General features: G+C 59.8%; 44 protein-coding genes and 5 pseudogenes (1 of these 49 running past the window's edge). 21 read left to right on the top strand and 28 right to left on the bottom strand.

Features of this window, described 5'->3' with window-relative positions:
- Positions 1–422: 422 nt before the first annotated feature.
- The 4 genes from DDE76_RS19605 (at position 423) to DDE76_RS14710 (ending at position 3,016) form a co-directional block, all read left to right on the top strand.
- On the top strand, positions 423–602 hold the full coding sequence (locus DDE76_RS19605; RefSeq protein WP_157955834.1) for a hypothetical protein: 180 nt from the start codon (positions 423–425) through the stop codon (positions 600–602).
- 139 nt (positions 603–741) lie between these two features.
- Entirely contained in the window at positions 742–975 is a 234-nt protein-coding gene (locus tag DDE76_RS14720) for a hypothetical protein (protein WP_157955833.1), read from the top strand.
- A gap of 38 nt (positions 976–1,013) precedes the next feature.
- A complete protein-coding gene (locus DDE76_RS14715) occupies positions 1,014–1,955 on the top strand; it encodes a polysaccharide deacetylase family protein (protein ID WP_104891970.1) in 942 nt (313 codons plus the stop codon).
- Positions 1,955–3,016, top strand: coding sequence for a GNAT family N-acetyltransferase (locus tag DDE76_RS14710; RefSeq protein ID WP_104891971.1), 1,062 nt, complete (start codon positions 1,955–1,957; stop codon positions 3,014–3,016). Before DDE76_RS14715 ends, DDE76_RS14710 begins: the two co-directional genes overlap by 1 nt.
- On the opposite strand, the gene DDE76_RS14705 is transcribed toward DDE76_RS14710, so the two are convergent.
- The 3 genes from DDE76_RS14705 to DDE76_RS14695 form a co-directional block, all read right to left on the bottom strand.
- Positions 2,993–4,261, bottom strand: a complete 1,269-nt coding sequence (locus DDE76_RS14705; protein WP_157955832.1) for a hypothetical protein — start codon at positions 4,259–4,261, stop codon at positions 2,993–2,995. The genes DDE76_RS14710 and DDE76_RS14705 overlap by 24 nt on opposite strands.
- A 43-nt stretch (positions 4,262–4,304) precedes the next feature.
- Positions 4,305–4,835 carry a hypothetical protein gene (locus DDE76_RS14700; protein WP_157955831.1) on the bottom strand — a complete coding sequence of 177 codons (531 nt, stop codon included), beginning with the start codon at positions 4,833–4,835 and terminating at the stop codon, positions 4,305–4,307.
- A gap of 406 nt (positions 4,836–5,241) precedes the next feature.
- On the bottom strand, positions 5,242–6,477 hold the full coding sequence (locus tag DDE76_RS14695) for a hypothetical protein (RefSeq protein ID WP_157955830.1): 1,236 nt from the start codon (positions 6,475–6,477) through the stop codon (positions 5,242–5,244).
- A gap of 666 nt (positions 6,478–7,143) precedes the next feature.
- Here DDE76_RS14695 and DDE76_RS19600 point away from each other — a divergent pair.
- Positions 7,144–7,617, top strand: coding sequence for a hypothetical protein (locus DDE76_RS19600; protein WP_157955829.1), 474 nt, complete (start codon positions 7,144–7,146; stop codon positions 7,615–7,617).
- 143 nt (positions 7,618–7,760) lie between these two features.
- A complete protein-coding gene (locus tag DDE76_RS14685; RefSeq protein WP_157955828.1) occupies positions 7,761–8,591 on the top strand; it encodes a hypothetical protein in 831 nt (276 codons plus the stop codon).
- Between the two features lie 444 nt (positions 8,592–9,035).
- Here DDE76_RS14685 and DDE76_RS14675 read toward each other — a convergent pair whose 3' ends face one another.
- From DDE76_RS14675 to DDE76_RS14660, 4 genes are all read right to left on the bottom strand, one after another.
- Positions 9,036–12,620: a caspase family protein gene (locus DDE76_RS14675; RefSeq protein WP_104891978.1), complete on the bottom strand. Its 3,585-nt coding sequence runs from the start codon at positions 12,618–12,620 to the stop codon at positions 9,036–9,038.
- A 22-nt stretch (positions 12,621–12,642) separates the two neighbouring features.
- A complete protein-coding gene (locus DDE76_RS14670; RefSeq protein ID WP_157955827.1) occupies positions 12,643–16,308 on the bottom strand; it encodes a caspase family protein in 3,666 nt (1,221 codons plus the stop codon).
- Between the two features lie 205 nt (positions 16,309–16,513).
- On the bottom strand, positions 16,514–16,894 hold the full coding sequence (locus DDE76_RS14665) for a hypothetical protein (RefSeq protein ID WP_104891980.1): 381 nt from the start codon (positions 16,892–16,894) through the stop codon (positions 16,514–16,516).
- Entirely contained in the window at positions 16,875–17,462 is a 588-nt protein-coding gene (locus DDE76_RS14660; protein ID WP_104891981.1) for a hypothetical protein, read from the bottom strand. The genes DDE76_RS14665 and DDE76_RS14660 overlap by 20 nt, the downstream gene beginning before the upstream one ends.
- A gap of 172 nt (positions 17,463–17,634) precedes the next feature.
- Here DDE76_RS14660 and DDE76_RS14655 point away from each other — a divergent pair, with 172 nt between their 5' ends.
- The 13 genes and pseudogenes from DDE76_RS14655 to DDE76_RS14595 all read left to right on the top strand — a co-directional run.
- Positions 17,635–18,702 carry a DUF4384 domain-containing protein gene (locus DDE76_RS14655; RefSeq protein ID WP_158672374.1) on the top strand — a complete coding sequence of 356 codons (1,068 nt, stop codon included), beginning with the start codon at positions 17,635–17,637 and terminating at the stop codon, positions 18,700–18,702.
- Between the two features lie 18 nt (positions 18,703–18,720).
- A complete protein-coding gene (locus DDE76_RS14650) occupies positions 18,721–19,707 on the top strand; it encodes an OmpA family protein (RefSeq protein ID WP_157955826.1) in 987 nt (328 codons plus the stop codon).
- A 5-nt stretch (positions 19,708–19,712) separates the two neighbouring features.
- Complete coding sequence (locus DDE76_RS14645) at positions 19,713–21,269, top strand: caspase family protein (protein WP_104891984.1); 1,557 nt, start codon at positions 19,713–19,715, stop codon at positions 21,267–21,269.
- The gene (locus DDE76_RS14640; RefSeq protein ID WP_104891985.1) at positions 21,242–22,795 is read left to right on the top strand and encodes a caspase family protein; all 1,554 of its coding nucleotides are present in this window, start codon (positions 21,242–21,244) and stop codon (positions 22,793–22,795) included. Before DDE76_RS14645 ends, DDE76_RS14640 begins: the two co-directional genes overlap by 28 nt.
- A 408-nt stretch (positions 22,796–23,203) precedes the next feature.
- Complete coding sequence (locus DDE76_RS14635) at positions 23,204–24,313, top strand: plasmid recombination protein (protein WP_108463704.1); 1,110 nt, start codon at positions 23,204–23,206, stop codon at positions 24,311–24,313.
- Positions 24,314–24,401: 88 nt separating this feature from the next.
- Positions 24,402–26,630, top strand: a complete 2,229-nt coding sequence (locus DDE76_RS14630) for a DUF927 domain-containing protein (RefSeq protein ID WP_157955825.1) — start codon at positions 24,402–24,404, stop codon at positions 26,628–26,630.
- Between the two features lie 542 nt (positions 26,631–27,172).
- Positions 27,173–27,460 (top strand): annotated as a pseudogene (locus DDE76_RS14625) (transposase); the annotation flags it as partial.
- A 50-nt stretch (positions 27,461–27,510) separates the two neighbouring features.
- Positions 27,511–28,589, top strand: a pseudogene (locus DDE76_RS14620) (IS5 family transposase).
- Between the two features lie 146 nt (positions 28,590–28,735).
- Positions 28,736–29,296: pseudogene (locus DDE76_RS14615) on the top strand (IS3 family transposase); the annotation flags it as partial.
- Between the two features lie 99 nt (positions 29,297–29,395).
- Positions 29,396–29,737 carry a transposase gene (locus tag DDE76_RS20155; RefSeq protein ID WP_425430638.1) on the top strand — a complete coding sequence of 114 codons (342 nt, stop codon included), beginning with the start codon at positions 29,396–29,398 and terminating at the stop codon, positions 29,735–29,737.
- Between the two features lie 17 nt (positions 29,738–29,754).
- Entirely contained in the window at positions 29,755–30,078 is a 324-nt protein-coding gene (gene tnpB, locus DDE76_RS14605) for an IS66 family insertion sequence element accessory protein TnpB (RefSeq protein WP_245891960.1), read from the top strand.
- A 72-nt stretch (positions 30,079–30,150) separates the two neighbouring features.
- On the top strand, positions 30,151–31,767 hold the full coding sequence (gene tnpC / locus DDE76_RS14600; protein ID WP_104891988.1) for an IS66 family transposase: 1,617 nt from the start codon (positions 30,151–30,153) through the stop codon (positions 31,765–31,767).
- Between the two features lie 22 nt (positions 31,768–31,789).
- Positions 31,790–32,166, top strand: a pseudogene (locus tag DDE76_RS14595) (integrase core domain-containing protein); the annotation flags it as partial.
- A 36-nt stretch (positions 32,167–32,202) separates the two neighbouring features.
- Here DDE76_RS14595 and DDE76_RS14590 read toward each other — a convergent pair.
- From DDE76_RS14590 to DDE76_RS14515, 16 genes and pseudogenes are all read right to left on the bottom strand, one after another.
- Positions 32,203–32,400: pseudogene (locus DDE76_RS14590) on the bottom strand (helix-turn-helix domain-containing protein); the annotation flags it as partial.
- Between the two features lie 380 nt (positions 32,401–32,780).
- Positions 32,781–34,250, bottom strand: coding sequence for an aminotransferase class I/II-fold pyridoxal phosphate-dependent enzyme (locus DDE76_RS14585; protein ID WP_104891989.1), 1,470 nt, complete (start codon positions 34,248–34,250; stop codon positions 32,781–32,783).
- Positions 34,250–34,807, bottom strand: a complete 558-nt coding sequence (locus tag DDE76_RS20150; RefSeq protein ID WP_425430639.1) for a NeuD/PglB/VioB family sugar acetyltransferase — start codon at positions 34,805–34,807, stop codon at positions 34,250–34,252. The genes DDE76_RS14585 and DDE76_RS20150 overlap by 1 nt, the downstream gene beginning before the upstream one ends.
- A 55-nt stretch (positions 34,808–34,862) precedes the next feature.
- On the bottom strand, positions 34,863–36,002 hold the full coding sequence (gene neuC / locus DDE76_RS14575; RefSeq protein WP_104891991.1) for a UDP-N-acetylglucosamine 2-epimerase: 1,140 nt from the start codon (positions 36,000–36,002) through the stop codon (positions 34,863–34,865).
- Positions 35,999–37,030 carry an N-acetylneuraminate synthase gene (neuB, locus tag DDE76_RS14570; protein ID WP_104891992.1) on the bottom strand — a complete coding sequence of 344 codons (1,032 nt, stop codon included), beginning with the start codon at positions 37,028–37,030 and terminating at the stop codon, positions 35,999–36,001. Before neuB ends, neuC begins: the two co-directional genes overlap by 4 nt.
- Positions 37,027–37,725, bottom strand: a complete 699-nt coding sequence (locus tag DDE76_RS14565) for an acylneuraminate cytidylyltransferase family protein (RefSeq protein WP_104891993.1) — start codon at positions 37,723–37,725, stop codon at positions 37,027–37,029. The genes neuB and DDE76_RS14565 overlap by 4 nt, the downstream gene beginning before the upstream one ends.
- Before the next feature lie 4 nt (positions 37,726–37,729).
- Positions 37,730–38,386, bottom strand: coding sequence for an imidazole glycerol phosphate synthase subunit HisH (gene hisH / locus DDE76_RS14560; RefSeq protein ID WP_104891994.1), 657 nt, complete (start codon positions 38,384–38,386; stop codon positions 37,730–37,732).
- Positions 38,383–39,144 carry an imidazole glycerol phosphate synthase subunit HisF gene (gene hisF, locus DDE76_RS14555; RefSeq protein ID WP_104891995.1) on the bottom strand — a complete coding sequence of 254 codons (762 nt, stop codon included), beginning with the start codon at positions 39,142–39,144 and terminating at the stop codon, positions 38,383–38,385. The genes hisH and hisF overlap by 4 nt, the downstream gene beginning before the upstream one ends.
- Before the next feature lie 11 nt (positions 39,145–39,155).
- Positions 39,156–40,310 carry an N-acetyl sugar amidotransferase gene (locus DDE76_RS14550; protein ID WP_104891996.1) on the bottom strand — a complete coding sequence of 385 codons (1,155 nt, stop codon included), beginning with the start codon at positions 40,308–40,310 and terminating at the stop codon, positions 39,156–39,158.
- A 147-nt stretch (positions 40,311–40,457) separates the two neighbouring features.
- Positions 40,458–41,072, bottom strand: a complete 615-nt coding sequence (locus DDE76_RS14545; protein ID WP_157955824.1) for a capsular polysaccharide export protein, LipB/KpsS family — start codon at positions 41,070–41,072, stop codon at positions 40,458–40,460.
- Complete coding sequence (locus tag DDE76_RS14540; protein ID WP_104891998.1) at positions 41,069–41,701, bottom strand: hypothetical protein; 633 nt, start codon at positions 41,699–41,701, stop codon at positions 41,069–41,071. The genes DDE76_RS14545 and DDE76_RS14540 overlap by 4 nt, the downstream gene beginning before the upstream one ends.
- The gene (asnB, locus tag DDE76_RS14535; protein ID WP_104891999.1) at positions 41,698–43,458 is read right to left on the bottom strand and encodes an asparagine synthase (glutamine-hydrolyzing); all 1,761 of its coding nucleotides are present in this window, start codon (positions 43,456–43,458) and stop codon (positions 41,698–41,700) included. Before asnB ends, DDE76_RS14540 begins: the two co-directional genes overlap by 4 nt.
- A gap of 2 nt (positions 43,459–43,460) precedes the next feature.
- Entirely contained in the window at positions 43,461–44,018 is a 558-nt protein-coding gene (locus tag DDE76_RS14530) for a sugar transferase (protein ID WP_104892000.1), read from the bottom strand.
- Between the two features lie 7 nt (positions 44,019–44,025).
- Positions 44,026–45,414 (bottom strand): lipid II flippase MurJ, encoded by a 1,389-nt coding sequence (locus tag DDE76_RS14525; RefSeq protein ID WP_157955823.1) that lies wholly within the window; start codon positions 45,412–45,414, stop codon positions 44,026–44,028.
- Between the two features lie 80 nt (positions 45,415–45,494).
- Positions 45,495–46,328, bottom strand: a complete 834-nt coding sequence (locus DDE76_RS14520; protein WP_104892002.1) for an aldolase/citrate lyase family protein — start codon at positions 46,326–46,328, stop codon at positions 45,495–45,497.
- A 63-nt stretch (positions 46,329–46,391) separates the two neighbouring features.
- A complete protein-coding gene (locus DDE76_RS14515; RefSeq protein ID WP_104892003.1) occupies positions 46,392–48,299 on the bottom strand; it encodes a polysaccharide biosynthesis protein in 1,908 nt (635 codons plus the stop codon).
- A gap of 100 nt (positions 48,300–48,399) precedes the next feature.
- Between DDE76_RS14515 and DDE76_RS19595 the strand changes: the two genes are divergently transcribed.
- Positions 48,400–48,624, top strand: a complete 225-nt coding sequence (locus DDE76_RS19595) for a hypothetical protein (protein WP_157955822.1) — start codon at positions 48,400–48,402, stop codon at positions 48,622–48,624.
- Between the two features lie 14 nt (positions 48,625–48,638).
- Positions 48,639–49,703: a hypothetical protein gene (locus DDE76_RS14510; protein ID WP_157955821.1), complete on the top strand. Its 1,065-nt coding sequence runs from the start codon at positions 48,639–48,641 to the stop codon at positions 49,701–49,703.
- A gap of 211 nt (positions 49,704–49,914) precedes the next feature.
- Here DDE76_RS14510 and DDE76_RS14505 read toward each other — a convergent pair whose 3' ends face one another.
- The 5 genes from DDE76_RS14505 to DDE76_RS14485 all read right to left on the bottom strand — a co-directional run.
- Positions 49,915–50,286 carry an SGNH/GDSL hydrolase family protein gene (locus tag DDE76_RS14505; protein ID WP_157955820.1) on the bottom strand — a complete coding sequence of 124 codons (372 nt, stop codon included), beginning with the start codon at positions 50,284–50,286 and terminating at the stop codon, positions 49,915–49,917.
- 481 nt (positions 50,287–50,767) lie between these two features.
- A complete protein-coding gene (locus DDE76_RS14500) occupies positions 50,768–51,172 on the bottom strand; it encodes a DUF6634 family protein (protein WP_104892006.1) in 405 nt (134 codons plus the stop codon).
- A gap of 18 nt (positions 51,173–51,190) precedes the next feature.
- Positions 51,191–53,101, bottom strand: coding sequence for an AAA family ATPase (locus tag DDE76_RS14495; RefSeq protein ID WP_158672375.1), 1,911 nt, complete (start codon positions 53,099–53,101; stop codon positions 51,191–51,193).
- 85 nt (positions 53,102–53,186) lie between these two features.
- The gene (locus DDE76_RS14490; protein WP_157955819.1) at positions 53,187–54,077 is read right to left on the bottom strand and encodes a DUF4357 domain-containing protein; all 891 of its coding nucleotides are present in this window, start codon (positions 54,075–54,077) and stop codon (positions 53,187–53,189) included.
- A 637-nt stretch (positions 54,078–54,714) separates the two neighbouring features.
- Positions 54,715–56,449: the end of a CHAT domain-containing protein gene (locus DDE76_RS14485; protein ID WP_104892009.1), read on the bottom strand. It continues 3,020 nt past the right edge of the window; only the last 1,735 of its 4,755 coding nucleotides appear in the window; its start codon lies off the right edge, out of view; it ends in the stop codon at positions 54,715–54,717.

Genomic DNA, 56,449 nt, shown 5'->3' with positions numbered 1-56,449 from the left:
GGCGCCGCCGCCCCGTGTCCACAATCTCAAGCCGCTCAACACGGCTTCTGTCTGTAAGGATATCCATAGCGACAGTCAGCTATCAGACTGACCGCTCAAGCCAAGACGGCCACCAACGGAGGCTTACGTCGGTGACGCGGACGTGAAACCTGTTTCCATCACATGCGACTCTAGGGTCGGGCGCGGACTCACCGTCAGCCCACGCGAAGAATGAGCCGCGATTGCAATCGCAGCCGTTCTGCCCGTCAGACCATAGAAACTTACTCGCCTCGTCCCACGGTTCATCTCGATGGTACGCGCGCGTCTCACCAGTCGAGGTGTCGGTTATGTGGACGTTGTATCCGCTAAGCATCAAGCAACTTCCTTTGATCTGGCGCTGCGCTCGGTTTACGACTGGCTTCGCCGCCGCACTGGAGAATTAGATGTTCGCGATGAAATACACTGCTTCCGTACTCGGTCTTGCTGCGGTTATTGTCACAGCGTCCGCAGCGATCATTGCCACGATTGAACCCATGCCGCCAGAATGCAAGAACCGAGCGGGCGGCTTCAATGAGATGTTTGCGCCAACGGCGACTGAAGAGTGTCGAGCAGCGCGTGATTAGCGCCAATATCCGGCGATATAGACGACTAGGTCAACGTGGTAGTATGAGGCCAGAATGGAGAACCCAAACTGTTTCGGTATGGGTGCTGGCGCTCTTTAGCTATCACGCCGATCTATGGCGGCCGCTGGAGCAGGGTTAATTGAAGGTCATGACCAAGCCAGAGAAAGGCATCGTATTGAACCGGCGCAAGAGACTATCCCCGACCACCCCTCCACGAATCTATGAATCGGAAATTGCTGAGGTTTCGAGCGACGTTGGTTTGCTGACTCTCGAAACTGACGACGGAAAGCTCGGCTTTCTGCTAAACCGACAAGGAGCGACCATGTTGATGTTGCACCTGCAGGTTTTCCTGGGCGAAGTTGAGAAGCATTAGCCACCAGAGCGTTAGGCGGAACTAGGGGTAGATATCCGATGTACGGACGCGCGAACGTGCCTCACGGACTGATGTTTCACCATTTTACGGACGCCAAGCACCCCGCCGGACAAGGTGCGATTACGGCCGATCAGTTTTCCGACATGTTGAGGTATGCCGGCCTGCAGAGAATTCTGTCCCCGGAGACTTGGAAACAGAAGGCTCGGTCCGGGCGTCTGGCACCAGGAGACCTATGCATCACGTTTGATGATGCGTTGCTCTGCCAATATGAGATCGCGAAGCCGGTACTTGATGACCTTGGCTTGCAAGCGTTTTGGTTTGTGTATTCCGGCGTCTTTGAAGGCCGCGCGGATCGGCTAGAAATATATCGCCATTACAGGACCACCCGGTTTCAGGACGTTGACGCGTTCTACGAAGCGTTTTTTAGAAGCCTCTCATGTTCCGTCCATCGGGATCAGTATCATGCTGCTAGATCAGAGTTTGCCAACCTCAGCTATCTGAAAGAGTTTGGCTTTTACTCTGACACCGACCGGTTGTTCCGGTACCTGAGAGACAGAATATTGGGGCCTTCCGGGTACTTCGAAGCGATGGATCAAATGATAGAGGGCGATCCATCGTACTCGCGAAGTAAGGCGGGAGAAGCTCTATGGATGAAGCAGCACCATCTAAAGCAGCTCTACGAGTCCGGCCACGAAATCGGCTTGCATTCCTACACACACCCGACATCAATAGCCGACCTGCCCACAGACGAACAACGCGCCGAGTATGAGAAGAACCTTACGCATCTGCAAAAGGCACTTGGGGTCACACCTGACACCATGAGTCACCCGTGCGGCTCATACAATGAGGAAACGCTCGTCGTGTTGAGAAACATGGACGTAAAGATGGGCTTCGTGTCGAGCATGAAACTGGTCGATGATCCCTTATGCCTGCCAAGGCAGGACCACAGCAATATTGCGATTGAAATGGGCATGCGCTGATGGCGATCAAAGTTGGCACTCCTTCAGAGGTTGGAGTCACCGAAAGCCGCGTAGAGCTTTTTTTCGAGCATCATTGGCCGCGACGAATATCCCTGGCGGACCACGCCTTCGCCCACTGGCAATTTGCCTTGGCGCCCGATACGGGGGCAAATCACAGCATCATTGCCTTTGATCAAGGTGAGAACCGTATCGCCGGCGTCATGGGCCTCACGCCCAGACCATTCTATCTCTCTGAGAGCGCCCTAAATGGGGCCGAACTCACTACATGGGTTGTTGCAGAAAACTATCGAAACTCGGGTGCGGGAGCGAAGATTCTCTCGGCAGTCATGGAGCGATACGACGCCCTCATCGGGATGGGTATATCCGCCCAGGCGTTGCCAATTTATCTGCGATCAGGATTTCGGTATTTGAGGGCGATACCTCGATACGTCAAAATTCTAAACCTAGACAACTCCGCTCGCGTAGGAGAAATCACACCGGTCGGGAGAAAGTTGCAGCGCATTTCGGGTCCAGATGCGCCTCCTTACCAGGTCAGTGGCGAGGTCAGTCCCGAACTATTCGTCCGGCTCACCAAGTCATTGAACATGTTCGACAGAGGCCCAAGATATCTTGAGTGGCGATACCGCAACCATCCCAGGTTCAAGTACGATGTTTTCTCTGTACGTTCTGGCGGGGGAGAGGCACTCGTCGTTACACGTACCGAAGACGGGCTCGGTACCATAAAGGTCCTTCATGTATTGGACTGTGTAGGCGACGAAAGTGCAATGCCCGCCGCAGTCGCCTTTATCGAAGAACGGGGCAGATCGCTCGATGTTGATTTCTGCGACTATTACTCCACAGCGGCCAGCTTGAATCGATTTTTCATTGCGTCCGGATGGCACTCAACCGTCGATGACGTGGACGTGCAGCTGCCGCATCTCTTCCACCCCGTTGAGATGCGAAGCCCTCCCACCACATCGCTTATCTACTGGGCGCGAGATAGGATGACCGAGATGGCGGATCTCGGACGGTTGTATATTTCCAAGCAAGACGCTGACTTAGATCGGCCGATGCCCCTCTGAGTTTGCCGCTATCCGACTTAGCCAGTTTGCGATCCGCTCCGAGGCGTTCGGCGGATTCTCAAAGATACTTTGACCGTCCTGACGATCAGATGCAGGCCAGCTGTCAATTAACTTGATCAGCGCTGGCTCTAGCTCGTCAAGATCGTTCACACCCACCGCCGCGCCGTTGGTGACGAGTGGATTACCATAAGGCGACCTAACTTGATCCAGAACGATCAGCGGAACATCATTGAAGGCGCACAAAAACCCCACTGTTGAGTTGTCGATAATGACGACGTCGGCCCCCTTGACAACCCCGACAATATCCTCATTGGAAACTATCCTGACGTTCTCGGGGATGTGTACACGTCCTCCGACCGCCGCCTGCTCGCTCATGGACGGGTGGAGTTTAATACAAACTCCCCAGTCAGGGTGGGCTTCTGCTATGCGCAATAGCTTGTCAAACTGCGCGTTGAAAATCCCAGGGATAGAAGTCGCCGCATAGACCACGATTGGACGCTTAGCTGTGTACCAATGCTGAAGAGCCGGGGAAACGGTTCTGGCGTTGAAGGCATTCTGCCAATCTGCAAATACGGGTTGGCCGAGCGGGTGAACCCTTTCGCCCGGGAACCCCTCGGTGACAATCCGCGCTCTTACCTCGTCGTTGAGAACCACCACGTGATCCGGCCATTCTTGCTCTGGCAACAACCGTGGCAGAACGCTTCCTCCATAGGGCCCAAGCATGGAATATCCCAGGAGATCGTCTATGCGGGCAGACGTGACGCCAAGATCACGAGCAGCCAAGATCGCCGCCCGTTCCATGCGAACGTGAACCGTAGTGACAACCACGTCCACCTCTTCCTGTTTGAGTACGTGTCGCATGAAATGTACCGGGCAGAAGGCGGATCGCCCCTCCCTCTCGTAGCGCGAATAGGCTGCTTCTCGGCCCTCATCCGCAATAAGGTCGCACATCGAGATGCCCATATAGGCACACGATTCCTCCCATGAAACGCCCACACTCGGCTCCCAGATTGGTCTGGATAGCGTTGCGCCGATATCCACGGCCTCATGGTATGAATGGTGGGAGAGAAACGACGCGCAACTTAAATGGCTGTAGCCCGAAGCTGCAAGTTTCGGTGCGGCGGTAGTCAGCGCCAATACCTTTGCTTCAATGTCTGATCGGGTTGCCAAATGTGGCAGTAATTGTAGCACAATATCGACGTGCCCGCCGCCGTATGTAACGAAGAGAATTTTGCGTTTTTTCAAAAGGTATTACCGACTGATGGGGGAGCTAACTCATTTGGCAGCGCTAGCGCCAATAACCTGCAACGTACGTGATCAGATCAATTTGCATATAGTTGCCAATAATAGATACTGACCGAAAAACCTCTATTCGCCCGTCCTTGCCAATAGGAATGTCCACCTCGACATGGTTCAGGTCGTAAGGGGTTTCGCCCTTAGCGCCCGCCGGCTTCTGTGCCGTTGCATGTATCATTTCGTTGGGCTGATGGTTGCCTCCGTAAGGCCGCATCGACGCCTGCAACTGCCCTTCAAGTTTGTTTTCCGCCCATGTAACGCCTGAGACCTTAGCCTTGATGTGTAGGCGCACCGCCGTGGCATCCCTCGGGATATTATAAGGCGGCTCGTGCAGATTCTCGCTCGCAATCCATCCAACCAATGGTTCCGAGAGCGACTCGGTGCCGTGCCCCCAAATGTCATATCCCCACGAGAGCCATTTCCTATATTGGCCATCAGTCCCCGGTAAGCGAAGATATTGAACGGTCGGGCCATTTGTGTTGGCATAGTATTGTCCGAGGCGATGATAGTTTGCGCCGGCCACTCCCTCTTCAGCGTTTGCCTGTAGTGCGAGGGGTAGCATAGCTAGGAATAACCAGAAAACTCTCATCGCGCTCTACTTTCATCGTGTGCGGTCTAAGCGTTGGAATAGCAGTTCCAGGCACCGTGCATCCACCGAATTGTACAGGGGCAATTCAACGCAGTTCTTAGCCCTGTGCGAACTGCTCATCCTTCAATCCACCCATACATCCGCATCTGGCGGGTGGTGGTCGCGAGGTTGGGCGCCGCATGAACTCCCCTGGAGACGGCCCCCATATCCACCGGCCTGCACCGTCTGGCCGCCGCTGTAGAAAGTTCTTCCACGTCCCCTTGCAGCCGTCAATCTCGCTGAGTTGACGGCTGCAGTAGAGCCAAAGCTGGGAACACCATTGTTTAGCGTGCCTCTACAGCTAAATCGGAGGCTCGAACAAGCTCGGCCTTCCCGATCGGGCCCGTATGATGCTGGACCCGTCCAGGGCCTGCGCGGGTCCACCAAGTTCGGACTGAAGCAGCTCCCTCACACAGCAGGACATACGCCCCAGTTCTTCGTCCAGACGGTCGCGAACCGGTGCATTCTCGAAAAGAGCGACAATACCGCCGGCAACGAGCAGATTGTCTATGCCGACATCCTGCTTGCGCAGCGCCAGTTTCCCAGTTGCCGCAGCGGCCCGTAGCAAGGGCAGGAGAAACCGCCGGGATGGGAATATTTCTGCAACCTCAAGGCCAAAGCGCAGACTTGCCTTGAGCAAGAAAGTCGGGTTAACGACCTGACGCCACTTCTCGAGCACCAGATTCTCCCTTACTGACTTGTGCATCCGTGGTGGAGCGCCTTCCGCCTCGCTCATCAATGCATTTCGACGCGCATGTCGGGACAGGCTGTCGGATCTTGACGTCTCGCCGGAGCGTTGCGTTTCCAAAGCACCGGCCAGCTGGATCAGGCCCGCGAGCATTTCCTGCTCGTCCTCGAGGACCCAGGCCGGTCCCCGGCTTGCGACTTCATTGAAATAGAGTTCGCGCAATTCTGGTGTGCTGAGGCCATAGTGCGCGGCGAGCAGTTCGGGCCCATGCGTGCGGCAATAATCGGCGACCGGGGCGTTAGAGGTCCTGTAGTGGCTGGCATTGATGTTGAAAAGAGAAGCGACGGACCCAAGGAGACCTTCCATGTCCCGATTGGCAGCCACTATCGCTTCCTGCTCGGCCCGACCTTCCTGCGTGCTCCAGGCCAGATCGAGCCTTGTTACGGTCATGGCGATTGCCTCGACCAGTTGCTGTCTTGTGTTTGATCTGTCGGGGCGACCAGCGCGTGAGGCTTTTGCCAAACCCGGCTCATAGTAGATGCTGATGATGGGCCAACCGTCAGTGAAACGCTGCAGCGCGGCCGATGTAGGCAGGTGAACGGTGGCCAGATCTGCTACGTCAACGAATTTGAGCGCGACGGTCTTGACCAGAAGGGATGAACCCGTGGCAAGACACGTCATGATCCCTTCTTCGATGTCTTGTGCCTGCAATTCGGGCACGTAGCGTCGAAGGGCCGGCATGCGCTGAGTCTGTAGGAGGTCGTCCGGCACATTGAGGATGACGTCCGTCGTAATACCCGGATCGGGGTTCTTGATACTTGCCACGAGCTGGGCGGACCAGGGGTTCATGTCTATCTCCAAAGCCACAGTCTCGGTGCTAAGGGCAGCCGGTTAAGGCTGAATTGAGCGGACTTCACATTCTGGCTAGAGCGGAACCCGAGCTGAAGTGGCCCGGAGGAGCCGCATCATGAAGACATGGAACCGCAAACCAGGCGGCGCGTTTCCTCAGGTGCGTGAAGAACAAAGCCCCCAGTTCGCTCGCATGCCCTGGCGACCTTGTTGCCGGGGCAACCAAAAAGACCTTTTTTGATCCATCTTTGCCCCACCACTTGTGCGGGGCATTTTTTACGCGGTGCCATCATCGCTCTGACAGACGTTCTGCTTTAGGGTCGGCCTGCGCTATCCGTAGTCAGCGCATTGACCTCCAAGGTCCGCCCCTGCGCTGTAGCTCACCCGGGCGCAGGGGTTTCTGGCCCCGGTACCTAAGATAACAGCTTGGGATAAATCGGAGCTCTTACCGGCCCTTGTGCGTGGCATTGAGCGAGATGGAACCGACTTGGGCTTAAGGCGCCATTTACGCTGCGGTTCGACCTCGAACAAGGCACCCGGACGGTGGTGACACTGTGGCTGGCAGCACTGTGTTTTCAGGGGCGATTTGAAATCCGGCATTGGCCCGATTGAGCACCTGACCCATCTTTTGAGAGTCTCGGGCTTCTTTGTGATGGGGGCTCAGCGTTGATCACCGATGAGTATTTCCGCGAACGCGCGGCGGCCGAACGTGCCAGCGCAGCCGGTATCCGGCCGCTGGCGCATCACGTGAGGGCTCTCTATGTGGAAATTCGCACGCTTCGCGAGGATGGAGTGGGGTTTAAATATATCGCTTCGGTCTTGATCGACGCGCGCGGTCAAGCATCTTGCGACCCGATCGATGTGACCGAAAAGCTCCGTGTCTACCATCACAGGGACCGCAAGACGCTTGGGGACGCCGTTCCGGCCCTGAAGCCGGCCGGACGGGGTGCTCTGCCCGGCCCCGTTGCCCGTCATCAAGATGTGCGTCCAGCCAAAGCCAATCCGACACCAGTGTCGAACCCGACCGGAGGTTCTGTGATGCCTTCGAGCACAAGCTCTACAGAAGGTCTGTCGGACGTTTCTCGAGCGATCCAGGCGCGCGCCGCGCGCAAACGCCTTGTCGCCGACGACACGGCCTGAGTCCCAGAGTTGCGGTGGGTCTGAACCTCGACCAAATGACGGCCAAGGCCAAATCCGTGATTGGCCCAGTGGCCGCAAATGCGTCCGCCCCTGATCCTTTGCGCAGGGATCATTCCGGTCCCGTATCAGAAAGGACCAAAGCTTTGGTAGACGCGCTCCACTTCTCCCCTCCCGCCCGGGTCGATGCCCCGCCCGGCCTGATCATTGTCTCCCAGATTTCCGGTGGCACGTCCAAAACGTGGACGTCGACGCTGGTCATCGATGCGGCGATACGCGCGGGCCGGACCCTGCACATCTTCGAGAATGACCGCCAGGACATCTTGCAGGCCTATGGCTCGGTCCGCCGTATCAAACTGGCAGCCACCGAGGAAGTCGTCCACAACCCGACCGCCGACATCGAGGTGCATGAAGATCTCGATGCCGCGCTCCGCCGGCTCGCCGAGCACGAGGACGAAACCATTGTTTACGACACCTCGGCCGCAAGCCTGAACCGCCTGGGCTATGTGGTCGACATGCTCAACATCCCCGATCGCATCGTGGCCATGGGGTCCCATTGCTTGGTCCTTGTGCCGGTCTCAGCGCGACAGGATATCGCCAGCGAAGCGCTTGTCACTTTCAAGGTCTGGAAGAGCATCATGCCGGCGCCGCACCGGGTCGTTCCGGTGATCTTCTATCGTGATGGCGATCCCACGCGGGTGTCCGAGGACCACCCTCTTCGCAGCCTTGTGGCAATGGCCGAGGACGGCTGCATCGTCCAGCCCCGCGTGCCGCTCCAGGTCCTTCTCGCCCATAAGGGCTCGGGTCTGCCGCTTTATCAGCTCGCTGACTTGCGGGATCCTCTGGCCACCATGGATATTGCCAAGCGCGCCGGTATCGCGCCGGTGATGGCTGAACTCCTGCGGCGCGCCTGCGCGGATGTGCTGGCCGATATTGACCCGCAGATGGCGCTTCTGGGTTTTCGGCACGGCGCGTAGCGCCGCGCTCCCTAAGCCACGACGCGATGGGTCAGGCGTTGATCACCCGCCTCAGGACCAGCAAAGGTGACATCGCAAAGAAACGGCAATTGATGCGGGATGTCTTTGGGTATCTCCACCCCAGGACCCGATCGGCACTCATAGAGAGTGCCGTGGCGCCAAACGAAACCGAACTTGGGGACTTCCTCCACGCAGCCTTGCTCCGGGCGAAGAATCGGCTCCCAACCCGCCCCCTGGAAAAGGCCATTGGGGAGATACCCGTAAAGCTGTTTATCCGGGCCAAAATGCGGCGGGCCCTCCTCCTCCTTCCCCACCTCATCCAGCGCCTCCTCCCCTAGCGGGAGGGGGCGCCTCATGTTCCGGTCCCACATGTGCATCAGCTCCCAATCCGCACAGCGGAAAAGGTCGAAGGGATAGAGAGCAACGCTCTGCGAGCCAGACCCGTCAATTGACCAGTGCCAGGGTCGACCCATCGACATAACCCAGGGCCTTTCCGTCCTTGAACACCGCGAAAAAGCTGCCCGATGATTGCATGGCGCTCACCAGAGTCCCAACGGGCAGGACGCTGTTGGGCTCGCTTCCGGCTTCGGGTCCGGCAAAAAGTTCCGCCGGCGCGATTATGACATGGGTATGCTGCGACGGCGGTGGCCTCTCGAGATCTGGCGCCGCCAGCGCGCCCAGAATATCGGCCCGCTGGGCCACGGGGAAATCCGAGCCGACGATGCTCATCTGTGGAATCTGGCGGAAGTTGAATGCGGCATAGCTAAGTTCGGGTACCGCGATGTCGACCGACCCGGCCAATTCCGTCACTGCAATCGTGCCGTCCGAATTGCTGTCGCCTTCGTTGAGCGCCTGGAGTAGCGCATAGGTGAATACTCCGTGCCCCCGATAGCCTTCGAGGGCAGGCGCGCTGTCCGTGGATGCAGACATGACGGTTCGTCCCATGGCGCGTGTCAGGCGGGCCAGCGCCGCGACCTCTTCGAGGCCCCGGCTGGCCATGCCATTGGTCAGCGATCCGCTTTCGCAGGTGTCGTAGAGCAAGAGACTTTTGCGGGCCGGAATGATTGACAGCCACGCCTGAAACTGGTGCTGGCCAATGCCGTGCTCGGCCACCGACGTTTCGTCCACATAGCGGAAGTCCTGTGGCAGAAAGTAATATTGACCGTCCTGTGTTTTGCCGTGTCCGGCCATAAACAGGACAAACACATCGCGCGTTCGAACCCGGGCGGAAAGGGCTTCGAATGCCTCAGCCAAGCCGGACGAGGTTACTGCCGCGTCGAGCAGGGTCGTTACTTCTACCTTCTGATAGAGTCCCTCTCCGGCACGTCTGAATGCTTCGCCGACGGCAGTCGCGTCGCTGGCGGCAAAGTTCAGACGCAGTCGGCTGTCATGATATTCGTCGACGCCTACCGCCAGGACATGCAGGGTCGGCGGCTCTGAAGCGGATTGTCCATCCCAGGTGACGGTAACGCGAGAAGGTGCCGACGAGATCAGGCCTTCCCGGTTGTAGGCGACGGCCTCAATTAGATTGGTTCCCGGATCAAGCGTGAGAAGCTGGGTGATCTCGATAGGCACCGGTCCTATCTGCCCGGCGTGGGACGAGAGCCGGTCAAAGCCGCGGGAGTCCAGGCCCAGCGTAACACCGTTGACACGCCATTCGACCCTGCCAATGCCGCCCCCCCGATCCGTGACCAGGGCCGATACCTCGATCCTGTCTGTGTCCACGATAACCCCGTCCTCGAGGTTTGCGATGTCGATACCAGGGGCGGCACCAGTGTCGAGGACGACCTCGAGGTCGATCTGGCCGGCGGCGTCAGAAAAAAGTAGGTCGGGGTCGCCCGCCAGTTTGGCAGCGACAAGATCGGGACGATAGAGCGCTTCGAAGAGCTGGTCGATCGAATAGGATTGAAGTCCGCGCACCACCGCAAGATGGCGCGCGCCGCTTTCGGAGCCGGTGAAGAAGCCTTCGGGCGTCAACGTGACCCATTCACCGTCCTTGAATGCAAAGGACTGCGCCAGAAGTTCGCCCTGTTTGGGGTCCCATAGCTGCACCTGTCCGCTCCAAGTAAGGGCGGCCGCCAAGGTGCGGCCGTCGGCCGAATAGGCGAGCTGACCCCGACCGCCTCCGAACCGGTTCGGTAGGGTCCGCAGCAACTGTCCCGTGGTGGCGTGGCGAATTCTGATCAGGCCGCTATTGCCCAGGCTCGCCAACTCCTGGCCATCCGGGGAGAATGCGAAGGCGGTGATCTCGTCGTTTCCCGCCTCTATGGTGCGCATAAGCTGCCCGGTAGCCGTCTCCCAAATCAGCAAATCGCCGTCTTCGGAGGAAGTGGCTGCCAGTCGACGGGTGACCAACAGCCGGCCCTCCGGCGAAAAGGTGGGCACGTCGCCGCCCTTGCCTGATCGGTGCAGGACCTGGCCGGTCGCTGACCTCGCGAGGACCGTTTCGTGAAAAGTTGTCAACGCGACCAATTCGCCGTCAGGTGAAAAGGAGACACCGTGGACATGATCAGCCAGGTCGATACGATGCAATAGAGCGGCAGAAGTCGCGTCGATCAGGGAGACCGACTTCCAATCAGCGGACGTGACGGCAACAATTCGGCCATCGGGAGAAACGTCCAGCGCCGCAGCGTCAAACTCCGCAGTTGCTCTTAAGGAATGGGTTGGGTTATCCCAAAAAAGAACCTTCCCCTCACTATAGAAGACCGTTGTGTCAGCTGCGGTTGTAAAATGGGAGCCCTTTCGGTCGAACGCCGAAAGGGGGCCCATTTGGCCCGTGCGAACATCCAGGCTCCGCAATCCCTCGTGAGAAACGATCTCGATAGTGCTGGAATCGGCAGCAAAGCTTCCCAGCCCCTGTCCGACAGTTTTGCTGTCGATCTCCGACATAGTGTTGCCGGTCTCCGGATCGACGACCCGCATAGTCTTACCGGCAAGCACGAGCTGTCCTTGGGGCGTGCGTGCCATTCCCGCGCCTGAACCGGGCAGTTCCCGGATGAACTGGCCTGTCTGGGCGGATCGGACTTGTAGCTTTCCGTCGACTCTTGAAAGGATGCTCTGGCCGTTCGGGAGGAAAACAAGTGGCGTATAGTCGTCGGCGGAAAAGCGGGTGTTCTCACGACCGCTCGCCAGGTCCCAAACCACGACGTCCTCTTTCCCGACCGAGGCGGCAAAAAATCTGCCATCCGGCGAGAGGTCGCCATGACTGATATAGGAATCCATATCAAGATCCGGTCCAATTTTCAGTAGAACTCTCTCACGGGAGAGATCCCAGATCTCGATGGAGGAGAAGGTCGTAGCGAGCAATTGACGGCCACCATCCATAAAGAACAGGTTTGAAAGGCCTTGCTTGGGCTTGAGCACTCTCAGGCGCTCACCGGTTCTGACACTCCAAAACTGAACCTCGCTAAAAAGCCCTGCTGTCGCCAGCTCGGATCCTTGAGGGCTGAATGCCACACTCCGGCCGTCATCCGGCAATGGAAGGATATGAAGCAACCTTCCGCTCGCCACGTCCCAGAGACGGGCCGTGTCATCTCGGCTAGCTGAGGCCAGGGTGGAGCCATCGGAGGAGAAGGCAATATCAGCGACGCCTTCCCCGTGCCCCACCAAGGTTCGCAAGACGCGACCAGTGGCCAGATCCGCGATAGCGATCTGGCCTCCGTGATCTGAGGCGGCGATCAGCCTGCCGTCCGGGGACACGGCAATCGTGGTGCTCAGACCGATCTGAGGCATAATCTCGATGGCAAGGCCGGTTGTCTGGCTGACGCCGCCGGATGCCAGTTGGCGAAGCTGCTGCAGGATTTCTGCCGGATCCGTATCACCGATCAGTTGGTGTTCGGTCGCAAACCTCTCAAGAGCGTCGCGCGTGCGCTGACCGCTGAGCCCGTCGACCGGTCCGGGCTCATACCCCAGCTCTGTCAGCAGCACCTGAAGTTCGTAGGTGGTCTGATCGAAAGCCTGGACAGGAGTAGAAATAAGCAGGGCGACCGCAAGCGCCCGGCCAAGCCATCTCAGAACCCTTTTGCGCATGGCTCTTCTCCTCCGTCCACACCTATAGCATGGCTGCCAGTGTTGCCGACCGGACAAATCCCAGGATCACCCCCTCCCTGGCGATCTCGCTCCACCCATCGCTCTGGGACACAACCCGCACCAGCGTACCCGGAGCGACTTGGCCCAGCGCCGCTCCCACCTCGGCAGGTTCGCCGCGCAGTTTGGTATCGGTGATCACCACATGGCTCGGCGTGTGGTTTACGGGTGGCGATATCTCGCCCAATACGGCCATGGTCTGCACCACAGGGAAACTGGATCCGACGATCGACATCTGCGGCACCTGGCGCAGCCGGAAGGCGTCAAAGGAGATTTGCGGCACCAGGAGATCGATCGAACCGGCAAGTTCTGTGACCTCGATACTGCCATCGCCGTTGCTGTCGCCTTCCTCCAGGGACTTGAGAAGGGCATAGGTGAACACACCATGACCATTGTAGCCCTCGATGGCGGGTGCGTTGTCGGTCGAGGCAGACAGGATTGTTCGGCCCATGGCCCGCGTCAGCCGCGCAAGGGCCGCCACCTCCTCAAGTCCACGCGAGGCTGCTCCATTGGTCAGGCTGCCGCTTTCGCAGGTGTCGTACAGCAGCATCGATTTGCGGGCCGGGATCAGCGCCAGCCACTCCTGGAACTGGTCCTGGTCGATGCCGCCTGCAGCGATCGAGCTTTCGTCGGTATAGCGAAAATCGTGTGGCAGGAAATAATAGCGCCCGTCCAGGGTCTTGCCGTGCCCGGCCATGAACAGGACAAAGACGTCGCGCGGACGTACCTTGTCTGAAAGGTCAGCAAAAACCTGGCCCAGATTGCTGGCCGTGACGGCCTGGTCGAGCACAGTGGTGACCTCGACACTCTGATACAGTTTCTCACCGGCGGCGCGGAAAGCCTCACCAACGGCCCTTGCGTCCGACGCCGCGAAATTGAGCTTGAGACGGCTATCGTAGTAATCATCCACGCCGACGGCCAGAACGTGCAGTCTGGGTGGTGCCATGGACGAGGCCCCGTTCCACTTGACCATGACCGAGGCCGGCTCGGAAGCGACGAGGCCACTTTCATTATATGCCAGCACTTCGATGAGGTTATCGCCCGGATCCAGTGAGAGCGTCTGGCTCACCGCGACAGCCTGCGCCATCACAAGGTCCGCCTGGGGTGAGAGACGGTCAAAGCCCCGCTCCTCAATCCCCAGCGTGATGCCATTCACGCGCCATTCGACTTTGCCGATGCCGCCGCCACGGTCGGTAATGGAAGCATTCACGGTGATGCTGTCTGCATCGACCTCGGTACCGTCGTCCAGGCCTGAGATCGCGACATTAGGCGCCAGGCCGCTATCGATGACTGCTTCGATATCCAGTTGCGCCGCTGCGGCCAGCACCAGTCCTTGCGGGTCGCCAAGCAGTTTGGCCGCCACAAGATCGGGACGGTAAAGCGCATCATAGACGGTCTCGATCGGCGAAACGTTTTCGCGGCCGCTGCGGATCAGCAATTGCCTGTCGCCAATGCCGGACGACACAAAAAAACCTTCTGAAGTATAGGACACCCAGTCCAGAGGGCCAAAGAGCTGGGTGCGTATGAGCTCTGCTGCCTCGCGTTGCTCTAGGTCGAGACGGAGAAAGACAAGATCGCCGGCATTGCCGACGCTTACGAACCGGCCATCGGGCAAAGCCACCGTGCCCGCCACCGTGCCCGAATGGCGGGTCAGCAGGAACTGACCGCTGGTATCGGTATCAATGCCGACGACCGTATTGCCGTCATCATAGCTGAAGGTGTCGTCGGCAAGGGCCGCCACGTAGCCCGAATTGCCGGACCGGAGCAGATCGCTTGGGCGGTCGGAAAGGTCACGCAGCCTGCCGTTTTCGTAAACCCAGACCTTTCCTATGCCCCAGATGGCATTCCCGCCGATCAGGTAGCGCTCCGGCCCCTGGCCCATCGGCGCGATGAAATTGGCCTGAAGCGTATAATGCTGCCCCTGGGCGCGTAATTCGAAGGGCGCCGTCAGCAGACGCTGCCCTGAATGGACGGAGAAGACATCTATGCGCTTGTTGGAACCGATCAACAGGTTCTTGCCGCCATCGACATAGTGCATGGGCATACCAAACACTTTGTCGAAGTCGTGCTCTATCGTGCCGACCACGGACCAGTCTGCTGTCGAGTGCAAGGTTATGCCATCAGCGCGGCCCAGGGCCAATTGAGTGCCGTCAGGGGAAAGTGCCAGCCCCGCGAACTGGCTCTCGTAAGAGATGTCTTCGAGTACGGTTTGCACCTGGGCCGAACTGAGCGTTACCACGGTGATTTTGCCGCTGTCGGAGAACAGAACGCGATCATTGCCCGGCAGGTAAAGCAATTTGCGCGACGTTTCGCAGCTGAAGCAACTGCTGCTATAGACCGGTACGCCCAGGGGAATGGACTGAACCTCGCCATTGTCGGCGTCGAGCAGAAAAAGTACCAACTCCAGTGGTGCCGATGTCTGGGACGGGACGGCGCCCATGATGGCCAGTTGACCGCCATCGGGTCGCGCCCCGATGGCCATGGTCTGGACCCCGCGGCTGACGTCGCGGCTGATGATGTCCCCCTGGCCCGACAGATCGATGGACCGCACGCCACCGGCATCGGCCACAAGCAGGCGGTTTTGTGCTCTATCGATCGTGGCGTAGCCGTCAAACGGCGCTTGCAGGGGCGTGGAGGAAATCTCCTGGCTGTCAACGGCCCACTTCAGCAGCTCGGTGCTACCCGCCTCGGCCTGGCCGCCGAACAGAACGACGCTTTGTCCATCATCGACGAAATCAAGGAAGTAGCTGCCATCGACACCCCGGCCATTGGAGTAGTGTGTCCCAAGCGGAAAGTATGGACTTCGGGCGATCAGCGCATCGTCAGCAATGCTGCGTACCTCCACCCAGGCGGTATCGTCTTCAGAAGCAAAGAGCAGAGCGAGATGAGAGGACGAGAGAGCCCCGATCCGCGCATAGTCATAGGTCCGCAGGGACCGGCCACGCTCCAGGTCCCACACCTGAGCGAGAGTGTCGGAGGTCGTCAGCGCATATTGGCCGTCAGGGGAAAAGGTGATGTCGTACACCTCCTCCTCCCCGGCAACCTTGCCGATAGTCCTTTCCGCATAGGGCGGAGAGAGCGACAGCGTGTGCAGCGCTTTTCCGTAGCCGGTGACGAAGGCCACCTGCTCGGTTCTCTCATGCACGGCTCCGGCCGAGATGAAATCGCCTGATGTAAACCTCAGCATTTCCAGGGTCTGGGCGGTCCGCAGGTCCTGCAAGGCGATGCTACCACCATTGTGAGCGACGACTGCCGCTTTGCTGGCTTCGACCACGCCCAGCACCTTACGGCAAAAAGAGGAGGTGACAACGCCCAGAGGTTCAAGAGAATCCAGCCGGAACAGGTGCGCGCCCTCGCATTTGCCCGTTGCAAGCAGGTTCTCGGCACGCAGTGGCTGTATGAACTGGAGGTCGGTGAAGCTGGACGGGGCAAGGGCGACGGGCGCCTCCCGGCTGAGTTGTTCCTTAGCCACGACGTCCCCGATCCCGGATCGCAGCGCCTCTAGCAGAGCCTCACCTTCCACATCGGGGCCAAGGCCCTGCTTGATGCGGAAGGCGGTGGCTGCTGCCTGCGTCTTGGGACCCATGGCGCCGTCAACATCGCCCGGTTCATATCCGAGAATGGAGAGCATGCTCTGCATTCTCACGGTCGCCGGATCGGCAAGGACCGGTGCGGCAACACATGTGAGAATTGCTGCCAGTATGCCGATGGCAAGGCGATTGACGCGCGGCCCACGCGAACCGCGACGAGCTATACCTCTATGCTCGCAGACCGGCTTCATGACTGTCCTCGCATCGTAGCTCTCGTCCATCTCAGGGCCTCCACCACATCACGCGCTATCTGGACGTCTGTCCGGCCAGACGGATCAGTTGCAACAGGTTCAGGGACGCCGATGGGTTGGTACGCCAGAGCTGACCAAGCGCGGGATTGTCCTTGATCGTCCTCAAATCCGTGGCAGATGGTACGGGGCGGACGCCGGTTTCCCGGGGCGTTACGCCATCTGGGGCCAGGCCCCGCAGCACGGTTCGCAGCAACCATGGATGATCGGTGGCGATGGCGGCAAGCGCGGGGTTTTCGGCGACCAACCTCGTGTCGGTTCGAGTCAGCGGCGGGGGTGCAGCAGGAATGCCCCTGAGATCGGCCAGGGCTGGAGGCACCCAGGCGAGTGCCAGTACGATCGCGGTCAGCCAAACGCGGTCAGGACGCTGGACAAACATTGCGTCGTGCCTCCCCAAGAACCTTTTCCAGAATTGTCTCCAGCACCCCGGTGCTGCGGATCAGCATTGCCCCATAGGGGGAACGTTGCCGTTTTACGAAGCCGGCAGCATCTGCCGCGACGAGCAGTTTGCGGCAGGTTTCGGGTGACATGACCGCTACCAGGAGCCGGGCCAGGTCGGACTGATCGATTGCGGCACTGGTTAAAAAATTGGCGTGCAGTTTGGCCAGTTGATCATCGGCGAACAGGGCCGCCTGCAATCGCTCCGGTGTCAGGCCGAATTCGCGCATCCGGACGGGATCCTGCCCGATAGCGGCGAGATGCTGGTTGTGCAATTGCGCCAACCTTTCCAGCCCCTGCGCGGAGACGATCTCATTGGCCTTGAGAGAGAACAGGAATTCGGCAAGTTGATAAAGTGGTTCCTGTCGCAGCACATGAAGTGTTGAGAGGTCCGTCGTCTCGGCCGTTGCAATAACCGATCTATAAAACTCTGCCTTCATCCGGTGGACGGCTTCCATAAAATCAAGATTGCGTACAGTATCGGCATCCACAGTGGCAAAGTCCTGCATGGTCGGTCCGGACAATCCAAGCACCCTCGACCACGCCAGACAAGCAGCAAGTGTTCCGGGGGGCTCCAAATCGATGGGAGAGCTACGCGGAACAAGTATTGGAAGTGTAGCGCGATTGGCCGCTATGTTTCTGCATCGCCCGGGTGTCGGGCTTGTAGAATGGGGACACAGAATGAAGCGCCTTACCTTCGTAACCCTCCTGGCCGCATTGATTGCTGCGAGCCTCCCGGCACAGGCCCAGGAGGTTGCTCGCGACCTCACTTTGGCCCAGCAGGCATTGGCGGGGGCACCTGTGCCCCAGGTAGGAAGCCTGACAGTGACGGCCTGGGTCGACCATGAAGACAACATCTATGCCCAGGGCGAAACCATCAATCTCTCTGTCATGACCAACAAGCCCGCCTATCTGACGGTGATCGCGGTCGGACCGTTGGGAAACGCCGTTCAGCTCTTTCCCAACGCCTTTCAACCGGCCATGGCTATCGAGCCCGGCAAGGTCTTTGCCATTCCCGGCGCGGATGCGCCCGCCCAGATCACCGCTCAGGGGCCCACCGGGACCGAGCTGGTGCGGGTCATCGCCTCGACCGAACCACTGGAATTCATATCACCCCAGAGCCTGAGTGGCGCTGGAGCCTATCGGACGATCGAGGGCGGCGCTGAAGCAATAGCGCGCGATCTGGCACTGGTCGCCATTCCCGAAGCGGTCGAGGTGGCCTCCTATGACAAGGTGATCCATACCGTGGCGCAGGCCGACAGCGCTGAAGGGCTTGCCGACATCGAACCGGACACTGCGGCAACTGTCCATCCCAGGGGGCCGATGCTGGTCACCGATGCGAGCGCGTATACCGTGGGCGATGTGGTCTCCATGGCCGTCACGGCACTGGACGCCTGTCACCTCTGGGTCGTAGCTGTATCCGAGGATGACAGCGTCAATGTGTTATTCCCGACATCGGACCAGACCGACAATCAGCTCGATGCGCAGGAAACGGCCATGGTTTCGGGTGACGGTGCGCCGGTCCAGGTCATTGCGGCCGGTCCCGCCGGCAAGGACATCGTCTACGCCCTGTGCGGCTCCGACGATACGCCACCATGGGAGGCCGGCATTGACCTCACCGGTGGCTTTGCCGCCCTGTCCCCGACAGAGCCGCTTGGCCGGGCTCTGATCGCAGCCACCGCGCCCCAGGAAGCGGCCATTCCTGAAGGCTATGGCTGGACCTTCAAAGTATTGACCATTCATCAGTGACCGCGCCCGGAGGTTTTGGTGTCTAACGTCAATCCCATACTCGCTCTCGCCGCGCCGGTGCTTCTTGCTCTTGCCCTCACCGGCATGTCCATTCCGGTCAGCCCTGCCCTGGCCGCTTCCAGCCAGGAGTGCGACGCCGAAGTCCGGCGTCTTGCGATCTCGGATGCGGGCGCGCAGGTTGCGGCCCAGACCTATGCCGCGCTCAACGGGCCCGATCAGAGCTGTGGCGACCAGGCATTGTTCTGCGCGGGGCAGATCGTGAGCCTGCGCTTTCTCGAGCAGGCCTATGCAAGCGCCGACGAGGGATCCGGGGCGCGTGAACTGAGACTGGAGCTTGAGACAGCCCAACAGTTCGGGGCGCCCTGGCAGGTTCTGGTCGGGATTGCCGATCTGTCCATGGCCATCGCGCTTGAAAGCAAGGAGCCCCACGAATTCCAGCGTGCGGCCCGGTCGTATCAGGATGCGATCAACGTCATCGGTGAGGCGCCGGTTTGCCAGGCCTATGGCCAGCCACCCTATCCAGGGCCTGAGGAGACCCGTTCAATCCACAACCGCATGACAGAGGCTCTGATGCTGGCGCCGCAGCTGGAAGTCGTTCGGACCCGCGCCGGCACATGCGGGGGCATATTTCTCAGTTCCGTCCGGGGCTTCACCCCCACCTTCCGACCGTTGCCCATCAATTTCGAATTCGGCAGCGCCCAGTTTACCGACACCGGTGAGCAGGCCGCACGGGTCTTGCTCGAATGCGTCCTCGCGGACAACTACAATCGTCTCTCACTAAGCGGGCATACCGATCCCATTGGCTCGGATGCCTATAATCTGGCCTTGTCGGAACGCAGACTGGAGGCCGTCGCAAAGGTGCTGCGCGAGGGGGGATATGAGGGTGAACTGGAACTCCTGCCGCGAGGGGAAGCCGAACCGTTCGAACCCGACGACCCCACCGCCTATAGCGAGGACGAGTTGCACCAGATGGATCGGCGGGTGGTCCTGCTGGAGAGCCAGTAAAGGACATGATCTGGCGCTCCTTCATCCTTGCACTGGTGATGAGCTTCGCCCTTGCCCAACCCGGATCTGCGGAGATCAAGGCGCTGGTGGTGGGAATTGACGATTATGCCCACAAGCAGGCCCTGCGCGGCTCGGTCAACGATGCCCGTGACCTTGTCGCGGTGCTCGGCGCCGTTCCGGAGACCGAAGTGACGATCCTCACCAATGGCGAGGCGACGCGCGCCGCGTTTGAACGGGCCTGGGAAACCATCCTGGCCAGCGCCACGGCAGGTGATACCGTTCTGTTGTCGTTTTCAGGGCACGGCATTCGCGTCCCACAGAGGGAAGGCGCAATGACAACGCCGGACGGCTTTGAAAAGGGCTTCCTGCTCCACGGTTATCATGAGCAGTTGGCCAGTGAGGAAATCCTGCGGGACGAGCATCTTTATGACCTGTTCGAAAGCGCTGACCGGAAGGGCGTGGAAGTGGTCTTTGTGGCCGATGCCTGCCATGCCGGCGCCGCCGTGCGCGGCACCGACCCGCGAGCGCCCAAGCTCCCCTTCAAGTTCCAGCGCTTTGAGACAGAGACGGTCATTTCTGCACCACCTCCGAGCGCGCCAGCTGCGCGACCGCCGATCGCGGGGCTAACGGTGTTCTCGGCAACGGTGGAGCAGATGGCTGTTCATGAGGTGTTGGTGGATGGACAGTATCGCGGCGCGCTGACCTATGCTGTCGCCCGTGGGCTGGAGGGCGCAGCCCGCGATGAATCCGGCGTCGTTACCGCGGCCTCCCTGCGCCAGTACGTGGCGCCTTTGGTACGTCTTTTGTCGCAGAACCGGCAGGTGCCTCAGAGCACGATCCCGGAGCCGCAGCGCGTCATCCTGTCGGTCGACACCACCCATATTCCCGCCCAGGCTTCCGCGGAGCTGAGCGTGGCGGTTATCGGAGACCCGGTGGAGTGGCCTGACGGTGTTGCCATGGCCGAGCCTGGCGCGCCGGCGGACCTGATCTGGGACGCGGCGGCTGGTCAACTCTTGGGACAAAGCGGCGACGTCCTTGCCTCGGACATGCAGGCCGGCCAACTGCAAAATGCTATCAACGCGGCTCGAGTGCTGGCATGGCTGCGTCAGGCGATGATGCGGCAGCCCGTTCCGGTCGCCGCGCGGGTCACCCCTTCCGAGCAATTCCTGCTTGAGGGTCAGCATATCCAGTTTGAGGTGGATCTCGAGGAACGCCGGTACGTTACCGTGATCAATCTCAATGCCAGAGGCATTGTTCAGTTCGTCTGGCCGCTCACTGCATTGGGAGATCCAGTCAGGTGGACGTCCCACCGTCCCTTTACTCTGAGTGCTCCGGTGACGGCGCCGTTCGGAGCGGACAACCTCATTACCATCACAAGCCACAAGCCCCTTGAAGCCCTTCATGCCCAGCTGACGGAGCTTCATGGCCATCCCGATCCCCTCGCGCTCTATGAAGCGATAAGTCGTGCCGGCACCGAGATCAGGATCGGGATCAACTCGGTCTTCACCTGCAAATCATTGAGGAGCAACGGTCAATGCGATTCCATGCAGCCTTCGCCCTAGTCGCCATGCTCGCGCTCTGCGCTGCAGGTCCCGCCTCGGCCCGCGACCGGGCCCTGATCGTCGGCGTTGCTGACTATCTCAATGAGATCGGCGACCTGATCGGCCCCGAAAACGATGTCGTGGCCATGCGTTCACTGGTCATCGACGTCTTCGACTACGACGCTGCGGACGTGATGGTGCTGAGCGATAACGAGGCCACGCGGGCCGGCATACTGGCGGCGTTCGAATCCTGGCTCATCGACGGCACGACCGCAGGCGACCGTGTCTTGTTCTATTTTTCGGGGCACGGCTCGCAAGTCGCCATACCTACGGAGAATGGCGGGACACGCCTGACCTCGACACTGGTGCCATTCGACGCCAGTCATGAAGTCGAACCAACGGCGGAGGTGCCAGGGGGGCACATCCTGGGCGCGCAAATCGGCGATCTGATCGACCGTCTCGCGGGGCGGGACGTCACCATCATCGCCGACTCCTGCTATGCGGGTTCCGTGACCCGAAGCGGGGTGGCCGCCAGCGATGCCGCTGACGGGAATGCGCTCTTCCGTACCATTACGCCCAATACACCCATCAATGTCGCCCCCGATGACTACGACCCCGACCTCATGGCGCGGGCCAAGACGAGCATTCGCCTGATCGATCCCGTGCGACGAGACGGTTCAGTCCGAGAGGGGGTTGCAGTCTGGCAGGCCGCAACTCTGGCCCAGCTTGCCTGGGAAAGCGTCGCCGAAGACGGCAAGCAGCGGGGCATTTTCACAGACGCCTTTGTCAGAGGCTTGCGCGACCTGGAAGCGGATCGTTCCGGAGCGGGACGCATTACCGCCAGTGCGTTGCTGGCCCATGTACGAGAAAAGGCAGAGGCCTTTTGCACCAGCCTTGGTGACAATTGCGCCGGCGGATTTACGCCCGAACTGCTGGCGCCCGACAGCTATCGCGCCCGTGTGCTGGCGCCTCTTGAATTGGCAGCGACGCCTGTGAGCGAGGCTTCAACCATGGTCGAAGTGCCCCCGATCACGACAGCGCCCGCATTGGTCGATCTGGCCCAGGGCCTTTTCGAACATCAAAACGATTTCGCCGTCTCGGCCGACATTCTGCCGTCCACCAGCATTCCACTGGGCGCCGCAGTTCAGTTCCGCATTGCCTCGGAGCGTAGCGGACAGCTTGTGGTTTTCGATACCGGCGCGGATGGCGTGTTTCGCCGCATCTATCCCAATGCCTATTCTGAGGCAGCGGGTCAGCGCCTCTCGATAAACGCGGGCGCACCACTCACCATTCCGGATCGCAACTATCCGTTCGAATTCATTGCGACCGATCCGGGTCCGGGTACGCTGCTGGTCCTGGTCGTCGAAGACGATGTCGACATCGCCCCCCTGCTGGAGGGTGAGGATTTCGCTACACCGGACAGGTTGGACAGGGCACTGTTGGCCGTGGCCGCGGAACTGCAGTCACCCGTTCTGAGCCCGGATCCCGCCATACCCAACAGGGCTCGGATATGGGCTTATGTCAGCATCCCCTATTTGGTGGAGTAGTTCGCCAAGGCGGCCTTCTCAAGACCAGCTGCTTCCTGATTGAGCTCGGCTACTCGAGATCGAAAGGTCAGTCTTTCACAATCCGACTTGTGGTCTCAGGACGCCTGGGCGATGCCCCATGCCTGAAACTCAAGCCGTTCATGCCGCTTGTGCCTGCGAGGATGTCCATAGCGAAATCCAACTACGACCGACCGCGCCCTCACCTGGATTTATCCTGGGAGGAGATTTTGAGGACAGTTGACCGACGACATTCAGTTTCGGCTGGTGACGGTCGGTTACGGGCAGTTACGCCGGGTAACGATCGGTTCCGTTCGGTTCATCTCGGGTCACGATCAGATACGCTGCGGGCAATAGTCGCCATGCGCAGGATCGCTCACTCTCTAGTCGGTACGACGAGACGAGCGGCACATGCCCAGCCAATTCATTCATATCGACGGGATCGGACTTTCCGCCTCTTCCCGTCACCCGAGCTGGCACACGGTTGAAGGTGTTCTGGCCGAGGCGGCGCGTGCGCCCGGCGCCAAAGGCCATATCGCCAAACCGCAGCCACCGCACCTCCTCCATGGCGTCGACCCCCTCCAGGTGGAACCCAAGGTCCGGGCGGTGGCAGCAGAGGCCGTGGACGCGAAGGGACGGCGCATACGCCGCGATGCCGTGGTGATGTACGCCCTGGTCGCCTCCTATCCGGTGCCGACGAAATCGGTTTCGGGCGAAGCCTTGAAAGATTACTTGGCATGGAGAACCGCGACGCTGGACTGGCTCAAAGCCATGTTCGGGAACCATCTGGCTTCGGTCGTCGAGCATCTGGATGAGACGCACCCGCATTTGCATGCCGTTGTCGTGCCCGGTCTGGATGACAATGGCAGGATCGATCACCGACTGCATCCGGGCTATGCTGCGCGCGAGGCCGCCCGGAGGATCGGCAGCGACCATAAGCAGGCTGAGCGCGCCTATCGCACCGGAATGCGCGGGTTTCAGGATGACTACGCCACCGCGGTTTCCGCAAGGTTCGGCCATGAGCGCGTGGGACCGCGCCGGCGGCGTCTGCGTCGTGATGCCCTTCTTGCGCGCCAGGGGGCGGTCATGGTGACGACGGCCCTGTCGGAGCTCACGCGGGGCCTGATCGCCCAGGTGCCAGCGCCCGATCCGGACACCCCATTGCGCCCTGATTTCATGAAACTGCGCAAATTGCACGAGGCCTGCGCCGAGCTCGGCTCCCAGCTTCAGGCCGGACGCCCGCCGGACCTCGACGCATTGATGGCTCTGATCGAAGACATTGACGGGCGCGCGGCGACCGGCACTGGCGCTTTCCAGCAGGAATCCTGGGCGGCAGATTCCTGGGAGGACCTAAACAACGATGTTGGACCGAACGATTGCGAGGCCGCTGTCGATCCCGACGACGACATCGATCCCGAGGCGGGTCCCCAATGGGATGTGGATCCGGCCGATCCAGGCGAGGACGACCCGGAACCGGATTTTCCGGACGAGCCCACACCGGATGAGGATCCATCATGGTGATGCTGCACAGTCGCCATGCTTGGCGTCGCGATGGCGCTCGCCGGCACCATGCCGCCGCAGGAGCGGAAACGCATGGGGGCGCGCGGATATGAGCGGTATGATTGAGGCCATTTTCGAGACCGAGCCCGAGAACGAGACGCCGATGGAGCGTCTCTGGCAGTCGGCTGAACCGGTTGATCCGGGTCACCCGGCATTGCGCCGTTTTCCGATTTCTCCAAAAGACTGCCGGCAAATGGGCAGCGCCCTCCTCATTCCGCTCCGTGACCGGTCGGGTATGATCTCGGCGATTGCCTGTGCCGAGCCCAATGGCGCGGTTATGCTGTTGCCGCCACGCCCGCCTTTGACCGTGAGAGCAGTCTTCGGAGACGGTGATCCCCAATATCTCACCTACCTCAACCTTGAAGAAGCCTGTCGCTTTCACCGAATGACCGGAAGGACACTGGCCTGGTGTCCGGACCGTGACAGTGCCTTTGAGGTGTGCCGTCAGGAAAAGGACGCCTCTATCGGCTCATCCGCCGTTCTGATCATACCGGCCAACGATCGTCATTTGCTGGCTGAGCCCTTCGTGGAAGGGTACCAGCAGGCGGTTCCGCCGCGCGGCCTGGACTGGTTCGAAATGAGCCGCAATCAGGTCGAAGTCTGCCTGAGCGATCCCGAACTGGTGGTGCCCGAAGTCGCCCTTTCGCCCCGGTTCACTGTCCGCCAGTCCGGGCTCTGGTGCGGGGACCCCGCTTTTGAGGCGTCCGCTCAAAGGGTCGGTGGGCCGATCTTTGCTGCGGCGCTCTGCCGGGACGACGCCGGTCAGTGGTTCCACCGCCTCCTGTTCCGCACGTTCGACCGGGACTGGCGGCACCTTCTGGTTCCTGCGGCTGCCATGCGGCTCAAGCCCAGACAGGTCATTGCTGATCTCATTTCGGCCGGCTACGAGCTCGACTTCCATCCCGAAACCGAGGACCTGCTGCTCGCACACCTGCGCGGTTCAAACGTCTCGCGGAAACTCAACATCATCGAGCGAACGGGGTGGCAAGAAGGGTCCTATGTGGCGCAGGACCGCACCTTCGGCCGCTCGGACCTGATCCATCGTGCCCTTGCCCAGGGCCCTGCCCTGCAGCCCCCTCCCCCCGATGCAACTCAATGGCAGGCACACCTGAAGCCGCTTATGGAAGGGAACAGCCGACTGGTCCTCGCGGCCTGCGCGAGCCTTGCCGCGGCAGCAATCGGGCTCATCCCCGAAATGGGCAGCTTCGGCATTCATCTGGTGGGGCAAAGCTCGAGCGGGAAATCCACCCTGCTGCGCTTTGCCGCTTCGATCTGGGGAGATCCCGCCGCTGAGGTCAAAGCCTGGGACGCTACGGCAGCCGGACTGGAGGGGCTCGCGGCCGCACACAATCACAGGCTCCTCGTCCTTGATGAACTGGCGCAGCTCGATCCGCGCCAGGCAGCGGAAGCAGCATATCGCCTCGGCAATGGCCGCGGTCGATCCCGCGGTGATAGCCGGGGAAAGTTTGTCCAGCCCCTGAGCTGGCAGACCGTCTTTCTCAGCAGCGGAGAAATCACGCTCGCCCAGAAGGTCGCCGAATGGTCGTCCGCGCCACAGCGTCAGGAAGGGGAAGCGGTCCGCATCATGGATGTCGACGCCGATGCCGGGCAGGGTCTGGGGATTTACGACACACTAAATGGCTATGAGAATGGGGCCGCTCTCTCGGAGGCCGTCACCAGCGCTTGTGGCGACTTTCATGGCGGGCCAGCATTGGCTTTTCTGTCGGCCATTGCGCGCGGTCCTGAAGGCTCGGCAAGCTTTTTGAGAGGACAGCGCGCGGCATTCCTGTCCCGCTTCCTTCCTGCAGGTACCTCAGGTGTCGTTCGGCGCGGCTACGGGAATTTCGGGCTCCTTGCTGCGACAGGTGAACTGGCCATCCGCCACGGTGTGCTGCCCATGGCGGCAAACAAGGTGCAGGAGGCGATCGCCCTTTGTGCGGAGAGCTGGTCCCGCACCCAGGATGTACCACAGCCTGACCCACTTGCTGGCTTCAAAAGCAGGCTTAATGCACTGTTGCCGACCCTGCCGGATTGGGAGACAGCGACCAACGATGCCCAGGGGTACAGGCGCGGCAGCAAGGTCTATCTGACCGCGGCGGCATGGGCGGACCTATGCGGAGAAACCAGCTCCCTATCACTCGCCCGCATATTGACGCAGCAGGGTGCGCTTGAGCGGCAACAGGGTCGGTTTCAGTCTGTCCATCGGCATCCGGTCCACGGAAGTCCTAGCCGGTACTATGTGCTCGATATTGCGTTGTTCGTTCTTCCCGCCGTTTAGGGCCTTCGATGGCAAACCGGAGCCTTAGTGAGTGTGTGTCGGTGCTGAACAGCGCTCGCCTTTCGTAGACGACAAGCACCTTGGCGACACCACTGTTACCTTGGTTGCCTCTGTTACCGGTGTTCCGAGAGCCCACGACGGATCACGGAACATTGGCGTTATCGCGCATCCCCTGGCACAGGAGCCGTTGCGCGATGGCTTGGGCGTTGTCGATCATTTGCCGGAGCAACCGGCGCCCCTGCCCGACCCAAAGCCGCGCAAAAAAGGTGGGCTGGACGCCCGCCTCACCAAAATGCCTGCCTAAAAGACTATTCCGGCTTGTCGGACTTGCCGGATGATCCCGACCACGTTCCGGTTTCGGCGGGGGTCATCCTGGGCAGGCCAAAGCGCACTGGCGCGCCACTCGACTTGCCGGCCGCCTCATTCGATGCAGCTTCAGTGGCAGGCTGGTCGTCCAGGTAAGCAGTGAGCTGAGGCTGGTCTGCCCCCTGAAAAGTGGTCCTCCCTGAAGTAGGCTATTGAGCCTTAGAGAGGACGTTGGAATGCCCCAGAAGAAGCACAAGCCCGAAGAGATCGTCGCCAAGCTACGCCAGGTCGATGTTTTGTTGTCGCAAGGAAGATCGGTAGGCGAAGCGGTTCGTTCGATCGGCGTGACACAGTTCACGTATTACCGGTGGCGCAAGGAGTTCGGCGGCCTGAAGGGTGATCAGGTGAAGCGTCTCAAGGAACTTGAGAAAGAGAACGACCGTCTTCGCAAGGCGGTTTCGGATCTGACGCTCGAGAAGCTGATCCTCAAAGAGGCAGCTGGAGACCCGCAAAAACCCTCGCGGTTTTGATGCGGTCATGATTCATTGATGTCGCCCGATCATGGAGCGTCATCATGGACCCGCATTCCCTTTTCAGCCTGAACGATCATCTTGAAGCCCTCAGCCAGCATGGCGATCCGCTCGAGGTTTTGGAGCAGACGGTGGATTTCGAGTATTTCCGATCCTGGCTGGTCGAGGGGCTGGGATATGGCGACGGCAGCAAGGGTGGCCGGCCGCCGTTCGATCCGGTGGCCATGTTCAAGATCCTGATCCTGCAGGCCCAGCACAACCTGTCCGATGCCCGCACCGAGTTCATGATCCGCGATCGCCTGAGTTGGATGCGCTTCCTGGGTTTCTCGCTCGGCGATCGCACGCCCGATGAGAACACCATCCGCCATTTCCGCAACCGCATGACCGAGACCGGCACGCTCAAGCGGGTGATGAAGGCCTTCGACTGGCAACTGCACAAGAAGGGCTACATCCCGATGTCGGGCCAGATCGTGGATGCATCGCTGGTGCCGGCGCCCAAGCAGCGCAATACCGACGGCGAGCGGGACGCCATCAAGGCTGGCAAGTCAGCCAAGCAGATCTGGCCAAACGAACCGGCCAAAGCCGCACAGAAGGATACCGACGCGCGCTGGACCCTCAAGATCGGCGGCAAGGTGCGCTACCGACCCGACGGCACGCCACTGCCCATGATCGCCATCCCGGTGTTCGGCTACAAAAGCCATATCAGCATCGACCGGCGCTATGGCTTCATCCGGGCCGCAGCGGTGACCTCGGCCAACCATCCCGATGGCCGGATGCTGCGCCAGGTCATTGACCGGGAAAACACCAGCAGCGAGGTCTGGGCCGATAGTGCCTACCGCTCGCAAAGCAACGAGGCCTGGCTGGCCGATCGCATGCTGACCAGCCGCATCCATCGGCGCAAGCCCAAGGGGAAATCAATGCCGATCGCGACCGCGCGGGCCAATGCGATCAAATCCTCGATCCGCGCCCGGATCGAGCACGTGTTTGCTCACCAGAAAACCGGTTCGGCCTGTTCATCCGCACCATCGGCGTCGCGCGGGCCGAAGCGAAACTGACGCTGGCCAATCTGGCCTACAACTTCGATCGCTTGGTCTTCCACGAAAAGCGCGCGGTCACGGCATGAGTCTGCCCGGGAACGGGGAAAATGCCCCTTGTTGGGCACCACAGGCGGTCAAAAACAGGGTCAAATAACGCCCAAATATGCCAAAGCGCTGAAATCAGCCGGCCATCACGGCAGCATCAATCCTAAAGACACAGTTTTTGCGGGTCTCCAGCTTCGGGAAACTACTGAGCCCCTCCCGCCGTCGGCGCTGCGTCGATCATATCATGGCGAAGTTCTCCGTCTCGGAGCGCTTTGCCTGCAAAGTTCTCGGCCAGCACCGTTCGACCCAGCGCAAGAAGCCCAGAGGTAGGCCGGATGAAGAGGCGTTGACCGCCGACATCATCCGGCTCGCATCCCGCTATGGCCGATACGGCTATCGCCGGGTCACGGCGATGCTGCGGTCCGAAGGATGGACAGTGAACGCCAAGCGTGTCGAGCGCATCTGGCGGCGGGAGGGGCTGAAGGTTCCCCAGAAGCAACCGAAGAAAGGCCGGCTCTGGCTGAATGACGGATCGTGCATCCGGCTTCGGCCCGAGCATCCAAACCATGTCTGGTCCTATGACTTCGTCGAGGGACGGACCCATAATGGAAGGAAGTTCCGCATGCTCAACATTATCGACGAGTTCACCCGGGAGTGCCTGGTGATCCGGATCGGTCGAAAGCTCAACTCGACCGACGTCATCGACGTTCTGTCCGACCTGTTTATCCGTAAGCGCCAAGGCGTCCCCGTCTGACCTGATGGCATGTGGTGGGGTATTGGCACCATGGTTTTGATGATGGTGTGAGTTCCTATGTCTGCGCATATGCCCAGTGATAGAAGTTTCCAGTTGCTCGAGGTCGTGCCTGGCCGGATGGAGAACAGTCCGGCGGTGGCGCGGCGCAACTGGCCGGACGAGACCAAGGCGCGGATCTTGGAAGAGGCGCTGGCCCCGGACGCGAACGTCTCGGCGGTGGCGCGGCGATACGGGATGTCGCCCTCGCAGTTGTTCGGCTGGCGGCGCAAAGCCATTGCCAAGGGCCAGGTTGAACGGCGTGAGGCGCCTGGCGAAGAAGCTGGCACCTCGGGCGGGATCATCGAGATCGGCATCGCAGGTGCCATGGTCCGCGTCGGCCCCATGGTGGGCGAGGATCACCTGCGCCGGGTCCTCCGCGCCGTCCGCTTGGCATGATCCCCTCGGGCGTAAAGGTGTTCCTGGCCAGCCAGCCGGTGGACTTCAGGAAGGGACCCGATGGCCTGGTCGGTCTGGTGCGCGACGCTGGGGCCGACCCCTTCAACGGCTCGCTTTACGTATTCCGCGCCAAACGGGCGGACCGGATCAAGATCGTGTGGTGGGATGGGACAGGCCTTTGTCTCTACGCCAAGCGCTTGGAGAAGGCGGCATTCTGCTGGCCGCGGATTGGCCACAGCCGGGTTCAGTTGAGCACTGCGCAACTGCTGGCATTGGTGGAAGGGATGGACTGGAAACGAGTGCACGCGGTGCCTGAGAGCACTCCGCAATCGGCTGGGTAAAAGCCTGCGGCAGACTGACTCACTGGCGCAAAAGCTGAGGCAATTCGGGGTGTTTTGTGCCATTGTTTGGGCATGATGCCGACCGATCCGCAGCAGCTTCCCGATGACGTCGACGCCCTCAAGGCGATGATCGCTGCGGCCCATGCCCAGAAGGCATCGGCCGAGCAGGAGCGCCTGGCGCTGGAAGCCGAAATCGCCGAGCTCAAGCTCATCAACGCCACGGCCGACGAGCGCATCACGCGACTAACCTCGATCATCGCCATGCTGCAGCGCGCCCAATATGGCACGCGCTCGGAACGGCTGCGGCACGACCCGCTTGATGATGAGCAGATGGCCTTCGTGTTCGACGAGATCGAAACCGGCATTGGCGCGATCGAGGCCGGCCTGGCCGCACGCGACAAGCAGGCTGCAGCGCCACGTGCTTCACGTCCCCGCAGGGGCTTTGCCCCGCACCTGGAGCGGATCGAGCAGGTGATCGAGCCAGAGGTGCCGGCCGACTGCGTTGGCCTGGAGGCCGTGCGCATTGGTGAAGACGTCTCCGAGCGCCTCGATGTGACCCCCGCCAAGTTCCGCGTCATCGTCACCCGTCGCCCCAAATACGCCTATCGCCAGGCTGACGGCGAAGACCGCATCGTGCAGGCCCCGGCGCCCGATCACCTGATTGCTGGCGGCATTCCGACCGAGGCGCTGCTGGCCCAGGTGGCGGTCAGCAAATACGCTGATGGCTTGCCGCTCTACCGGCAGGAAGAGATTTACGCCCGCGACGGCGTGGAACTGGATCGCTCGCTGATGGCCCAGTGGATGGGCCGGGTCGGCTTCGAGCTCGAGCCGCTGGCCCAGTATGTTCTGCACACTATCAAGCAGGGCGAACGCGTCTTTGCCGACGAGACCCGATTGCCGACGCTGGCTCCGGGTTCGGGCAAAGTGAAAACCGCCTGGCTTTGGGCCTATGCCCGAGACGATCGACCCTTTGGGGGATCCGGACCGCCGATGGTGGCCTATCTGTTCGAGGACTCTCGGTCCGGTGATTGCGTCGCTCGGCATCTGGATGGTTATCGCGGCATCCTGCAGGTCGACGGCTATGCCGCCTATAACCGGCTGGGCAAGGACCGTGGCACCAATGACGCCATGACCCTGGCAGGGTGCTGGTCCCACGCGCGGCGCAAGTTCTTCGACCTGCATGCCAGCGATAGCTCGCCCTTTGCCGGTGCTGTGGTCAAGGCAATGGAGCCACTCTGGGCCATTGAGGAGGATATCCGCGGCCATGGTGCCGACCTGCGTGCCAGCATCCGGGCAGAACGATCCAGTCCCATCGTGGTCGAACTGTTCTCCATGCTGGATCGGGAGCTGCCGCGCCTGTCGGGCAAATCCAAACTGGCCGAGGCCATCCGCTATACCCTGAGCCGCCGCGCCGCCCTCGAGCGCTTCCTCGCCGATGGTCGTATCGAGATCGACTCCAACATCGTCGAACGCGCAATCAGGCCGCAGACAATTACGCGCAAGAATGCACTGTTCGCCGGCTCCGATGGTGGTGGGCGGGCCTGGGCCACGATCGCAACGCTCCTGACCACAGCCAAGATGAACGGCGTCGACCCCAATGCCTGGCTCACGCAAACGCTCGAGCGTATTGCCAGCGGCTGGCCAAACAGCCAGATCGCCGACCTCATGCCATGGAACTTCAGAAAGTAACGGCCTCGGCTACGCGCTTACGTTTATCCTACGCGGTGTGCCGGCCCATGTTCGTTCCGACAACGTCCGGAGTTCATCGCCAAGGCCGTGCGGGAGTGGATCGTCGCCGTCGGCGCCAAGACCGCATTCATCGAGCCGGGCAGCCCCTGGGAGAACGGCTATTGCGAGAGCTTCAACTCGAAGCTGCGCGACGAGCTGCTCAACGGTGAAATCTTCTACAGCCTCGCTGAGGCAAAGGTCATCATCGAGGCATGGAGACGCTACTACAACACTGAGCGGCCGCATTCGTCGCTTGGATATAAACCACCAGCACCGCAGGCTATTATCTGGCCTGCGCCACCGCCCGGATCGGCACCGCCATCTGTCCAGGCAATAGCCGAAAAGCCGATCATGCACTAAGACTGAAACCGGACCACCCTATGGGGTCAGGCCACAGGCATCGATACGCCCCGACCGTCGATCGCCGCCCAGCGCCTTTGGCAGAGGCGCTCCCTGTTCGCGTTCACGCGCCCTCCAGCGGCTCACACTTGCCGCGCTCACCTCAAAACGTTCAGCAGCCTGCCGATGACTGAGCCCGCCAGCTACAGCAGCAAGAACACGCGTCCTGAGATCGAGCGAGAGAGCTTTCGACATGTTCGCCGGCCTCCTCGCCCCGGCAAACACGATGAATCAGAAACCAAATGATTTGGAAACCCAAACCGATTCATTCAGCTCGGGTTCCGCTCTAGTGAGTCGAATTTGAAGCCGAGACCGTTCGGCTGACGCAGACCAGCGGCTGCACGCAGCGTAAGGTCACTGACGGTCTGTCGATTGGTCTGTGGGCGCTGGTATACTTGATTGATCGCAGTCGGGACCGGCTGACTGACGAGCCGCCTAAATGGTACCCCCAGCATGTAATAGCCGGGTTGAGACGGCTTCCAAAAGAACGGGATTGTTCGGCAGGCGAACAACAACCGTAAGCGGTGAGTCCAAATTGCAAACGCTGGCGTCGATTCACGAATACGCCAAGCGGTCTAGCTTGTAGAGTACGCGCGAAGACGCTCGATGACACGCAGCACTTGCCTCTCGCTCATATTCGAACCAGACGGCAGACATATGCCCCGCGTGAACAGATCGTCAGAAACCGACGCATTGCCATGTTCATAGTAGTCGCATTCCGAGAAAACCGGCTGCAGGTGCATAGGTTTCCAGACCGGACGCGCCTCGATCAGGTCTGCGGCAAGGGCAGCAATGACATCCGAGCTGCGGATATGAGCACTATCCTTGGCTATGGTGCAGACGGAGAGCCAGTGGGTCGAAAAGCTCCACTCTGGCTCCGGCATCCATTCAAGCCAGCCGAGATCGCTGAGCTCTGACTTGTAGAGATCAAATATGGCTCGGCGGGCGGCGACGCGTTCATCCAACACGCGGAGCTGACCACGGCCAACGCCGGCAAGGATATTGCTCATTCGGTAGTTGTAGCCGATGACCGAATGCTCGTAGTGAGGCGCTGGGTCGCGCGCCTGGGTAGCCAGGAACCGAGCACGGTCCGCAAACGCCTTGTCTTCGGTTACCAGCATGCCGCCGCCGGACGTCGTGATAATCTTGTTCCCGTTGAACGAATAGATGCCCAGCTTGCCAAAGGTGCCTGAACATTTGCCCTTATAAGTGGCGCCAAGTGACTCAGCGGCGTCCTCGACAACTGGCACACCATAATGCTCACACAGCTCCAAAAGCGGATCCATGTTAGCACTCTGGCCATAAAGAGAGACTATGATCACCGCTTTCGGCAGGCGATTGGCCCGAGCCGCAGCCGAAAGCGCCCGCTCAAGCGCGACAGGCGACATGTTCCAGCTGTCGGGTTCGGCATCAATCAAAACTGGCTCTGCCCCCTGATAGACGATGGGGTTAACGCTTGCGGCAAAAGTTAGCGATGAGCAAAACACCGTGTCGCCATGCCCAACACCGAGCAAGATCAACGCAATGTGGATGGCGGCTGTACCCGAGCTCAATGCAACCGCATGACCAGCGCCAACCGCACTGGCCAACTCATTCTCGAAGGCGTCTACATTGGGACCTAGCGGGGCAATCCAGTTGGTACGAAAGGCCTCACCGACAAAATCGAGTTCCGCGCTCCCCATATGGGGTGTGGATAGGAGAATCTGTTCATCGATCTCGGCGCGCAGCACTAGGTCCACGGCGCGCCCAGAGGCGTCAATGACTGGCACCTGATTGATACCGTGCTTTTGCATTTTCTCGAGAGCCTGGCGGCGCGTAAACCCAGGAGTCAAAGTGACAGACTCTGCGGGGGCGAGTTCGGCCAGTCGGTCGTCAAGGCTGGCCCCCTGGAGCATCAGTCGTCGAAGGTCCCCGTCGGTGATCGTACGTTCGAAACGGCCGGACTCGTCATTGAGCAGGATGATGCCCTGCGCAGTACGATCGAGCTGCGCGAGCGCTTCGCGCAGGGTCGCTTGCCGCAAAATGCTCAACTCCAGGATATCCATCAGGCATTCTTTCTCGTTTTGTGGGCTGGCACACCGACGACTGTTGCGCCAGCCGGTACATCGGCCAGCACCATCGCACCAGCACCAATTGTGGCGCCATCTCCAACCGTGAGTCCGGGCAATACGGTGGCGCCCGCCCCAACCAGCACACCGACTCCAACTTTTACGCCTCCACCCAGAACGGCTCCCGGTGCAATATGGCTGAATTCACCCACCAGGACATCGTGATCCACAACGGCGCGGTGGTTGACAATCACTCCTTCCCCAACACGGCTCCGCGGCGCCAGGATGGCACCAGCCGCTACAAAGCTCCCCGCCCCGGCAGCCGAGATTGTCGCCACGATTGCCTGTGGATGGACGACCGTCGTGGGGGTTGCGCCTATCCCCGCGAATTGCCGCTGCAGTCGCTTTCGTACCGCATTGTTCCCGATGGCTACGTGAATCCGGTCAAGCGCAATACTGTCGTCGAGATACTGGACCACATAGCCAAGCATGTCATGACCCGCCTGCGAGTGATCCTGGGAGTACACGAGCAGCCTGCAACCCGCAGACAACATCGCGGCATCAGCTACCACGGCTGCGTGGCCACCCGCACCGATCAACTTGAGGACGTCAGTAGGCATTGACCTTGTTCATAAGTTGGCCCGAGAGGTCGAGCGATACCAAGATGGATACGAGTCGACGGCCGGCATTGCCGTCACCGTAAATATTAGCAGGATACTGGCGCCCCATTCGCTGCGCCAATGCCAGGCCATGGGCAATTGCGCTTTCTTCGGCGGCGACATCGATGACATTGCGGTTTCGCTGGCGCAGGTGCTGGCGCGAGCCGATATTGACTACCGGGGTTCCAAAGGAGGCAGCCTCGATGATACCGCTGCTCGAATTGCCGACCAGCAGGTCCACATGCTTGAGCAGGGATACGAACTGGTCGCGTCGGAGATGGGTTAGAAGTCGAATGTCACCTTGTTCAGAACGGCGCTCCAAGGCATCGAGAACCTTTGCACTTCCGGCATCCGAGTTTGGTTTGAGCGCGAGCACCGCAAAGTTCTCGGCAAGCAGGGATCGGATCGCGGCTTCCACCTGTTCGCCGGCCTCATCGGCCTCCTGCAACACAGGGTGGTAGAGCAGGAGCGCCGTTTGTTTGCCCTGCCTGAGTCCGAGTGCCGCGAACAGCGCCTCCTTTTCGAATGAGGCCAAGTCGGTCAACCCGTCGAGACCAGGCGCACCGATGATGTGCACGGTCTCTGGTGCCTCCCCCATCTTGACGAGCCGTTCGGCGCTCTCCTCAGTCGCAACGAGATGGACATGCGAGAGTTTGGAGATCGCATGGCGTACCGGTTCGTCTATTGTGCCGGAGCGCTCACCCCCGTGCACGTGGACGACCGGAATCGACATATGGCCGCCAGCGATTGCCGCAGCTAGCATTTCTCCTCGGTCGCCGAGAATCAGAACCAGATCCGGAGCTATTCCTGCAAAGGCATCGACAAAGCCACTGAGCATGGTGGCGATGTTGCGCGCCGTATCAGCTCCCTTCGTCCGGACATGACTTACCGGCACTCGCGCCACGACAGGCAGGCCAGCACCCTCGATTTCCCTGACGGTACAGCCGTAGCGCTCGTCCAGATGCATGCCGGTTGCCACAACGCCCAGCTCCAAAGCTGGGCTGGCATTAATGGCTTGCAGGCTCGATTGCATCAGGCCAAAATCTGCCCGTGTTCCTGACACATAGACGACCTTGCGTTGCCGGTTCATTGCAGGTCGACCCAGTCAAGCGTCTTGCCAGCCACGATGTCACGGGCTGCCTTGCGTCCGGTGACGGCCTCGAAATCCTTTGGCGCAATGCCAGTGCCGGGCCGCATCAGGGTCAGGTCCGATGGCTTGATCACCGAGCCGGCGGCGATCGGACGAACCGTGGTGACGCTCCGCCGGACCAGCGCTCGCACGGGGACCTCGGACGCGGTCGGCGCCTTGATGCCGTCTCCCAGAGCTCCCTCTACGGCCCTTATCGCGTCGACCATGGCCTTGAGATCGTCAGGATCAAGTGAGGCGGCGTGATCAGGTCCCGGCATGGTTTTGTCGAGCGTGAAGTGCTTTTCGATGACGCGCGCACCCATAGCAACCGCTGCGGTGGATACGGCTACGCCCAATGTGTGGTCGGAATAGCCTACCGGCATGCCGGTGGCTTTGCCCATGGTGAGCATGGCGTTGAGATTGACGTCTTCAACAGCGGCGGGATAATTCGAGGTGCAGTGCAGCACGGTGACTATGTCCTTGAGGGAGCCAGACAACCCGCAGGACTGTCGTTCTGCGGCGATGACCGCTATGGCTTCCTCGACCTCGGCCAGGTCGGCCATACCCGTCGAAACGATGAGCGGCAAGTTCTTGCGCACCATGTACCGCAGGAAGGGGTAGTTCGTGATCTCCCCAGAGGGCACCTTGATGCGTCTAATTCCCAACGCGACCAAAAGATCGAGCGAGTCCTCGTCAAAGGCGGTCGACATGAACTCAATGCCCAACTCGCTCGACAGTGCCGCCAACTCCTTGTGAAGGACCTCGGACATCTCAAGCGCCTTAAGCATGTCATACTGGTCGCCGTCGCCGGTCGCGCGCTTCTGGTACTCCGCCTTGGCAGCCCCTTTGGCCGTCAGCTTGTCCGCCGAAAAAGTCTGGAACTTGACCGCATCGGCGCCACTCTCGGCCGCCACTTCGACCAGCCGCCGCGCGAGCGCAGCGTCTCCATTATGATTGACCCCGGCTTCGGCAATTATGAATGTGCTCACGGTTCAATTCCATATCTGTTGGCGATGGTTTCGGCGACAATCCAATCCAGTTCATCATCGATGTCGATCGTCTCGAACGGCTCGTCGCAGAGGACCCCTGCGGTGTTTTCCGGGAAGAACGTCTGGTGGCTCTCCAGCGCGGACGTGCGCGCCAAGTAAAGATTGCCAGCTACCGCCACGACCGTGGGCAGGTCCTGACTGCGCAGCTTCAGAGTCTCACGATCGTGAAGCGGTGCGAGTGCACCCGAGCCAAATGTAAAGGTGTGAAACGGGTGAATGCGCACCGGAGAAACGCCAATCACAGCATCCAAGCCTGGGTCTTCGAGCAGCGCGAAGGCTTCGTCCCAACGTCTGGTCAGACGCATGGGCGATGTCGGCTGAAGCAGCGCAACCATATCGTAGCGACGACCTTCAGAAGCCTCGTGCGTTAGCAAATCGAGAACGACAGATATGGTCGCCGCGGTATCAGTCGCAAGATGAACCGGACGCAGGCGCGTGACTTCGGTCCCAGCGGCAGCACTCACCGCAGCAATTTCGGTCGAGTCCGTGGAAACTGCGACGCGGTCAAACCGCGGATAAGCTTGCGCAAACCGGATCGACCAGGCGATCAAGGGGGTACCGGAAAAGGGCCTGATATTCTTGCCTGGCAATCTCTTGGAACCGCCCCTCGCGGGTATGATGGCCAGCGTCGACATGCCTTCAGGAATCCATAAACCGCCGCAGCATTGCAATGCCCAGGGCGCCGCTGCGTTCAGGATGGAACTGGGTGGCTGTCACGTTGTCGCGTTTGATAGCGGCGCTGAGGTGGTAACCACCATAAATAAAGTCGGCAAGACGGTCTCCAGGATTGGCGGGCACGGCGGCGAAGGAATGAACGAAATAGACGGCGGCCTTGCCCGGCTCGGTGCTCTCCAGAATTGTGTCTTGCCAGCCGCGATTGGTCTCACACGGCTGCATGAGCTGGTTCCAGCCGATATGTGGCACGCGCTGGGGCTGACCCTCAAGGCTCTGAGAGGGCACGGCCTTGATCCAGCCGCCGATGATACCCAGGCCTGCCGCTTGGCCGAATTCGTCGCTGCCTTCGAAAAGGATCTGCATACCGACGCAGATGCCCAGCATGGGGCGGCCCGTCTCGGCGAAACGTCGAATGGCGTCGTCATGCCCACGTGTCCGCACTTCCTTCATGCTGTCCGAAAAGGCGCCAACTCCTGGCACCACTAGCCGCTCAGCGGACAGAGCGTCGCGCGGATCTTCGGTAACTGTCAGTTCAGCACCGGCATGTTCGAAAGCGCGCGCAACATTGAGCATGTTGCACATACCATAGTCGAGCAACGTCACCTTCTTGGAAGGACTCATATGTCGCGCACCTCGAGTTTGGCGTCGAGCGCTGCGGCCCGGATATCCGGCAACGACATGCGCCCGTAGTGGAGAACGTCGGCCATGGCAACTCCATCTGCCCCACCTTCTTGGGCCGCTTCCAGAAAATGCCCGATCGTACCCATGCCGCCGCTCGCAATGACGGGTATGCTGACGGCGGAGCGGACTTGCTGAATCAGGTCGATGTCAAATCCCTTGCGCGTGCCCTCGCGATCAACTGCGGTGACCATTAGTTCACCGGCGCCCATTTCGGCGCCTCGCTTGGCCCATTCGATCACGTCGAGCCCCGTGCGCTCCCGGCCATTGTCTGTATAGGCTTCCCACTTGCCCGGAGCGACCTGTTTTGCCTCGATTGACAGAACCATGGCCTGCGACCCAAATCGTCGCGCCACTTCGGAGATGAGCTCGGGTCGGGCAATAGCCGCCGTGTTGATGGCAACTTTGTCGGCGCCCGATCGCAGGATGTGCCGCACGTCATCTACAGACCGAATGCCTCCGCCGACCGTGATCGGAATGAAGACCTGGTCGGCCGCCCGAGAGATGATATCGGACAAATTGTTGCGACCATAGAGGCTTGCCACAATGTCCATATAGATCAACTCGTCCGCACCCGCCTGATAGTATCGGATCGCATGCTCCTGCGGGTCCCCGATCACGCGGAGGCCTTCGAGTTGAACGCCCTTGATCAGGTTCTGCCCCTTGATGTCAAGTCTAGGGATAATACGCAGATTGCTCATCGATCCTTGGCTCAGCTCTCAGCCCAGATGGGGTGTCGCAACTGCCAATCGTTGCCTTGCTTTGTCCAGATATGGTCCGCGCGCCAGGAATCAATGACAGCGTTGAATTCATCCTCAGTGATCGAACAATACTCAAGGAACTCGGAGAGGTACTTCTTGGGAAACTCGCCGTCGTAACGGCGAACCAACGCAATTCCCTCCTCTCGGTCGATTTTGTTGTCCCGGATTTCGTGAGCCGTGTCGGAGGTTGTGCGGCCAATACCGAATTTCACGTAGGCAAGATAGTAGTGGAAGCCATCGATCCGATCATCAAGGCTGGCATACTTGGAATACGTACCTTCTGACCGCTCTGTATTTGGGGTAAATCCAGTGTGCTCCTGGCAATAGTAGAAATTCTCCTGGGGGTCCCAGAACTTGTAGTAACCAAAGAACTGAATAGACGTCTCATTGCGCAGAACATCTTCGTAGCGCGGCGCCACGAAAGGATTTAGGTCGGCTAGGCTGACACCGTGCTCCGCCCAAAACTCGGGAGGAAGACCCGAGAAGTAATGTTTATCGTGATCTTGGATGTCACGATCGGGGCGGAACGCGTTCTTCATGTCACCGCCATATTCAACTTCCCCGTTCTCACCATACATGATCAGAGCAACATTGTGCTTTATGGCCATGTGCATGGGGAAGTTGGTCTGACCATAGATGAACGGCTGAAAAGGATCGCCAAGATGCTTGAAGGCCAACTCTGTCAAACGGCGCGTAACGCGGCCATTCGGGGTTCCCAAAATGTTATCGAAACCCGACTGAATAAAAGCGTCTAGGTTCCTGCGCCCAATCTCTGTCGCTAGCAGCGGCGCCCAAGTGACAGTCAGCGGATTCATACCATAATTATACTTGAGCTGGTGAGCTACGAAACTACCATCTTTACCACCGCTGCATGGCACAATGACGTCATACTCGCCATTATTCTTGCGGTATTTGTCACATGTCGCGAGCAATTCTTTCTCACGCTGACCCCAGTCAATCTGACTTCGCTTAAATTCCGCGTAGTTACATGCTGAGCAAACACCATTATCATCGAAAGTAATACGTGGGCGTTGGTTGGACACTGTGCACTTTTTGCAGAACTTCACTACTGTAGGCAGTCCGTATTTTTTTGCCACGTCATGCATAACTAGCTTCCTCGCTTGGGACGAATTCTGGCTTGGGGATCCACCGACCGAGCGCAGGTTTGCGTCGTCGACTGAGATTCTTATCGTCCTGATAACTTAGACGATGCATCGGTGCGCCGTAGCACCAATGCCTGGATGAATCTACTTTCATGGTGGCATTTTGCCTAAGTGAGTTAGGATGATACCGGAAACAGCCGCACAGGCGCTTGGAGTGCTATGTTTAGCAGCGGCGGTTAAATCCTCTTTCGCTAGAAGCTGCTCAATCAAGGGTTCGAGCTGCTCCAAACGTGTGACACCGGTCCCGATCCCCATTTTCGAAAGTGGGGTGTCAGCTGTGAAAACGGACATGTCGACACAGATCACCGACTTTCCAGCCAAATGTGCTTCCAACCCGACTGTGGAGGTAAGAACCACTACTAGGTCCGACGAATGTATCAGTGCATGCAAGTTTTCGTCGCGCGAGCTGAGATAGACGTTACGCGCAGGCTCAAATTCAACAAACTCACTAGGATGGTACCTTACAACGAGGTGCCAATCCGGATGAGACAATAGCATCTTGCGCAACGTTTGTTCGATCCGCCTGGGCAATTGGGGATCGCCGACAGCACCAGTAAGGCGATGCTTTTCAGGTTCAATGTTTGAAGCCCAAAGTATGACCTTGCTCTGCTCAGCAATGCCCCTCGCCTGCCGAATTTCCTTGGCCAGAACTATAGAGTGTTGACTGTTCACCGCATCAAACGCAGGATTACCGGTCACAGTCACGCTATCCGGCGCCCCCCACCGCTGATCACGTAGTCACGGACCTGATCATTCAGCACGCAAAGAATGTCGGCGTAGCCGGGTTGTGCGATCCACTCGACCTCCTGAATCGGGAAGAGATCGACCAGACAAATCCTTGGAATTCCCAATTTGCGCGCCGAGATGAACAGAGCCTTTTCGGCGCGGGGAGAACTGGTGGCGACTACCAACCCCGGCTGGAGCTGTCTAAGCAGCGCCTCCATGGTCTGCACCGGAAGAAATCCTTGCCGCCCATATTTGGCGTAGTGTTCCCAAGCATGCGTCTCGCCCCACAAGGCGACATGATCGCGGAAATTGAGTCCGTGATAGGCGACACTCTCATGGTATGCTACGGGTGATCCGGGAACATTCGGCCCCGCTAGTTCTCGGCCCCATGCCTGAACGTCGTCGCTATTTGCCCCTTCGAGTTCGGCAAATCCAAAGTAGTCCAGACCATGGCTTTCGAGATCGGCTTGGGCCATAGTGAGGCCGAGGAAGCCCACTGAAATGCCTTCGCGTACGAGAGCCTGCGCTACGGGACGCAGCGCGGCTACATGCCCGCCACCGTAGGACGCGAACAGAACGTCGATCTGACCATCTGGCAGCTTTCTCATGCGCTAAATGCCTTGGCCCAGTGCTCGATGGCGATCAGGGCGCGGATTTCGCGCGTGTTGTTCTGCGACCCTTGTATATGGTTCTCCAGCAGTACTGAACCTTCATCGGTGAACAGACCGGTGCCGCGCCCGAAGGACTGCTCACCCAACATTTGCCGGCAATATTCGCGTAGCTCGCTGCGGAACCAGCCTCCGACGGGCACAGTGAACATCTGCTTTTCGCGATAGGCAAGGTTGTGCCCGATCATCGGCGATACGGCTTTCTTCAAGACATATTTAGTCACGCCATCCCGCAGCTTCATTTTGCCAGGCATACGGAAGGCCAGCTCCATCATGCGATAATCTAGGAAGGGCGTCCGCGCCTCAAGCGAAACCGCCATACCCATGCGATCTGGTTTAACTAGGTTGTTGCCAGAGAGCAGCAGCTCCATGTCGATATAGAGCGCCTGGTTGATACGATCCCAATGCGGAACGCGATCAAAGAGCTCGGACACAAGAGCAAATGAGTTCGGCCTTTGCGTGCTAGAATTTGCAAGCAGTCGTGCCTTCTGCTCATCCTGGAAGAGGCTGATGTTGCGATAGTAGGCGGTGCGGAATGCGGCCTCATCGAGCCCGTCGACGGCAGGCGTAAAAAAGTCCTTGTACTTGTCATAGCCGGCAAACAATTCGTCGCCACCGTCTCCGGTTAGCACCATTTTGACGTGCTTGGCGGCCATTTCCGAAACCTTGAACGTCGGCAAAAAGGACACATCACCATGCGGTTGGTCGCAATGATAGGTTGCCATAGGCCAGAGATCGAGCATGTTCGGCGCAACTCTCTGCGAAGAGTGCTCGGTGCCAAACATGTCTGCCGCTTCTTGGGCAAAAGCGGTCTCGTCGTAGCGTGGATCGTCGAATCCGATGGAGAATGTCTTCACCGGGCTGGCCATGTGCCGGGACATTAGGCCGACGACAGTAGATGAATCCACGCCGCCAGAGAGAAAGGCACCAAACGGCACATCGGCGCGCAGCCTTATGCGCACGGCATCCTCGAGCGTGGCATTGATCTCTTCGATCCAGTCCGCTTCGCTCTGTTCCATCGGTTCCACTGACGCCAAGTCCCACCAACGAAACTGCTGGGTCCCGGTGCGGTCGATCTTCAACCAGTGGCCTGGCAACACATGCCGGACCCCGCTGAACACGGTGAAAGGACGCGGAACATAGTTGAAAGTTAGGAAGTGGTACAGCGCCTCCTCGTCCATCTGCAGGCTGCCGGTGGCAGGAAGGATGGCCTTAATTTCTGAGCCAAACACCGCTCGGCTGCCATCGTCAAAAATGTAGAGCGGCTTTACACCTATGCGGTCGCGGATGAGATAGACGCTCTGTGTGCGCCGGTCGAAGATTGCGATCGCGAACATGCCGTTGAGGCGCGGCACGAAGTCGATACCGTCACGCTCATAGAGGCGCAGCAGCACCTCGGTATCCGAGTGGGTGCGGCAGGCAAAGCGCGTACCCTTCAATTCCGCCGCCAGTTCGACGTGATTGAAGATTTCGCCGTTCTGAACGACAATAATATCACCGTTGTCGGAGACAAATGGCTGGGTTCCGCCGCCGACATCAATGATCGACAGGCGCTGATTACCCAAGGCGACGCCGCGCTCGGCAAAGACACCCTGCTCGTCCGGGCCGCGATGCCGAATGGCACTGGCCATAGCTGCAAGCGTCTGCTCGGGCAAGCCCCGTCCCTGCCTGTCAAAGTAGCCGAATATGCCGCACATCGCTAGTTGCCACCTTTTGTCAAAACCTGACGGACCGTCAGCGCAAGGATCTTCAAGTCGAGTAGAAGGCTTGCCTGATCAACATATTCCAGATCGAGGCGCTTCCGTTCTTCGGGTGTCGCGGTGGATCGCTTGGTCGCCTGGGCCAGGCCTGTGATACCAGGACGAACGCGATTGCGCCTGTCAAACTCTTCAGCGCTATAAAGAGAGCGCTGCTCAGGCACATCGGGACGGGGTCCCACGACACTCATGTCGCCACGCAGAACATTGAAAAGCTGGGGCAGTTCATCAAGGCTGGTGCGGCGGATAAATTTTCCAATTGGTGTGATGCGAGAATCGTTGTCTGCGGTCGAGTAGCCGCCAATCTTGTCTGCGTTCTGCACCATCGAGCGGAACTTTAGGATGCCGAATGTACGACCGCCCAAGCCAGTACGAATCTGCCGGTAAAAGACCGGTCCGCCATCGTGGGCCTTGATCAGAATGGCAATTACCAACCAGACCGGTGAACTGACGATCAGGACAGACGCAGCGCTCAGTATATCGAAACCTCGTTTCAGCATGGCAGTCCTACGGATTTCTCGTTCGCAGAGGATTGCCGTCAGCGGCCACCACTGCCACGAGCATCGCGATCAAAGCTAGGCTCGCGCCAACAAAAGCAGAACTCGTTCCAGCGACGCCGGCAAGGATGGCACAGACGGCCGTCGCAGCTACAGCAGCCAGCGCCGGGCGGAAGAGGCCTCTCCAGGCTCCATACCAGCCTGCAAAGATCGGCTGCTGGGCCGCCAGCACCAGCGCAATCGCGTATATGAAGTGGAAAGCCGGCAGAGCCGCCACGACCAAGCGCGCGTCAGAGTTCCAAAGGCCGGGCAACGCAGTCAGCGGAACGACACATACACTGGCAAGGGTCACCTTGAACAGCAAGCCAGTTTGCCCCCGCGCATTGAGAAGCGTCGTGGCCATCGAACTGACCGCGACCAATGGCAACGTTAGGAAGCCCAAACGGGCCAGGTCGCTGATCAGGGCCAGATCGGAGGGACCTATACGGCCCCGGCCAAAAACCAGTTCGACCAGCGGGTAAGAAAACCAGATACCGGGAATTGCAATGCAAAGTGCCAGAAGCAGTGCTCGCTGAATGCCACGCTCATATATGCGTAATTGCTCAAGTCCATCATTAGCACCGAAGGCCCTGCTCAATGCCGGGAAGGCCACGGTGCTGATCGTTGTAATGGCTATGCCAATGGGGAGTTCCACCAGCTTGGTAGCGAAGTTGAAGGCAGCAATATTGCCTTCGCCATTCAGCGAAATGAGTGCCCTTAGGATGACCGGAATAAACAGAACAATTGTCGCAGCGCCAAGAGCCTGGATGAAGCGAAGTGCCAGTCGGTGGTAGTCGGTGTCACGATCGCGGCCGCCAGACCAGTTTGTATGCGGCAGTGTCGCGATCACTTGGCTGATGTAACGCAGAGAAGCCGCAAGGGCCAGTCCGATGGCTAGGACTAGCAAGGACTGCTGCCCCGAGGGCGCTAAAAAGAGCACCAAGATGATGGTCAGATTGAAGACCAGGGTCCCGGTGCCGGCGACAAAAAAACGGTGCTGCGAATTGAGAAGTGCCGATGTGACGCCAGTGAGCCCCGCCAACGGAATGGCAATGGCCGCTATGGCATAAGGCAGCGCGTAGGCACTCGGCGGTGTGCCGGCATAGCCGGGAGCAAAGGCTAAGAGCAGCAACGCGGGAAAGAACGCTAGCACAATCCCGATCGTCCCGAATAGGGCAAGCACCAGAAGGCTTGTTACCCCGAAGACACGTGCTCTTCCGCATGCATCGAGACGGGCGAATTCGGGAACAAGCGCTGCGCTAAGTCCGCCGGCCAACAAGAGATTGACGAGCAAGTCCGGGGTGGTCAGCATGACAATCGCGAAGTCGCCTTCGCGAGACAGGCCAAATGTGGCACCCAATTGAATCTCGCGTACGAAACCAGACAACCGCCCCAAGAGCAGCGTCAGGCTTAGCACCACGCTTGCGGAGACGAGGCTCCTCACGACGCCTGGCCACCCGCCGCTTTGTCGCGCACAATACCTGCGACGCGCAGGGCCACTTCGCGATGGATGGCCAGCAGCTCGTCTGGCGAGGACTGACCGAATTTGCGATAGGCGGCTTGCAGCTTGGCCACTTCGTCCGCGAAATCCATCTCGGTTTCGAGGTCCTGAACCGTAATTCTGTTGCGGTGGAACGTGCGCGAGAGAATCGCCGCAGTGGATCCGAGGCGCACGTGTTCGGCGACCAGCATTTCGGCAGGCAGTAGCCCTTCGCCGACCCGCGCCAGACCGCCAATACCCAAGGCAAGACCAGCGTCGGTGATAGAACCTGCAAGACGGTCGACTATGCCGTCCGCAAGAGGTTCAAACATGAACGTGCGTCCTAGATCTAAGTGTAGGTCATTGAGGCCGATGTGGATCTCTTGCACACCCTGGACGCGCACGATATCGGCGACATTGGCGGCCGCCCCGGCGGTTTCAAGAAGCAGGCAGATCCGGACCCTGCCGTCAACAAGGGCGCAGAACTGCTCAACCTCCTGTGCCGTTCGGAACATAGGAAGCATCAGAACATCTGCCCCGAGATCGATCGCACGCTCGACTTCGTCACGGCCACCTAGGTTCACCGGGTTGAGGCGAACCATCAATTTCTTGTCAGGAACAGCCCTGCGAATCCGTCCAACATCATCAAAAGTGTGGCGGCTGATTACGGTGGACAGGTGCCCCTGCCTTTCGACCTTGCCGAGCAATTCGAGATCGACCATCACCCGCTCAACCCCTCGGTCGGACACGTATTCGGCCAGTTCGGGTACATTGGTGATGAAAATTAGTCTCATATCGACGTCTTTCACTTCCTCAAACGAGGAGGGACCCCGCCATCGCGGGGCCACTCTGGCACACTATCCCACAGTCGCCTTGTCCTGGCGTCCGGCGACGTTGACATCTGTCTCTACGACCAGGCCAAATAGAAGACTGCGTGCCAGTGACTCGTCCGCTTCGTGCAGAGCCGAACGCAACACGTTAAGCTTTTGCTGCATATGCAGATCATCCGAAGCCGCGGCAGCCCGAAGAATCTTGGGGTGCCTGGTTCGCTCCGCTGCCGCATCATCGTAGAACAGCTCCTCATAGAGCTTCTCTCCAGGCCGCTTGCCAACTGCCACGATCTCGATGTCACCATGTGGATTGTCAACGTTCCTGACGGACAATCCTGCCAATCTGACCATGTTCTCTGCCAGTTCTGAAATCAGCATAGGTTCACCCATATCGAGCAGGAACACGTCGCCTCCCTTCGAAAGCGCACCAGCCTGGACGATCAGTTCTGCGGCCTCTTTGATAGACATGAAGTAGCGCGTCATGGCTGGATCGGTCAGCGTGATCGGTCCCCCGTGCGCGATCTGCTCCTTGAACAAGGGAACTACCGAACCATTTGACCCCAAGACATTGCCAAAGCGCACGGCGCAGAATTGCTGCCCGGTATTCGCCGCCGCGGCTTCAGCAGCCTTCTCGCGTACAATAAGCTCGGCCCAACGCTTGGTGGCACCCATTACGTTAGTCGGGCGAACGGCCTTATCGGTCGAAATGAGAACGAAGTTCTTCACCCCGACGGAGAACGCTACGTCCACTACAGTCTTGGTGCCAAATACATTGTTCTCAATGCCCTCAAGCGCATTGGCCTCGACCAGAGGGACATGCTTGTGCGCGGCCGCATGGAAGACCGCGCCCACCGCGTAATGTTCCATCGTGCGTCGAACCAGCGCTTCATCCGTGACAGACCCCAGGACCGGCACGACAGCCGCCTCCCCGCTCCCGGCCAACTCACGGTCAATTTTGTAGAGCGCGAACTCATTGGCCTCGAACAGGACCAAGCGCTGGGGCCGCCACTGCGAGATCTTCCGGCAAAGCTCAGAGCCGATTGAACCGCCAGCCCCGGTTACCATGATGGTCTTGCCGGAGACCATTTGCCGAATAAGGTCAAGGTCAGGCGGTACCGTGGAGCGCCCCAAGAGATCATCAATTTCGATCTCGCGCACTTGGCTGACGAGGTATTTCCCCGTCACCAGGTCCGAAATGTCGGGAAGTGACTGCACCTTCACACCGTGACGAGACACGTCCGCAACGACGGCCTTCCGGCGGTCTGCAGAAATTGATGGCATGGACAAAATGATCTGCTGGACAGCGTAGTTGTCCAGCAGCGCTGGAAGGGCACTGGGGGAATGAACTCGAATGTTCGCGACTTCGCGTCGATGCAGTGTTGGATCGTCGTCAACAAACGCCACTACGTCGTGCGTGCTCTTCAAGGACAGGGCCAACTGCGTCCCAGCGGCACCTGCGCCATAGATGACAACGGATGGACGCTGAGCGAGAACGTCGCGACCCAGGTGCGAAATCAACCATTTGGCCAGAAACCGGCTCCCGATCAGCAGCACGCAAGCGATTGCGAAGAAGATGATCGGAACTGATCGGGGCAACGAACCACGCCATAACAGCTGCGCCATAAAGGCTACCAGTACCCAGGCCATCACAGACAGAGCAGTAGCCTTGAAAATCGTCCACATGGCCCGTTCTGGAAGGTAACGTACAACAGGACGGTAGAGGCCCAAGCCTGCAAAGATAGGAATCGCCACTATTGGCGCGGAAATGATCGCGAACCATTCATCCGTGGTCCCGGGCAGACCAAAGGTGTCGAGCCGGATCGCCAAACTGGCCCAGGCCGCAAGGACCAGAATAAATGTATCAGAAGTAACGAGGACGACACGTTTCCAGCGCCGGGGAATGCTAAGGATGCGGGCCGTGAGTTCACGTATCATGAGTGACAGATCACCGGTCTGGATAGTCGTTTAGGTCGCCTGTCATGATTGGCAACTTTGGTCAATAGGTGACCTGTGAAGCCGTCTGGATTTGCAGCGAATGTCCCTCACGAGCAACTTCAAACTTCGTCCTCCCCTGTCGCCGGTCAAGTGCCGCGGCAATTGGCTTGGTGTTGTCATCCGCATTAACCTCACGGAGTCCTTTGCCGCCACAGCGACGCCAACCGCGGTGCACCTTGGCAACACCGAACAATCAGCAGCACTTTGCCTGCGCAGACTCGATTGCATCACGACCGTGCAGGCGCTAATAGGGCCGATCAACTGATCAGCGGCGGCCCCATGAAGATTGAACAACTCAGCCTTGTGGTTATCTTTGCAACATTGGCGCTCTTGCTGACGGTGCTAGTCGGGTGGAAGACATTCACACTCAATTCTCAAGCATGGGACATGTGGCAGTCGGTCGGGCACGACCCACTCGGGGTGTTGCTCAGTGGACATCCGCATGGGCTCCGCTACCTGGTTTACTACCCGGTATTCGCTGTGGCCGAGTTCGCAAACTTGCCGCCGGACCTCGTATTCAGCTTTGAATGCGTCCTTGTATTGTTCTTCATGAGCATGCTTGTTGCCCGGATTGATGTCGATGTCTGGGGTTCACAGGGGCACGTGTGGCGTCGAGATGTCGTGGTTTTCTGCATGTTCGTTATGTCCATGCTAATGAATGGCCGCCTGCTTTTAGCCTTCTGTGGATACCTGCTGATAATTTTTGCCGGCGCTGACTGGTACAAACAGAGAGAATGGAAGCCCGTCCATGCCATTTCGGCACTGCTCGGATGCCTTCTTGCAGGAGTGAGTTCCGGAACACTACTGGCTGCAATGGGGCTCTCAGCAGGTATTATCTTGGTTGCCTTCTTGATGGACGCCAAACTTCTCAAAAACAATCCAATTGCAGCCGTGTCTATTGCCCTCACCCTAGCGCTGTTTGTTGGCTATGCCCTAATCGGGCTTGGCAAGAACCTCGCATACTACGGAGGTGATGAAGCTGCGGTCTTTCGAATGCTTGGCCATGGGGCAGGTGGTGACATTGCTAGATCTGTCGGACTGGGAGACTTGCTAGAGCAAGATGACCTTCCTGGTGTAGGAGGACGATTGGCGTCGATTCTGCAGTACTGGTGGGTAGGCGTTGTAGCCGCATCGACAGTTGCTCGTTGCTATGGTTGGCGGCCAATCCACATGGTCAAGACCTCCGGGCCGGGGCTCAACCTAGTTCACCTATCCATCATAATAGCAATGGCTGGAGGCTTGTTCGGATACTCAGTTCTGTTGATGGGGTATATTCCGTTCTTAATGTTCGCATCTGGAAACGCCAAGCCCATAATGTCCCGCTTTGCTGTTTCAGCTCAGTGAAGAACTGGCAATAGCTGTCCATTTGGACATATCGACCGCCACGGCACGCAGCTGTGCGTGGATCGCTCAGCCCTTTCTAACGGAACAATGGTGCCCGTTTTGTGTCACGTACGCTTCTGTTACGCGAATGACGGTGCAGTTGGTGGCTCGCGCATCAACGGACAGCTCCAACACAAACGACCGAGAGTTCTGAAGGTTGTCGGCGCTCCTTTCAATTGGAAGCGACCTTCTGACTGAACAGTCCCTGGAAATCCGGATGGCGAGCCAACTCGGTGGCGAGCTCCCGAGAAAGCCGCTGTGCGCCGGCCTCGTTCAGGTGCAACGGATCGACAAAAAACTCCGTCGGCCAGAAGCGAAGAGTGGGCAGGAAGTGCACATTGCTCCCGCCGTGAGCTTCCAGCAATTGATCATAGTAGGCCAGAACCTCTTGAAAACCAGGCTCGTCCCTTCGCTGCTCCGGCCATGGAAACTGATAAACGAAAACTTCGACGCCTCTGCTGGTCAACGACTGAACCATTCGGTCGAAGTAGTTCAGATAGACGGAGTAGCCGTTCTCAATCCCAGTCGAATAACCGTGGGGCATTGGGACGTCATCGCTCGAAATGTGGCCATTGCCTCTGGTCATGTAACCTTGAGCCACGGAGAATCGCATTGTGTCACGGCACCCCAGGCCGCCATGGCCAATCCCAGAAAAAAGAGGGGCATCAAGACCACCAGTTTTGCGTTGCACAGGCAATGCCGACCGGTGCAACCGTTAAGAGCCATAGATGGATGTCGGCCCCGCATGAGGCTCTCAATAAAGTGCGATCTAGTTTATCATTGCAAGCCTTCCAAGAGAAGACCACATTGAGCGCCGAGTTTGCCCGGAGGTGGGAAAAGGGCGAGATACCCGAAAGTCCAATCGGTCGGGCCGATTCGGTCGGACAGGCGGAACGTGGCGGTAGCGCGAAGATCATGGCGAACTATGCGTTGGTCCAGTACGCGGAACATTGCCTGACATTACGAGATAGTCGTCATTATGAGTCAGGCCACCGTAGTCCTTGCCGCTCCCTTTGCGGGCCCTGCTATCCCACCGGATAGCTCGAGGGCTCCCCAAGTACATAGAACCTCGACAGGGTGCGCGCCCATTTGAGATGGGTGGCATCGAGCCCGATAAGGTAGGACGTCTGAACCCAGGGACGGTCCCCAAGACGCGGATGACCGACCACGGTCCCGGCCAGAACCGTGGCGCGGGGCGCGACCTGAATAAAGCGCCAGTCATGGAGGCGCGGTGAGATTTCAAGTGTATCTGGCCCGGGGCGCCAGCCGGCCCGAAGGCGCTGGACCGATTTGCGGGCGGCATCGATCTTGCGGCGCATCGCCTCGCTCAACTGCTCGGGCTCGACGTCAACAAGGCGGTCGACATCCATAAGTCCGATGGTGCCGCTTTGTTGGGCGATGCCAATATCGAAGGGGGGGAGAATGACCATGGTGAGGTGCCTTTTTTTTTAAGAATGGGAAGGGTCTTGGGCGGTCTGGTGGCCCTTGGGGGCCTTAGGACCGGGATCGGGGGCGGGGTGGAGCGCACCAAGCACCGCCTCTAGGTCGGAGGCGGTGAGAACTGAGCGGGCGAGGAGTGCTTCAGCGACCGCTTCAAGTGCCGGACGCAGTGGCGTCAGGATAGACAGGGTCTCATCGAGAAGGCGGCCAAGCCGCTCCTCGACCAGACGCCGGCGGTCTTTGAATTCGGCCCCGGGCCCGGCCCATTGCCGGGTGGGCCCATAAAGAAAGAGCTCGAAACAGGCGTCATGGATGAGCTCAGCGGCCCGGGAGATATCCGCACGGGCGCCGGAATTGGCCCCGCAACCTGCCAGCATGTCGGCCGCCCGACCGCCCAGGAGGATGCGAATATTGTCCTCGATGACATTGGCAGTGACGAAACCACCCGGCGCTTCGTCGAAGTCTGTCGCGCCCTCATGTCCCTCGCCAGGCACGATCGAGACCATATGCACCGGGCGCCCCAGATGAATGGCCATGACTGCGTGACCTGCCTCATGCAGCGCCACCGCGCGGCGCAGGTCCTCAGGCCGGGTCTCGGGCGGGGCAAGGACAGACCGCAAATGGTCGGTATTAAGGGACGCGCCCTCTTCGGCGGCCCTGGCCTTTGCCCGGACGGCAATCTGGCCGAGCTCCGCCTGGGTCTGATGACCCAGATAGGGCAGCAGCACAGAAAGTTCGTCCGCGTTGAGAGGATCGGGCAGATGCAGCTGCAGCATTTTTAGGCGCTGACCAGCCGACTGTGGCGGCGGCAGCGTCAGATGCAACCCCAGGCGCCCGGCGCGGACCAGGGCCGGATCAAGCCGCTCACAGTGATTGGTGATACCAATCAACAACACCGGTTTTCCGGAGGCGACCAACTGGTCGATCGCAGTCAAAAGGGCATTGGTGAGACTGATCCACCAGGGATCATAGTCTCCGCGCAAATCCCTGCGATTGGGTACGGAGTCGAGCTCGTCGATCACCCCGATGGCGGGCGCGGCCCGCCCGAGCTCTGAAAAGAAGTCGGCCTGTGCCGACAGCACATCACTGAGATGACCCTTGCCGGACTGCAGCCAGTTGGCGGCATTGGTCGTGACCAGGGGCAGGTGGGCGGACGCGGCCAGGGAACGGGCCAGCAAAGTCTTGCCGGTGCCCGGGGGACCCGAGATCAGGGTGTGCTCGAGCCCGGCAATGTCGCCCTTAGGCAGATTGACGACCACCCTTTGGGCCCAGTCGGCCACGGCGGGGGGCAGGCAGAGGGCATCGATCGGCGGCGCATCAGGAATTTGGAGCGCCGCCTGCTGGCGCGCGGCAATGGCCGATATGCGCTTGGCCATCGTCCCGGCGCTGGTGGCCGGACGCAGGGCTGCCAGCAGCTGGCCGGCATCGAGACCCGCAAGATCGTTCGCCTTGAGCCGGCGCGGCATGGCGGCGGTGAGATCGATGATGCTGTCCCGCACCATAGGATAGTCGGGCTTTTCCAGCACGACAAAGTGGTCAGCAGTCTCGAGCAGAAGACCAGGCAGCAGGCTTTCGGGATTGTGCGAGACACCGACGACCGCACGGCTGTGCAGGAAAGGCATGAGAGTCTGGCTGTTCCAGCCCGCCAGCCCCCGGCTCGAGTCATCATGGCGCGCCACGACAAGGGCCCCGGGATAGGCCTTGCGCAAATACTCTTCGAAGTAGTCGACCCAGTCGGCGCCAGGCACCTGGAGAATGACGACAATGGGTCGGTTGCCTGCAAGCCCGGTGCCAAGGCCATTGGGCAGGGCGGCTTCGAGCATGGCAGCGCAGAAGTGATCCGCGATCTGTCTGACCAGGACATCTGGATCTACGGGTGGATTGACTTGGTGGTCGGGCGTTTGATGGGAATGGGGCATAGGAGTCCTGGGCGTCTGCGATTGGGCGGCACACGCGATGCAGATGAAAATGGAAATGACGATGCGGCCGGTGTTCCGCGGCCGACTAGGGCTGGCGCGGCAACGGCCCGGGCACGCCATTGCGCACCATGCACAGACGGCGCCAGCCGGCCGGACCATAGCCCTTGGAACCGGCCACAAAGAGCGCGGCACCGCTGGCCGAGGAGAAATGCAGATGCCGGCGCGTCACGAGCAACCGTGGATCGGTGGGATGGGGTTCGATGCAGCCAGAATAGAGAAGGCTTTCATGCCGGACCCGGACCAGTTGACCGGCCGACCGCACCGGCGTGCTCCAGACCTCACTGCCGGCAAGTAGTGTCCAGTCACCGTCCGGGCCTTCGACGGCCTGTGCGGCAATGTTCTTGCCGACGAACTCGTGCAGCACACCTTCGTAGAGACCGGGCAGATCATCCCCGAGAATGTCACTATTTCCGGTTGCGCCGACCAGCAGGGCGGCATCGGGAATATTGGTCAGGGCATGACCGCTGGCGGCAATGAGCTGCAGCGCCCGGCCGCAGAACATCCGGAGCTGGGCATAGCGATCGGCGACAGGGGCGCCCAGCGGGATTTGCCCCAGTGTCACATAGCCACAGACTTCGTTGAGGCTTTCCCAGACAATCCGCTCGGCCGCGCGAGCCTCGTCCAGGGTCCAGCGGTCCTGGGCTTCGGTGATGACGAAGACCTGTTCGAGCGCGCCATGCCAATTAAGATGCGGGCTTTCGCCGGCCCGGGACGGATAATCGCCGCTGACCCCGACATAGGCGTGAATGCCATCGGCATAGAGGGCCAGATAGACGGCCGGACCGGTGACGCGCAGCCGGCTGAGATCGGCCCGGTGCGCCCCGGGCACGTGCAGAACGGAGGGCACCAGGGGACGCTCGTCATCGCCGAAATAGCTGATGGCGGAAAAGGCGGAATGCATGGACAGAAAAGACAATGAACTTCTCCCGCGCGAACCCGAACGGTTCGCGCCTGATCGACAGAAACAAGAGGTGTGAGTTCGAGGAGCGCCGCTTAAATGCGCCGCATCGGCGCCAGAGACGCCATCAAACACGTGATCGGGTGGGGAAAAGCGCTTGCCGTATAGTGGCAGCGATTGTGCGGGACGCGCGTCCCGCTAGGATTGGCCTCAGCCATATTGCACCTGTTGCGTCAGGTTGATGTGGTCAGGCCGTCGGTCCGTTGGCGCGGATCGGCGGCCGCTTAAGCGGCCCGGCCAGTCCGAATCGATCATCGATCCGGCATTGCTCACACTGCCCAAGGTTCCGCCTTCGTTCCAGCACTCCTCGATCGCATGGTTAATATGGGAAAACGGAGGCGCATGTCTCGCGTTTGCTCCGCTGGCCCTGGACAAGGCAACGCAGTCGAAACTCTAGAGAACGCCCTTCCCCGGGTGCCGGCGACATTCAAGTCGGGCGTCTAAGGCACACGCACAAGGATCGGGCGCCCTCGTGCCATGGAATCGGCGCGAGCACAGGAGTGGCGTTCCTCGTGAGAACCACGACCTTAATTACCCAGCCCTTACTGCCATGGCACTCCAGAGCCGAATGCCCGATCACGCTTCTGGGGCTACCCTATTGCGCGCTGACCAGAAAATGTCCGGCCCAAGAAACCGGGTGCGCATGCAATGGCGAACGCGGATTGTCCAGCATTTCAAGGATCGAGCTTTGCAGAGCCCGGGGCCAGCTCACCGCCCCATCCAGGCTGCGCGCTTCGATCATTCCGGTTGTCACATCGAGCGCGGGGCCGCTCGGGATATCCCAGTGCGTGACCAGCAGGCCCCGGGTTCCGGCATAGAAGAAGGCGGAGGCCAGGCCCGAAAGCCCTTCTGCCCCCGGGGTGCCGTCCGAGCTGGCCGTGCTGCAGGCCGAAAGGATGACAAGGTCGGCATCGAGTTCAAGCTCCATGACATCGGAGCGCGTGAACAAGGTCTCTTCCAGGGTGGATCCCGAAAGAGCCAGCCCGGGCTCGGTGGCACCGGTCAGGCCCTCGGCGATAAATCCATGGGTGGCGAAAGTCAGTATGCGGTACTGGTCCAGCGGCAAGGCCCGCACATTCGCCTCGGTTGCCGCTTCACGCAACAGCAGATCCCTGCTGCTCTGGGCCCCGAGCAAGGCCCCGATGAACCGCACTTCAGCTTCAGTCTCAGGCAGGGACGTCAGGGGGCCATGCACAGGATCGGTGTAACCATAGTCCGGATTGCCGATACCGAGGAATGCCCTTGTCGCCCTTGAGGGGGCCATGCCCGAGCGGAGCGAAACCAGGCCAGACATGGACGGCAAAGCCGCAAGGTCAAGGCGCCTCACCAGCCAGGGGAGAGCCGGATCCATCAGCTCTTCGCCCGTGAGCAGGTCCTTTGCGGGTCGATCGGTCATCAGCGCTGCCAGTGGCAGACCGTCCAGCACGCCATTGGGGACAAACGTCAGGTGGCGGATATGCGCCCTGCCCTCGAGCAAGCTGCCCATCAGCGTCTCATGCAGTTCATAGGCCAGATCCGCCCTTACGCTGCTCGAACCGTCCCCGACAATGCTCTGACGGAAGTCCGTCACCATCTGCGCGAGCCCGTCAGCGCCAACCGCGCTCCGATCCGCATAAAGGCCTTCCTCATCAACCCAGACGCGCACAAGCCCGTCACGCAGGGCATAGGTCGTCATAATCGCCTCGCCTTGCTGCAAAACGGCCGACAGAGCCTCGGTGTCAGCAAATTGCAGCCGCCCAAGCCGGAAGAAATCCGGGTCTGCTTGCGCAATGGTCTGGGCCAGGGTCTGGCGTTCGAAGCGCAGTTGATCCAGTGCCGGGGTGAGCTCTGCGGTTGAACCGCCTTCCCCCAGTTGAGCGACCAAGTCGTCAATTTGCCGGACGACATCGAGATATTGGCGATAGGGCGTCCCCAAAGATGGTGAAGCGCCACGAGCAGCCAGCTCGCTCAGGGTTGCCGAGGTGCCCGAAGCCTGAAGGAACTGGACGGCGAACAACACATCCTGGGCAATCGCGGCGCTAAACCCTTGTCCTTCCCCAACCGGCGCTACGGCCAGAAATGCCTCAAGAACCTCGTCCAGTTCGTTCGACCAACTCAGAAGGCTATCGGCCGCAAATGCGTCGGCACCCGCGACACGCTCGCGCGCGGCCAAAAGCAAATGGCGCGTGATCTGGAAGGCCGATTTCTCGCGACCCGTCGCAACCAGCGCCTGGGCATAGGCCCCGGAGACACTCACTTTCTTCAAAGAAGAGAGCGGCAAGGGGTCTGCAAGGATCGTCTCAACCTCTGCCCCGGCGGTCGAGAAATAGGCAAAGGCGGTGGCAGGCAGG

The organism is Devosia indica (genome assembly GCF_003056405.1).
GTDB classification, from domain to species: Bacteria; Pseudomonadota; Alphaproteobacteria; order Rhizobiales; family Devosiaceae; genus Devosia; species Devosia indica.
Note: the sequence above shows the minus strand (reverse complement) of the source record. Positions and strands in the feature narration are given on the sequence as shown.

What these genes read in the sequence shown, in the direction of transcription:
- DDE76_RS19605 (WP_157955834.1), top strand. Translation starts at nt 423, where the DNA reads ATGTTCGCGATGAAATACACTGCTTCCGTACTCGGTCTTGCTGCGGTT.
- DDE76_RS14715 (WP_104891970.1), top strand. Translation starts at nt 1,014, where the DNA reads ATGTACGGACGCGCGAACGTGCCTCACGGACTGATGTTTCACCATTTT.
- DDE76_RS14710 (WP_104891971.1), top strand. Translation starts at nt 1,955, where the DNA reads ATGGCGATCAAAGTTGGCACTCCTTCAGAGGTTGGAGTCACCGAAAGC.
- DDE76_RS14695 (WP_157955830.1), bottom strand. Translation starts at nt 6,477, where the DNA reads ATGAACCCCTGGTCCGCCCAGCTCGTGGCAAGTATCAAGAACCCCGAT.
- DDE76_RS14675 (WP_104891978.1), bottom strand. Translation starts at nt 12,620, where the DNA reads ATGCGCAAAAGGGTTCTGAGATGGCTTGGCCGGGCGCTTGCGGTCGCC.
- DDE76_RS14670 (WP_157955827.1), bottom strand. Translation starts at nt 16,308, where the DNA reads ATGCTCTCCATTCTCGGATATGAACCGGGCGATGTTGACGGCGCCATG.
- DDE76_RS14665 (WP_104891980.1), bottom strand. Translation starts at nt 16,894, where the DNA reads ATGTTTGTCCAGCGTCCTGACCGCGTTTGGCTGACCGCGATCGTACTG.
- DDE76_RS14660 (WP_104891981.1), bottom strand. Translation starts at nt 17,462, where the DNA reads ATGCAGGACTTTGCCACTGTGGATGCCGATACTGTACGCAATCTTGAT.
- DDE76_RS14655 (WP_158672374.1), top strand. Translation starts at nt 17,635, where the DNA reads ATGAAGCGCCTTACCTTCGTAACCCTCCTGGCCGCATTGATTGCTGCG.
- DDE76_RS14645 (WP_104891984.1), top strand. Translation starts at nt 19,713, where the DNA reads ATGATCTGGCGCTCCTTCATCCTTGCACTGGTGATGAGCTTCGCCCTT.
- DDE76_RS14640 (WP_104891985.1), top strand. Translation starts at nt 21,242, where the DNA reads ATGCGATTCCATGCAGCCTTCGCCCTAGTCGCCATGCTCGCGCTCTGC.
- DDE76_RS14635 (WP_108463704.1), top strand. Translation starts at nt 23,204, where the DNA reads ATGCCCAGCCAATTCATTCATATCGACGGGATCGGACTTTCCGCCTCT.
- DDE76_RS14630 (WP_157955825.1), top strand. Translation starts at nt 24,402, where the DNA reads ATGAGCGGTATGATTGAGGCCATTTTCGAGACCGAGCCCGAGAACGAG.
- tnpC (WP_104891988.1), top strand. Translation starts at nt 30,151, where the DNA reads ATGATGCCGACCGATCCGCAGCAGCTTCCCGATGACGTCGACGCCCTC.
- DDE76_RS14585 (WP_104891989.1), bottom strand. Translation starts at nt 34,250, where the DNA reads ATGGATATCCTGGAGTTGAGCATTTTGCGGCAAGCGACCCTGCGCGAA.
- DDE76_RS20150 (WP_425430639.1), bottom strand. Translation starts at nt 34,807, where the DNA reads ATGTTGTCTGCGGGTTGCAGGCTGCTCGTGTACTCCCAGGATCACTCG.
- neuC (WP_104891991.1), bottom strand. Translation starts at nt 36,002, where the DNA reads ATGAACCGGCAACGCAAGGTCGTCTATGTGTCAGGAACACGGGCAGAT.
- DDE76_RS14565 (WP_104891993.1), bottom strand. Translation starts at nt 37,725, where the DNA reads ATGTCGACGCTGGCCATCATACCCGCGAGGGGCGGTTCCAAGAGATTG.
- hisH (WP_104891994.1), bottom strand. Translation starts at nt 38,386, where the DNA reads ATGAGTCCTTCCAAGAAGGTGACGTTGCTCGACTATGGTATGTGCAAC.
- hisF (WP_104891995.1), bottom strand. Translation starts at nt 39,144, where the DNA reads ATGAGCAATCTGCGTATTATCCCTAGACTTGACATCAAGGGGCAGAAC.
- DDE76_RS14550 (WP_104891996.1), bottom strand. Translation starts at nt 40,310, where the DNA reads ATGCATGACGTGGCAAAAAAATACGGACTGCCTACAGTAGTGAAGTTC.
- DDE76_RS14540 (WP_104891998.1), bottom strand. Translation starts at nt 41,701, where the DNA reads ATGAGAAAGCTGCCAGATGGTCAGATCGACGTTCTGTTCGCGTCCTAC.
- asnB (WP_104891999.1), bottom strand. Translation starts at nt 43,458, where the DNA reads ATGTGCGGCATATTCGGCTACTTTGACAGGCAGGGACGGGGCTTGCCC.
- DDE76_RS14530 (WP_104892000.1), bottom strand. Translation starts at nt 44,018, where the DNA reads ATGCTGAAACGAGGTTTCGATATACTGAGCGCTGCGTCTGTCCTGATC.
- DDE76_RS14520 (WP_104892002.1), bottom strand. Translation starts at nt 46,328, where the DNA reads ATGAGACTAATTTTCATCACCAATGTACCCGAACTGGCCGAATACGTG.
- DDE76_RS14515 (WP_104892003.1), bottom strand. Translation starts at nt 48,299, where the DNA reads ATGATACGTGAACTCACGGCCCGCATCCTTAGCATTCCCCGGCGCTGG.
- DDE76_RS19595 (WP_157955822.1), top strand. Translation starts at nt 48,400, where the DNA reads ATGTCCCTCACGAGCAACTTCAAACTTCGTCCTCCCCTGTCGCCGGTC.
- DDE76_RS14510 (WP_157955821.1), top strand. Translation starts at nt 48,639, where the DNA reads ATGAAGATTGAACAACTCAGCCTTGTGGTTATCTTTGCAACATTGGCG.
- DDE76_RS14505 (WP_157955820.1), bottom strand. Translation starts at nt 50,286, where the DNA reads ATGCCCCACGGTTATTCGACTGGGATTGAGAACGGCTACTCCGTCTAT.
- DDE76_RS14500 (WP_104892006.1), bottom strand. Translation starts at nt 51,172, where the DNA reads ATGGTCATTCTCCCCCCCTTCGATATTGGCATCGCCCAACAAAGCGGC.
- DDE76_RS14495 (WP_158672375.1), bottom strand. Translation starts at nt 53,101, where the DNA reads ATGCCCCATTCCCATCAAACGCCCGACCACCAAGTCAATCCACCCGTA.